Source organism: Intrasporangium sp. DVR, assembly GCF_040365325.1.
Lineage (GTDB): Bacteria > Actinomycetota > Actinomycetes > Actinomycetales > Dermatophilaceae > Intrasporangium.
On record NZ_BAABZW010000019.1, the window covers coordinates 285,648 to 342,794 of the forward strand.

The 57,147-nt window shown below is 71.0% G+C and carries 49 protein-coding genes, 1 other RNA gene, 2 pseudogenes and 1 riboswitch (2 of these 53 running past the window's edge); of the genes and pseudogenes, 19 read left to right on the forward strand and 33 right to left on the reverse strand.

Annotation, left to right across the window (positions count from 1 at the left end; genetic code table 11):
- On the forward strand, positions 1–534 hold the 3' portion of the coding sequence (locus tag ABWV20_RS15335; protein WP_353356554.1) for a hypothetical protein. Its footprint begins 96 nt before the window's first position; the window shows 534 of its 630 coding nt (coding positions 97–630); the start codon falls outside the window, past its left edge; it ends in the stop codon at positions 532–534.
- Between the two features lie 395 nt (positions 535–929).
- On the opposite strand, the gene ABWV20_RS15340 is transcribed toward ABWV20_RS15335, so the two are convergent.
- Positions 930–1,280: a VanZ family protein gene (locus ABWV20_RS15340; RefSeq protein ID WP_353356556.1), complete on the reverse strand. Its 351-nt coding sequence runs from the start codon at positions 1,278–1,280 to the stop codon at positions 930–932.
- A gap of 82 nt (positions 1,281–1,362) precedes the next feature.
- Between ABWV20_RS15340 and ABWV20_RS15345 the strand changes: the two genes are divergently transcribed.
- Entirely contained in the window at positions 1,363–2,019 is a 657-nt protein-coding gene (locus ABWV20_RS15345; RefSeq protein WP_353356558.1) for an SIMPL domain-containing protein, read from the forward strand.
- A gap of 28 nt (positions 2,020–2,047) precedes the next feature.
- Positions 2,048–2,437: a thioredoxin gene (trxA, locus tag ABWV20_RS15350; RefSeq protein WP_353356560.1), complete on the forward strand. Its 390-nt coding sequence runs from the start codon at positions 2,048–2,050 to the stop codon at positions 2,435–2,437.
- Positions 2,438–2,487: 50 nt separating this feature from the next.
- On the opposite strand, the gene ABWV20_RS15355 is transcribed toward trxA, so the two are convergent.
- Positions 2,488–3,306: a hypothetical protein gene (locus ABWV20_RS15355; RefSeq protein ID WP_353356562.1), complete on the reverse strand. Its 819-nt coding sequence runs from the start codon at positions 3,304–3,306 to the stop codon at positions 2,488–2,490.
- A gap of 131 nt (positions 3,307–3,437) precedes the next feature.
- Positions 3,438–3,804: a transfer-messenger RNA gene (gene ssrA / locus ABWV20_RS15360) on the reverse strand.
- A 272-nt stretch (positions 3,805–4,076) separates the two neighbouring features.
- Here ssrA and ABWV20_RS15365 point away from each other — a divergent pair.
- The gene (locus ABWV20_RS15365; RefSeq protein WP_353356564.1) at positions 4,077–7,451 is read left to right on the forward strand and encodes a pyruvate carboxylase; all 3,375 of its coding nucleotides are present in this window, start codon (positions 4,077–4,079) and stop codon (positions 7,449–7,451) included.
- A gap of 186 nt (positions 7,452–7,637) precedes the next feature.
- Here the strand turns inward: ABWV20_RS15365 and ligD are convergent, their stop codons facing one another.
- From ligD to prfB, 7 genes are all read right to left on the reverse strand, one after another.
- The gene (ligD, locus tag ABWV20_RS15370; RefSeq protein ID WP_353356566.1) at positions 7,638–9,278 is read right to left on the reverse strand and encodes a non-homologous end-joining DNA ligase; all 1,641 of its coding nucleotides are present in this window, start codon (positions 9,276–9,278) and stop codon (positions 7,638–7,640) included.
- A gap of 30 nt (positions 9,279–9,308) precedes the next feature.
- A complete protein-coding gene (locus tag ABWV20_RS15375) occupies positions 9,309–11,243 on the reverse strand; it encodes a DUF2207 domain-containing protein (RefSeq protein WP_353356568.1) in 1,935 nt (644 codons plus the stop codon).
- 5 nt (positions 11,244–11,248) lie between these two features.
- Positions 11,249–11,728, reverse strand: coding sequence for an SsrA-binding protein SmpB (gene smpB, locus ABWV20_RS15380; protein ID WP_353356570.1), 480 nt, complete (start codon positions 11,726–11,728; stop codon positions 11,249–11,251).
- A gap of 106 nt (positions 11,729–11,834) precedes the next feature.
- Positions 11,835–13,325 carry a peptidoglycan DD-metalloendopeptidase family protein gene (locus ABWV20_RS15385; RefSeq protein ID WP_353356572.1) on the reverse strand — a complete coding sequence of 497 codons (1,491 nt, stop codon included), beginning with the start codon at positions 13,323–13,325 and terminating at the stop codon, positions 11,835–11,837.
- A gap of 132 nt (positions 13,326–13,457) precedes the next feature.
- On the reverse strand, positions 13,458–14,363 hold the full coding sequence (gene ftsX / locus ABWV20_RS15390) for a permease-like cell division protein FtsX (protein ID WP_353356574.1): 906 nt from the start codon (positions 14,361–14,363) through the stop codon (positions 13,458–13,460).
- Between the two features lie 12 nt (positions 14,364–14,375).
- A complete protein-coding gene (gene ftsE, locus ABWV20_RS15395) occupies positions 14,376–15,278 on the reverse strand; it encodes a cell division ATP-binding protein FtsE (RefSeq protein ID WP_353356576.1) in 903 nt (300 codons plus the stop codon).
- A gap of 188 nt (positions 15,279–15,466) precedes the next feature.
- Positions 15,467–16,585 (reverse strand): peptide chain release factor 2, encoded by a 1,119-nt coding sequence (prfB, locus tag ABWV20_RS15400; protein ID WP_353356578.1) that lies wholly within the window; start codon positions 16,583–16,585, stop codon positions 15,467–15,469.
- A gap of 261 nt (positions 16,586–16,846) precedes the next feature.
- Between prfB and ABWV20_RS15405 the strand changes: the two genes are divergently transcribed.
- Complete coding sequence (locus ABWV20_RS15405) at positions 16,847–17,068, forward strand: hypothetical protein (protein ID WP_353356580.1); 222 nt, start codon at positions 16,847–16,849, stop codon at positions 17,066–17,068.
- Between the two features lie 53 nt (positions 17,069–17,121).
- On the opposite strand, the gene ABWV20_RS15410 is transcribed toward ABWV20_RS15405, so the two are convergent.
- Genes ABWV20_RS15410 through ABWV20_RS15445 form a run of 8 tightly spaced genes read right to left on the reverse strand, consistent with a single transcriptional unit; the run spans position 17,122 to position 23,231 of the window.
- Positions 17,122–18,513, reverse strand: coding sequence for an MFS transporter (locus ABWV20_RS15410; protein WP_353356582.1), 1,392 nt, complete (start codon positions 18,511–18,513; stop codon positions 17,122–17,124).
- Positions 18,514–18,550: 37 nt separating this feature from the next.
- Positions 18,551–19,012 (reverse strand): pilus assembly protein TadG-related protein, encoded by a 462-nt coding sequence (locus ABWV20_RS15415; RefSeq protein WP_353356584.1) that lies wholly within the window; start codon positions 19,010–19,012, stop codon positions 18,551–18,553.
- Positions 19,009–19,458, reverse strand: coding sequence for a pilus assembly protein (locus ABWV20_RS15420; protein WP_353356586.1), 450 nt, complete (start codon positions 19,456–19,458; stop codon positions 19,009–19,011). Before ABWV20_RS15420 ends, ABWV20_RS15415 begins: the two co-directional genes overlap by 4 nt.
- Entirely contained in the window at positions 19,455–19,898 is a 444-nt protein-coding gene (locus ABWV20_RS15425) for a TadE/TadG family type IV pilus assembly protein (protein WP_353356588.1), read from the reverse strand. Before ABWV20_RS15425 ends, ABWV20_RS15420 begins: the two co-directional genes overlap by 4 nt.
- 3 nt (positions 19,899–19,901) lie before the next feature.
- Complete coding sequence (locus tag ABWV20_RS15430) at positions 19,902–20,129, reverse strand: hypothetical protein (protein WP_353356590.1); 228 nt, start codon at positions 20,127–20,129, stop codon at positions 19,902–19,904.
- 47 nt (positions 20,130–20,176) lie between these two features.
- Complete coding sequence (locus ABWV20_RS15435; protein WP_353356592.1) at positions 20,177–21,121, reverse strand: type II secretion system F family protein; 945 nt, start codon at positions 21,119–21,121, stop codon at positions 20,177–20,179.
- The gene (locus ABWV20_RS15440) at positions 21,118–21,993 is read right to left on the reverse strand and encodes a type II secretion system F family protein (protein ID WP_353356756.1); all 876 of its coding nucleotides are present in this window, start codon (positions 21,991–21,993) and stop codon (positions 21,118–21,120) included. The genes ABWV20_RS15435 and ABWV20_RS15440 overlap by 4 nt, the downstream gene beginning before the upstream one ends.
- Positions 21,993–23,231, reverse strand: coding sequence for a TadA family conjugal transfer-associated ATPase (locus ABWV20_RS15445; protein WP_353356594.1), 1,239 nt, complete (start codon positions 23,229–23,231; stop codon positions 21,993–21,995). Before ABWV20_RS15445 ends, ABWV20_RS15440 begins: the two co-directional genes overlap by 1 nt.
- A gap of 300 nt (positions 23,232–23,531) precedes the next feature.
- Between ABWV20_RS15445 and ABWV20_RS15450 the strand changes: the two genes are divergently transcribed.
- Both ABWV20_RS15450 and ABWV20_RS15455 read left to right on the forward strand, forming a co-directional pair.
- The gene (locus ABWV20_RS15450; protein ID WP_353356596.1) at positions 23,532–28,007 is read left to right on the forward strand and encodes an FtsK/SpoIIIE domain-containing protein; all 4,476 of its coding nucleotides are present in this window, start codon (positions 23,532–23,534) and stop codon (positions 28,005–28,007) included.
- 56 nt (positions 28,008–28,063) lie between these two features.
- Entirely contained in the window at positions 28,064–30,118 is a 2,055-nt protein-coding gene (locus ABWV20_RS15455; protein ID WP_353356598.1) for a PhoX family protein, read from the forward strand.
- 139 nt (positions 30,119–30,257) lie between these two features.
- Here ABWV20_RS15455 and ABWV20_RS15460 read toward each other — a convergent pair whose 3' ends face one another.
- Positions 30,258–31,184 carry a DNA-3-methyladenine glycosylase family protein gene (locus ABWV20_RS15460; protein WP_353356600.1) on the reverse strand — a complete coding sequence of 309 codons (927 nt, stop codon included), beginning with the start codon at positions 31,182–31,184 and terminating at the stop codon, positions 30,258–30,260.
- 114 nt (positions 31,185–31,298) lie between these two features.
- Between ABWV20_RS15460 and ABWV20_RS15465 the strand changes: the two genes are divergently transcribed.
- Both ABWV20_RS15465 and ABWV20_RS15470 read left to right on the forward strand, forming a co-directional pair.
- A complete protein-coding gene (locus ABWV20_RS15465) occupies positions 31,299–32,042 on the forward strand; it encodes a DUF3105 domain-containing protein (RefSeq protein WP_353356602.1) in 744 nt (247 codons plus the stop codon).
- On the forward strand, positions 32,009–32,473 hold the full coding sequence (locus tag ABWV20_RS15470) for a nitroreductase family deazaflavin-dependent oxidoreductase (protein ID WP_502901799.1): 465 nt from the start codon (positions 32,009–32,011) through the stop codon (positions 32,471–32,473). The genes ABWV20_RS15465 and ABWV20_RS15470 overlap by 34 nt, the downstream gene beginning before the upstream one ends.
- Positions 32,474–32,519: 46 nt before the next feature.
- Here the strand turns inward: ABWV20_RS15470 and ABWV20_RS15475 are convergent, their stop codons facing one another.
- The gene (locus ABWV20_RS15475; protein WP_353356604.1) at positions 32,520–33,485 is read right to left on the reverse strand and encodes a lysylphosphatidylglycerol synthase domain-containing protein; all 966 of its coding nucleotides are present in this window, start codon (positions 33,483–33,485) and stop codon (positions 32,520–32,522) included.
- A complete protein-coding gene (locus ABWV20_RS15480; RefSeq protein WP_353356606.1) occupies positions 33,486–35,510 on the reverse strand; it encodes a glycosyltransferase in 2,025 nt (674 codons plus the stop codon).
- Between the two features lie 94 nt (positions 35,511–35,604).
- Between ABWV20_RS15480 and ABWV20_RS15485 the strand changes: the two genes are divergently transcribed.
- Genes ABWV20_RS15485 through ABWV20_RS15500 form a run of 4 tightly spaced genes read left to right on the forward strand, consistent with a single transcriptional unit; the run spans position 35,605 to position 38,608 of the window.
- Complete coding sequence (locus tag ABWV20_RS15485; protein WP_353356608.1) at positions 35,605–36,291, forward strand: glycosyltransferase family 2 protein; 687 nt, start codon at positions 35,605–35,607, stop codon at positions 36,289–36,291.
- A complete protein-coding gene (locus ABWV20_RS15490; protein WP_353356610.1) occupies positions 36,288–36,707 on the forward strand; it encodes a DUF2304 domain-containing protein in 420 nt (139 codons plus the stop codon). Before ABWV20_RS15485 ends, ABWV20_RS15490 begins: the two co-directional genes overlap by 4 nt.
- On the forward strand, positions 36,697–37,830 hold the full coding sequence (locus tag ABWV20_RS15495; RefSeq protein WP_353356612.1) for an LCP family protein: 1,134 nt from the start codon (positions 36,697–36,699) through the stop codon (positions 37,828–37,830). Before ABWV20_RS15490 ends, ABWV20_RS15495 begins: the two co-directional genes overlap by 11 nt.
- A 7-nt stretch (positions 37,831–37,837) precedes the next feature.
- Positions 37,838–38,608, forward strand: coding sequence for a TIGR03089 family protein (locus ABWV20_RS15500; RefSeq protein WP_353356614.1), 771 nt, complete (start codon positions 37,838–37,840; stop codon positions 38,606–38,608).
- A gap of 123 nt (positions 38,609–38,731) precedes the next feature.
- On the opposite strand, the gene ABWV20_RS15505 is transcribed toward ABWV20_RS15500, so the two are convergent.
- Positions 38,732–40,405 carry a peptidoglycan-binding domain-containing protein gene (locus ABWV20_RS15505; protein ID WP_353356616.1) on the reverse strand — a complete coding sequence of 558 codons (1,674 nt, stop codon included), beginning with the start codon at positions 40,403–40,405 and terminating at the stop codon, positions 38,732–38,734.
- Between the two features lie 47 nt (positions 40,406–40,452).
- Positions 40,453–40,761, reverse strand: a pseudogene (locus ABWV20_RS19370) (peptidoglycan-binding domain-containing protein); the annotation flags it as partial.
- 249 nt (positions 40,762–41,010) lie between these two features.
- Here ABWV20_RS19370 and ABWV20_RS15510 point away from each other — a divergent pair.
- Positions 41,011–41,820 (forward strand): CoA transferase subunit A, encoded by an 810-nt coding sequence (locus tag ABWV20_RS15510; RefSeq protein ID WP_353356618.1) that lies wholly within the window; start codon positions 41,011–41,013, stop codon positions 41,818–41,820.
- 1 nt (position 41,821) lies between these two features.
- The gene (locus ABWV20_RS15515) at positions 41,822–42,460 is read left to right on the forward strand and encodes a CoA transferase subunit B (protein ID WP_353356620.1); all 639 of its coding nucleotides are present in this window, start codon (positions 41,822–41,824) and stop codon (positions 42,458–42,460) included.
- A 110-nt stretch (positions 42,461–42,570) separates the two neighbouring features.
- Here ABWV20_RS15515 and ABWV20_RS15520 read toward each other — a convergent pair.
- Positions 42,571–43,560 (reverse strand): annotated as a pseudogene (locus ABWV20_RS15520) (glycosyltransferase family 2 protein); the annotation flags it as partial.
- A 49-nt stretch (positions 43,561–43,609) separates the two neighbouring features.
- Positions 43,610–44,773, reverse strand: coding sequence for an acyl-CoA dehydrogenase family protein (locus ABWV20_RS15525; protein WP_353356624.1), 1,164 nt, complete (start codon positions 44,771–44,773; stop codon positions 43,610–43,612).
- Between the two features lie 161 nt (positions 44,774–44,934).
- A riboswitch (SAM riboswitch) is annotated at positions 44,935–45,050 on the forward strand.
- A 12-nt stretch (positions 45,051–45,062) separates the two neighbouring features.
- Between ABWV20_RS15525 and ABWV20_RS15530 the strand changes: the two genes are divergently transcribed.
- The 4 genes from ABWV20_RS15530 (at position 45,063) to ABWV20_RS15545 (ending at position 49,202) form a co-directional block, all read left to right on the forward strand.
- Positions 45,063–46,382 (forward strand): bifunctional o-acetylhomoserine/o-acetylserine sulfhydrylase, encoded by a 1,320-nt coding sequence (locus ABWV20_RS15530; protein WP_353356626.1) that lies wholly within the window; start codon positions 45,063–45,065, stop codon positions 46,380–46,382.
- 78 nt (positions 46,383–46,460) lie between these two features.
- Positions 46,461–47,516 (forward strand): S66 family peptidase, encoded by a 1,056-nt coding sequence (locus ABWV20_RS15535; protein ID WP_353356628.1) that lies wholly within the window; start codon positions 46,461–46,463, stop codon positions 47,514–47,516.
- Between the two features lie 265 nt (positions 47,517–47,781).
- Positions 47,782–48,264: a DUF6318 family protein gene (locus tag ABWV20_RS15540; protein WP_353356630.1), complete on the forward strand. Its 483-nt coding sequence runs from the start codon at positions 47,782–47,784 to the stop codon at positions 48,262–48,264.
- A gap of 116 nt (positions 48,265–48,380) precedes the next feature.
- Positions 48,381–49,202: a hypothetical protein gene (locus ABWV20_RS15545; RefSeq protein WP_353356632.1), complete on the forward strand. Its 822-nt coding sequence runs from the start codon at positions 48,381–48,383 to the stop codon at positions 49,200–49,202.
- Positions 49,203–49,297: 95 nt separating this feature from the next.
- On the opposite strand, the gene ABWV20_RS15550 is transcribed toward ABWV20_RS15545, so the two are convergent.
- The 8 genes in view from ABWV20_RS15550 to ABWV20_RS15585 are tightly spaced (at most 54 nt apart) and all read right to left on the reverse strand, a layout consistent with a single transcriptional unit that may run on beyond the window.
- Positions 49,298–50,431 carry an aminotransferase class V-fold PLP-dependent enzyme gene (locus ABWV20_RS15550; RefSeq protein WP_353356634.1) on the reverse strand — a complete coding sequence of 378 codons (1,134 nt, stop codon included), beginning with the start codon at positions 50,429–50,431 and terminating at the stop codon, positions 49,298–49,300.
- Positions 50,432–50,484: 53 nt separating this feature from the next.
- Positions 50,485–51,687: an aminotransferase class I/II-fold pyridoxal phosphate-dependent enzyme gene (locus ABWV20_RS15555; RefSeq protein WP_353356636.1), complete on the reverse strand. Its 1,203-nt coding sequence runs from the start codon at positions 51,685–51,687 to the stop codon at positions 50,485–50,487.
- Positions 51,684–52,739 (reverse strand): SDR family NAD(P)-dependent oxidoreductase, encoded by a 1,056-nt coding sequence (locus ABWV20_RS15560; RefSeq protein WP_353356638.1) that lies wholly within the window; start codon positions 52,737–52,739, stop codon positions 51,684–51,686. The genes ABWV20_RS15555 and ABWV20_RS15560 overlap by 4 nt, the downstream gene beginning before the upstream one ends.
- A gap of 54 nt (positions 52,740–52,793) precedes the next feature.
- Positions 52,794–53,861 (reverse strand): sugar phosphate nucleotidyltransferase, encoded by a 1,068-nt coding sequence (locus tag ABWV20_RS15565; protein ID WP_353356640.1) that lies wholly within the window; start codon positions 53,859–53,861, stop codon positions 52,794–52,796.
- On the reverse strand, positions 53,858–55,075 hold the full coding sequence (neuC, locus tag ABWV20_RS15570) for a UDP-N-acetylglucosamine 2-epimerase (protein WP_353356642.1): 1,218 nt from the start codon (positions 55,073–55,075) through the stop codon (positions 53,858–53,860). The genes ABWV20_RS15565 and neuC overlap by 4 nt, the downstream gene beginning before the upstream one ends.
- The gene (locus ABWV20_RS15575) at positions 55,075–56,112 is read right to left on the reverse strand and encodes an N-acetylneuraminate synthase family protein (protein ID WP_353356644.1); all 1,038 of its coding nucleotides are present in this window, start codon (positions 56,110–56,112) and stop codon (positions 55,075–55,077) included. The genes neuC and ABWV20_RS15575 overlap by 1 nt, the downstream gene beginning before the upstream one ends.
- Positions 56,109–56,927: a PglD-related sugar-binding protein gene (locus ABWV20_RS15580; RefSeq protein WP_353356646.1), complete on the reverse strand. Its 819-nt coding sequence runs from the start codon at positions 56,925–56,927 to the stop codon at positions 56,109–56,111. The genes ABWV20_RS15575 and ABWV20_RS15580 overlap by 4 nt, the downstream gene beginning before the upstream one ends.
- On the reverse strand, positions 56,920–57,147 hold the end of the coding sequence (locus tag ABWV20_RS15585; protein WP_353356648.1) for a hypothetical protein. The gene runs 1,188 nt beyond the window's last position; the window shows 228 of its 1,416 coding nt (coding positions 1,189–1,416); its start codon lies off the right edge, out of view; the stop codon is at positions 56,920–56,922. Before ABWV20_RS15585 ends, ABWV20_RS15580 begins: the two co-directional genes overlap by 8 nt.

Consider the following 57,147-nt stretch of genomic DNA (forward strand, 5'->3'; position numbering starts at 1 on the left):
GTCATCACGGGCCGCGGGGCGGCGATCATCACGGGCCGCGGGGCGGCGATCATCACGGGCCGCGGGGCGCCGGTCGTCCCGACGCTCGTAGCCGCGCTCGTCGCGCCGGTCATCACGACGCTGGAAGCCGCGGTCGTCGCGACGCTCGAACGGGCGCCGGTCATCACGCGCGGCAGGGCGCCGGTCATCACGACGCTCGTAGCCCCGGTCGTCACGCCGGTCATCACGACGCTGGAAGCCGCGGTCGTCGCGACGCTCGAACGGGCGCCGGTCATCACGCGCGGCAGGGCGCCGGTCATCACGACGCTCGAAGCCGCGGTCGTCACGCCGGTCATCACGACGCTGGAAGCCGCGGTCGTCGCGACGCTCGAACGGGCGCCGGTCATCACGCGCGGCCGGGCGCCGGTCATCACGACGCTCGTACCCGCGGTCGTCTCGCCGGTCATCGCGCCGGTCATCGCGCGGAGCGCGCCAGTCGCGGCCGCCGACGTGGCTGGTCGACGTCGAGGCCGGGCGCGCGGACCTGGTGGCTGACTTCGGTCCGGGCTTCTGGCCGACATCTCGACCGCGGTGGGGCTTCTTGGTGGCCACGTTCGCGCGGGCCTTCTTCTCAGCAGGGGTCCAGCGGGCCTTCTTGGGCGCGCCGGAGGAGGGCTTCTTGGGCATTGCGTATTCAACTCTCTTGACTCGAGCAGACTTCGTCTCGAGCCGTGAGTCACAACACGACCATGCAGACGAGCCTCAGGCGCACCTGGCGCCCAGTGGACCGGGTGGCATCGGTGCCCCGGCGGGATGGTCCGCTCCGCGTCGTTCGGGTCGCACCGGTGGTGCGAGCTGCCTTGTCGTCATCCCGCCGGCCGAGCGCCTCCGCCGCAGGGCGGTCGGGCTCGTCCAAGGTTCCGGGATGCTCGGAGACGGACCGCACAAGTCTAACAGCGCCGACCGCGGCCGCCGACCACGAGCCCGGCAGCCGCCACCGCGACGCCCACGACGTCGGCGACGACGTCCCACGGATCGCCGGACCGGCCCGGCAGCAACAGGTGCTGCGACAGCTCACTGACCAGTCCGTGCAGGGCGAACGCCAGCACCACCCACCCCGGTCGTGCCACGACCGTGCCGACGACATAGGTCGGCACGGCAAAGACCACGACATGGACCGCTTTGTCGCTCCACGACACCGGCCCGACCACTGTCACGACGGGCCAGTACAGCGCCCCGAGATGGACGAGGAGCGCGAGCACGGCCAGTGCCGTCCACCATCGCCGCGCACCGCCATCCATGTCCCCCGCAGTCTAGGCACCACGCCGGAGCCGCAGCCAGCTCGCCATGCGTGCCGCTGCTCCCACGGGCTAGGTTGAGGCCATGGCGAAGCGAACGCTGACCGTGGTCGGGACCGGCACCGCGTCGGTCGCCCCCGATGTCGTCCGACTCGACCTCCGGGTCGGCCACGATGCCGGTGACGTCGCGGCGGCGCTCACCGGCGCCTCGGAGGGCATCGCCGCGGTGGGCGGAGTCGTTCGCGCCAGCGGTGTCGCCGACGCAGACATCCGGACCCTCGACGTGTCCGTCAGCCAGCGGTACGACCACACGGGGGCGCCGGTCGGGTTCACGGCACAGCAGCGGCTGCGCGTCACCGTCCGCCGGTTGGAGTCGGTCGGAGCCATCCTCGAGGCAGCCGCCGGGGCAGTGGGCAACGCGCTGCTCGTCGACCAGGTGCGCCTCGACGTCGCGGACCGGTCGCAAGGTCTGGCCACGGCACGTGATGCCGCCTTCGCGGAGGCGAGGGCCAAGGCGGAGCAGTACGCCGGGCTCTCCGCGGCCGAGCTGGGGGACGTGCTCGGCGTCGTCGAGAGCGGCGCCGTCCCCTTCCAGCCGGCCTCGAGCCTCAGCTTCGCCGCACGCGACATGGCAGCGGGAATGCCGGTGGAGGGCGGTGATCTCGAGCTGGGTGCGTCAGTCACGGTGACGTGGCAGCTGCGGCCGACCGGGCGCGGACCGGGAGCCGCACGTCCGGAATGAAGTCAGGAACCGATCCGTTGGGAGTGACATGGCTACGACAGACCTGACCGCACAGACGTTCGAGCAGACCGTGCTCGACAACGACATCGTCCTCGTGGACTTCTGGGCGGCATGGTGTGGTCCGTGCCGTCAGTTCGCGCCGGTCTATGACGCGGCGTCGGCGGAGGCCGGCAACGACGGGATCGTCTTCGGCAAGGTCGACACGGAGGCCGAGCCCGCGCTCGCGGGGGCGGCCAACATCACGTCCATCCCGACGCTGATGGCCTTCAAGGAGGGTGTCCTGGTCTTCTCCCAGCCCGGCGCCCTGCCCCAGTCGGCACTGCAGAGCGTCATCGAGCAGGTCAAGGCGCTCGACATGGCACCGATCAAGGCGGAGATCGCCAAGGAGTCGGCCGGCAAGGGCGCCTCGACCGAGTGACCGCGACGGGCAGCGACCGCCCGCGCGTGCCCTGAGCGAGCGACCGCTGTTCAGCGGCCACGCGCGATGCCGCCATCCGCGCGTGGCATGAGCCGGCGCCAGGCAGCACGCCGTCGTCGTCCCGCTGGCGTGCCCAGCTCGTCCCGACGCGACGGGTGGCGCAGGTAGTGGTCGAGGGTCAGCCACAGGCGCACCGGGTCCGAGTCGAGGACGTCTGCGTCCACCGTCGGTCGCACTCGGTGCCCGCGATGGTCGCGGGCCACCAGCCCGGGGCCGTGGACCTCGATCCGGCGGTGGACGCCGCCCACCAGGGTGGGCTCCAGCCGCAGGATCTCGTCCCACTGCGCCGAGAAGCTCTGTCGGCCGTGCCGGAAGTGCAGACCGTCGACTCCCACCAGGAGCTCGTGGCGCGCCGGAGGTCGGGCCACGTAGAGGCCCAGCGCGACCATCACGAACCCCAGCGGCAACGTCAGTCCCCACGGCAGGTCGACCTGCCAGATCCGCATCTCGCGGTCGATGGCCCCCGCCCGCATCAGCTCGAAGTGGACGAGCAGGACGACGCCCCAGACGACCAGGCCGAGCGGCATCAGACCAAGGGTTGCCCGGGCCCGGAAGGTGATGGTCCTCCCGACGGGGTCGGCCACCGGTCGCCTCGGCACGTGCCACGGCGACGCGACCGACGCCACCATCGCCAGCGCGACCAGATGGGCGACCCCGACCCACCGCTGGAGCCCGGGCTCCCGGACGGTCGTTCCCAGGAACCTGACCAGGACAGCCACCGGCGCCAGTGGCAGCAGGAGCAGCGGATGGAAGGTGAACGCCCTTCGCGCGCGCCACGGCCCGGGCGTCAGGTCCGGGTCGCGCAGCACACGGCCCAGCCTAGGCGCGAGTCGGCGGCGCGCTCGGGACCCGGCCCAGCGGCATACGACATGACGGAGGGCACCCACGTCGTGTGGGCGCCCTCGAGTGCCAGTGACAGCGTGACGTGGCCACCACGAAGTGGTGGAGGTGGCGGGAATTGAACCCGCGTCCGATGACGAGAAACCAGGGCTTCTCCGGGTGCAGTGCGCTGTGGATTTTCTCGGCCCCAGGGCTCGCGCGCACACGTTCCCTGACAGGCCCAGTTGAGTAAGAGTCCCGCGCAGCCCCCCAACATGACTGCGCAGCAAGTTTCCTAGCTGACGCCAGGCTCTGAGTCGGAAACTAGCTCAGGCTGACGGACTTCGGAGCTCGCTCAGGCGGCGAGGGCGAAGTCGGTGCGCTTGGAGTTGGCACCTATTGGTTTGCAAGGAGCGTTAACGAGATAACCCTGCATCCTCGACCCGCTTCCCCTGATGTGTCGACCACCGTCGAAACCGATCACCCCCATGAGGGGTGTCCACGTCACGCTGTGCACTTGTCAAACATCGCTACTGCGAGATCACAGTATGCCTTGGCAACGACAGAGGGGCCAACGACATTCCCGGCCGTATGCCGCTGGGCCCGGTCTGCGGCGCTGCGGGGCCCACTGCCGGGCGGGGTCCAGAGCGGCAGCGCTGGACCCGTCTCATTCACGGCGTCTCAGGATGGGATCGACGGGACCTGGCTGTGAGGTGCGCCACTAGGCTGCCAACGCCACGCCACCCACGCTGGAGGTCACATGTTCCGCAAGGTCCTCGTCGCCAACCGCGGCGAGATCGCTGTCCGCGCCTTCCGGGCCGCAACCGAGCTCGGTGCTCGCACCGTGGCCGTCTTCCCGCACGAGGACCGCAAGTCGGAGCACCGGCTCAAGGCCGACGAGGCCTACCAGATCGGTGAGGCCGGCCACCCGGTCCGCGCGTATCTCGACCACGAGGCGATCGTCCGCCAGGCAGTGGAGGCCGGCGCCGACGCGATCTACCCGGGTTACGGCTTCCTCTCGGAGAACCCCAACATCGCGGAGGCGTGCGAACGCGCTGGCATCACCTTCATCGGCCCTCCCCCTTCGGTCCTCCACCTGACCGGCAACAAGGCGCGCGCCATCGCGGCGGCGCGCGAAGCCGGGCTGCCCACGCTGCGCAGCTCGGCCGCCTCGGCCGACCTCGCGGAGCTCGAGTCCGCCGCTGCCGACATCGGCTTCCCCGTCTTCGTCAAGGCGGTGTCCGGTGGCGGCGGCCGCGGTATGCGCCGCGTCGACCGGCCCGAGCTGTTGACGGACGCGCTGGCCGCGGCCCAGCGGGAGGCGGAGTCCGCGTTCGGGGACCCGACCCTCTATCTCGAGGAGGCGGTGGTCAACCCTCGGCACATCGAGGTCCAGGTCGTCGCCGACTCCACGGGGCAGGTCCTCCACCTCTTCGAGCGCGACTGCTCGGTCCAGCGCCGGCACCAGAAGGTCGTCGAGATCGCGCCCGCGCCGGGGCTCGACCCGCAGCTGCGCGACCGGATGTGCACGGACGCCGTGACGTTCGCGCGCTCCATCGGCTACCGCAACGCCGGGACCGTCGAGTTCCTCGTCGGCGAGGACGGTCGCTACGTCTTCATCGAGATGAACCCCCGGATCCAGGTCGAGCACACGGTGACCGAGGAGGTCACCGACCTCGACCTCGTCGTCATGCAGATGCAGCTCGCCTCCGGCGAGACCCTCGAGGGCCTGGGGGTGCGACAGGAGGAGATCGTCCCGCGCGGCTTTGCGATGCAGTGCCGGATCACGACCGAGGACCCGTCCAACGGGTTCCGACCCGATGCCGGGACGATCACGACGTACCGGTCCGCAGGCGGCAGCGGCGTCCGGCTCGACGGCGGCACGATCTTCGTCGGCGCCGAGGTGAGCGCGCACTTCGACTCGATGCTGGTCAAGCTGACGTGCCGGGGTCGGAGCTTCCCGGTGGCGGTTCGCCGGGCGCAACGCGCCCTGGCGGAGTTCCGGATCAGGGGCGTGGCGACGAACATCCCCTTCCTCCAGGCGGTGCTGGCGGACCCCACCTTCCAGGACGGCCGTGCCACCACCTCCTTCATCGACGAGCGGCCCGAGCTGCTCACGGCGCGGGTCTCCGCTGACCGCGCGACGCGGCTGCTGACCTACCTGGCCGACGTCACCGTCAACCAGCCCCACGGCCCGGCGACCACCCGCGTGCGGCCGCGCGCCAAGCTGCCCGCCCTTCCCGATGCGCCGCTGCCGCGTGGCTCCCGCGACCTCCTCCTCGAGGTCGGGCCCGCGGAGTTCGCCCGCCGGCTGCGCGAACAGAGCCGGGTCGCCGTGACCGACACGACCTTCCGGGATGCACACCAGTCGCTGCTCGCGACGCGGATGCGCACGCGCGACCTGCTCCACGTCGCCGGCCACGTGGCCCACCTGACCCCGGAGCTCCTCTCGGTCGAGGCCTGGGGCGGAGCGACCTACGACGTGGCCTTGCGGTTCCTTGCCGAGGATCCCTGGGAGCGCCTGGCCGCCCTTCGAGGGGCCATGCCCAACGTTCCCCTGCAGATGCTCCTTCGCGGTCGCAACACGGTGGGCTACACGCCCTACCCCACCGCCGTGACGGATGCCTTCGTCCACGAGGCGGCGCGGACCGGCCTCGACATCTTCCGGATCTTCGACTCGCTCAACGACGTCTCACAGATGCGCCCCGCCGTCGAGGCGGTGCTCGAGACCGGCACTGCGGTGGCCGAGGTCGCCCTCTGCTACACCGGGGACCTGCTCTCCCCCGACGAGACGCTCTACACGCTCGACTACTACCTGCGGCTCGCCGAGCAGATCGTCGACACCGGGGCCCACGTCCTCGCGATCAAGGACATGGCCGGGCTGCTGCGGGCGCCCGCGGCAGCCCGCCTTGTCACCGCGCTGCGCGAGCGCTTCGACCTCCCGGTCCACCTGCACACCCACGACACGGCCGGAGGCCAGATCGGCACCCTCCTGGCCGCGATCGGCGCGGGGGTGGACGCCGTCGATGCCGCCACCGCGACGATGGCCGGCACGACCTCCCAACCGTCCCTGTCGGCGCTCGTCGCCGCGACCGACCACACCGACCGGCCCACCGGTCTGGACATCGACCACGTCTTCTCCCTCGAGCCCTACTGGGAGGCGGTCCGGCACCTCTACCGGCCGTTCGAGTCGGGCCTGGAGTCCCCGACCGGACGCGTGTACTTCCACGAGATCCCCGGCGGGCAGCTCTCCAACCTCCGGCAGCAGGCCATCGCGCTCGGGCTCGGCGACCGGTTCGAGGCCATCGAGGACACCTATGCCGCCGCCAACCGGATCCTCGGGAACATCGTCAAGGTGACGCCGAGCTCCAAGGTCGTCGGCGACCTCGCGCTCGCGCTCGTCGGCGCCGGAGCGGACCCAGCAGCCTTCGAGGCCGACCCGCAGAGGTACGACATCCCCGACTCCGTCATCGGCTTCCTCAACGGCGAGCTCGGCGACCCACCCGGTGGCTGGCCCGAGCCGTTCCGCACGAAGGCCCTGGCTGGACGCCAGGCCCGCCCCCGACTGACCGAGCTGACACCGGAGCAGGAGCAGGCCCTGAGGGAGGAGCCGCGCCGCACCTTGAACCAGCTGCTCTTCCCGGGCCCGACCAAGGAGTTCGAGTCCTCCCGAGAGGCGTATGGCGACCTCTCCGTCCTCGGCACGGTGGAGTTCCTCCACGGGCTCGTCCAGGGCGAGGAGTACGAGGTCGACATCGAGCAGGGCAAGCGGCTCATCATCGGCGTCCAGTCCGTCGGCGAGGCGGACTCCAAGGGCATGCGCACCGTCATGTGCACCCTCGGAGGGCAGTTCCGGCCGATCCAGGTCCGCGACCGCTCGGTCGAGGCCGACGTGAAGTCGGCCGAGAAGGCCGACCCCACGGTGCCGGGGCAGGTCGCCGCACCGTTCGCCGGTGTCGTGACGCTGGCCGTCGGCGAAGGGGACTGGGTCGAGGCAGGTGGTGTGGTCGCAACGATCGAGGCGATGAAGATGGAGGCGAACATCACCGCCCCGTCGGCGGGGACCGTGACGCGACTCGCGATCGGCCCGCAGCAGCAGGTCGAGGGCGGCGACCTGCTCGTCGTCATCGGCTGACCGCCGCCCCCAGCCCATCGAAAGAGCAGTTCGCGACACCGCCTCCCAGCGCATCCCATCGAAAGAGCAGTTCGCGACACCGCCTCCCTGAACCCAGCCTGTCGCGAACTGCTCCTTCGATCGGGAGCGAGCCCAGCGGCATACGGACTCTGTCGCCAACTGCTCTCTCGATCGGGTCCTGGGAGGTCAGCGCAGGATGGGGAGCGGCTGGTCCTGCGCGAGCGCGCCCCGGAACAGGTCGCCGCGCGCCTCGAGTCGGTCGAGGATCGTGCGGATCGTGAAGCGGTCGGGTCGCAGCTCCGGGTCGTCGAGCTCGTCCCAGGTGATCGGTGCCGACACCGGCGCCCCGGCCGCAGCTCTCGGACTGTAGGGCGCGACGAGCGTCTTGTTCACGGCGTTCTGGGTGTAGTCGAGGCGGGCGAGCCCCTTGCGCCCGCTCTTCTGCCACGTCCAGCTGACCAGCTCGGGCTGAACCGCCCCGATCGTCTTCGACACCCGCTCCGCCCACTCACGCGTCTCGTCGAAGCGCGGACCCTTGGCGATCGGCACCCACACCTGGATGCCGCGCTTGCCGGTCAGCTTCGGATAGGCGCGCAGCCCCAGGTGCTCGAACGCGGTCCGGTGGAGGCGGGCCAGCTCGACCACCTCGTCCCAGCTCGTGCGCTCACCCGGATCGAGGTCGAACAGCACGTAGGACGGCCGCTCCGGGGCCTCCGTCGGCGACGTCCACGGGTGCCACTCGAGCGCGCCGAACCCGGCGACCCACACGAGCGTCGCGGGCTCGTCGACCACGACATAGAACTGCGTCTCGTCGGGGTCGGCGTCGGCGTTGTGCCAGCGGGTGATCCACTCCGGGGCGTGGTCCGGCACCTCCTTGTGCCAGAAACCCTGCTTCGCCGCCCCGTCGGGATAACGGTGCATGTTGAGGGCGCGGCCGCGCAGGTAGGGCACCAGCACCGGAGCGATGCGGGCGGCATAGGCGAGCAGCTCCCGCTTGGTGACCGGCTCCTCACCGTCGCGCGCCGGGAAGAGGACCTTGTCGAGGTTGGTGACCTTGAGGCGGCGGCCGTGCACGTCCCAGGTGCCCTGGCGGCCGAGGTCGGCGAGCGCCGCGAGCTCGTCCTCGGACGGACCCTCGATCTGCGTCCCCCCGACCGGCACCGACGCCTCCGCGGTGGGCAGGTCCGAGCGCCACAGCCGGTCCGGCGCAGCCTTCACCTCGTCGTTGGTGCGGCCCGTGAGCACGGACGTGGGGTGGTCCTCGGCGTCCCAACCGCTCACGGCGTGACTGTCGCGCTTGTGGAGGAGAAGCCACTGCTCCTTGCCCGACGAGCCGCCCGAGGAGCCACTCGACGACCCGTCGCTCCCGGTGCGCACGAGCACGAAGCGTCCGCGGAGCCGCTCGCCGACGAGGTCGACGTGCAGCTCACCCGCGCGGACCGCCTCGGCGGGGTCCTCACCGTCGGACGGCCGCCACGTGCCGCGGTCCCACACGATGACGTCACCACCGCCGTACTCACCCGCGGGGATGACGCCCTCGAACAGCTCGTACTCCATCGGGTGGTCCTCGACGTGCACCGCGAGACGACGTACATCGGGATCCAGGGTCGGCCCCCTCGGCACGGCCCAGCTGGCCAGCACCCCGTCCATCTCGAGACGGAAGTCGTAGTGCAGCCTGCGGGCGCGATGTCGCTGCACGACGAAGCGCCGGTCACCCTCCGCGGTTGGCGCGGCCGGGTCGGCGGCGTCGCCCGAGGGCTCCGGCGTCCGGCCGAAGTCACGCTTGCGGCGGTACGGCTCGAGAAGCTCGTGGGGATCCCTCGGCATACCGGTGCCCTACCCTGCCCGCGGGCTGCCTCACCAGGAGCCGGACGAGGAGCCGCCGCCACCCGACCCGCTGAACCCGCCGCCTCCGGAGAAGCCCGAGCTCCCCGACGAGCCCGGCGTCGAGGTGAACGTGCCCGTGGAGGTCGTGGAGAAGCTCTCCACCCCGCTCGCGATGCTCGTGAAGTCGGGGAAGGCCGCCCCGCTCCAGATGTACCAGGTCGGCATCATGATGGGGCGACCCACCGCCTCGGCGGCCTGCGCGACCTCGGCGAATGTCCGGGCCCAGCGGTCGGCCACGCCGAACACGACGGCATACGGCAGGTAGCGGCTGAAGATGTTGCTCGCCTCCTCGAAGGCGATCTGCCCCGCCTCGGCGGTCGTGAGGTACTCCTTGAAGCCGAGTGACTGGGCCAGGACCGCGGACCCCTCGGCGGTCTTCGCCGCCATCCGGCCGCCGAGGAGCCAGACGATCGCCCCCGAGAGGAGCAGACCTGCGCCCAGGACGGTGCCGCCGGTGAACCCCGCTCCCAAGAGGGCCGACATGACGCCCTGGCCGTAGAAGAGGATCATGCCCCCGACGACGGCGAGGACGACCCCGAGACCTTGCCACATGCCCCGCTGCAGCTGCGGTGAGGAGCGGAACCAGTGCCGCGTGACGACTTCGTCGTACATGTCCGACTGGATCTTCTTCAGGGTGCTCGCAAAGGTGTTCTTCAGATCGGAGAGGGCGACGACGTCTCCGCGCGAGCTGAAGACGCCGTCGAGGAGGCGGCGCTCGTAGGGCAGCAGCGCGTCGCCGGGCGGGGGCGTCATGCGGACGAGGTTCCAGTCGGTTCGCCGGAACGCTCCGCCGCCCTCGATCTCCTCGATGCGCAGGTGATCGCGGACCGCGAGGTCGATCAGGGTCGCCGAGACGTCGATGGGGTTCGCCTTCTCGTCCAGGACCGTGCCCACGAGCCCCGGCGGCACCCCGGCCGGTGGGTGGAACTGGACCGCAATGGTGCCCGGGCCCCCGCGCGTCGTGGCCTGCGACTCTCGGTCGGCCACCGACGGGGTGAGACCCGGTGTGAGGTCGGCGTAGCGCTCGTCGCGGCCACGCGTCCACACGAGGGCCCCCATCAGGGCGAGCGCAAGGACGGGCGCCCCCACCCCGGCAGCCACCGCGGCGGCATTGGCGGCCGTCGCGGCGCTCCCGCCGTAGCTCGAGCCCGCGTCACCGTCGCGCACGTCGGGCCGCGGGTTGTCGAACGCCGTGGCGGGAAAGCCGGCGATCACGGTCATCGCCTCCCCCGGGGCGAGCCCCATCGCGGCGAAGGTCGTCGGGTCCCCGGCGGCCGACTGGCACGTCGTGTCAGCCCCCGCCTCACCCTCGTAGCAGGCGACCTGGGTCGAGGCCGCCGGGGCGTTGACGACGACGTTGACGCGATCGCGCTCGGTGAACTCGTTGCTGCCGAAGACGTTGTAGTGGAACTCGACGGTGTCCGCCGCCCCGCCGGCCCCCGCAATCGGGTTGAGCACGTCGTGCAGGGTGTAGCGCAGCTCGTAGACCTGCGTGCCGCTGGTCCACTCGTCAGCGGAACCGATCCGGATCTCCTTGGCTGCACCGTTGTCGCTGACCCGGAACTCGTCGGGGGCGCCGGACGGGCTCGAGACCTCGACATCGGTGAGGTCGTAGTAGCGGTACTTCCCCTCCTCGTCGTTGAAGCCCATCCGCACGACGATGTTGCGGAAGATGCCGTGGCGCTGCTCGCCCGGCGGGAAGCGCCACGTGATCGTCTCGGTGACGGCCACGTTTCCGTCGGGCTGAAGGTCGTAGACGACGGCGAATCGCTCCATCGCCTCGTCGCCGACCGCATGAGCGGCGCCTGCTGGGCCCGCGGCGACCCACCAGGCGGCGACGAGCGCGGCGACCGCGAGGAGCACCCAGCGGTGCCGTGCCGGGCGCAGGACCTCCCCCTGGCGCATCGGCGTCAGGCCCGTCGCCCGCGGTGGGCCACGCTCATGGCGCGGTCGGCCTCACGCCGGTCCTGCCGCTCCCGGAGGGCGTGCCGCTTGTCGTACTGCTTCTTGCCGGTCGCGATCGCGATCTCGACCTTGGCGCGGCCATCCTTGAAGTAGAGGGCCAGCGGAACGATGGTTCGCCCGCTCTCACGCGTCTTGCCAGCGATCTTCTCGAGCTCGGAGCGGTGCAGCAGCAGCTTGCGCTTGCGTCGTGGTGCGTGGTTGTTCCACGTGCCGTTGAGGTACTCAGGGATGTGGACGTTCTCGAGGTAGAGCTCGTCGCCCGTGAACATGGCGAAGCCGTCGACGAGCGAGGCGCGCCCCATCCGCAAGGCCTTGACCTCGGTCCCGGACAGCACGATGCCGGCCTCGAAGGTGTCCTCGATGTGGTAGTCGTGGCGCGCCTTGCGGTTGCTCGCGACGAGCGACCGCCCCTTCTCCTTCGGCACCGGACCGTCCCTTCCCCTCGCACAGCACATCAACACGTCGTATGCCGCTGGGCTGGGTCCCGTGGGCGGCGTCCCAACGCTACCCCGAGAACTGTCGACGCCGCCGTCAGAGCCAGTTGCGCGGGTTGACCGGGGTACCGTCCTCGTAGACGCCGAAGTGCAGGTGGCACCCGGTCGAGTAGCCGGTCGTGCCGCTGTAGCCGATCAGCTGTCCGCGCTGCACGCTGCCACCCCACTTGACGATGCTCGACAGGTGGTTGTAGCTCGTCACCAGGTCGACACCACGGTGGATGCCGTGGTCGATGAGGACCTGGTTGCCCCAGCCACTCTGGCGCCAGCCGGCGCTGATCACGGTGCCCGGTGCGGATGCGTAGACAGGGGTCCCGCAGCCGATGCCCCAGTCGAGCCCGTCATGGAGCATCCACTTCTGCAGGACCGGGTGCCAGCGCATCCCGAAGCCTGACGTGGTCGGGCCGTAGGCGGGGTAGGACAGGTAGTTCCGCGGGGTGGTCGTGCCCTGCACGGGCGCCGGGATGCGCGGTGTGTACGACGACCCCCGGCGTGCGGCAGCCGCGGCCTTCGCTCGCTCGGCGCGGATCTTCGCGTCCCGCTCCGCCTTCAGCTTGGCCAGACGCTTCTGCTCGGCGATCTTGGCCAGCCGGGCCCGCTCGACGAGGACGGCCTTGAGGCGGGCAGCCTCGCGCTCCGCAGCCGCGAGCTGAGCCTTCTCGTCGGTGCGCTGCTTGCGCAGGTCAGAGGCGTAGGCGGTCTGCTTCGTGTTGAGCGACTCGAGCTCTGCCTGGGCGGCCGCCGCATTGCTCGTGGCGGTGACGGCGTTGTTCTTCGCGACCACGGCCTCCTCGCGCGCACGGGTCGCCGCGGCGCTGGCGGCCTCGGCGGCGCGCAGGGCCTGCTCGGCCTGCTTCTTCAGCTCTGCGACCTCGCCCCGGACCGACGTGAGATACGACTTGGTGGCGGTGTTGTCGGCCGTCATCGCAGCGAGCTTGTCGATCGTGTCACTGGCCACGGCGCTCGCGGTGTCGGCCATGACCAGCCGGTCCGCGAAGTCCTGGGGTGAGGTGGACCCGAACACCATGCCCAGCTGGGACTCGGTCACGGCGCCACCCTGGAAGACCTCCGCTGCGTACGCGTCGAGGGCATCCTGGGACGAGGCGAGCTCACGGCCGCTCTTCTTGAGCTTGTCGGCGGCGCGGGCCTCGTTCGCCTGGGCGACGGCGAGCTTCTGGGCGACCTCCTCGTTGTGCGCGCGGGCCTTGTCCTCAGCCGTGATCGCGCGTGCCTCGGTGGCCTCGGCCTGGGCCTGGGCCTGCTGCGCCCGGGCGAGGGCCGCCTGGGCCTGCGCGACCCTCTGCTGGGCGCCGGGAATGGCCGCGCGGGTCCGCTCCAGGTTGACGTAGGCCTTGGCCAGCGCCGCGTTGGTGCCCTCGAGCTGCTGGCCGAGCGCTGCGATGCGGCGGTCTGCCCGGCGCTTCTGGTCCTGGACGTCGTCGGCCCGGGCCGCGAGCCCGCCGAGCAGCGAGAGGGTGCACACGAGAACCGCTGCGATGGCCGTCCAACCAGTCCTCGCAGTGGACACGCTCGACTGTCTCACTCGCCACATATGAATCATTGGTACCACAGGCACCACCTCTCCGGGGAGACCCATGCGAGCAAATTGTGTCGAATGCGGCGTGTCGGTGCGTGACAAATCGCAAATGTTGGCGGTAGGTCACACCCTGAGATATCGGCGGAGCGTCACCCAAGACGTCACCGAGGCGAGCCCCACGACGCCGAGGACGACGATGGGTGCGACGGACAGCACGTCGACCTCGCCGATGAACGCCGTGTCGGTCAGGGTCGTGCTGAGGAAGCCCACCACTCCGTACTTCACGGTCCCCCAGAGCATGAGCATGGCCAAGCCGGCCCCGACGACACTGGCGAGCACGGTCTCCATGACGAACGGGAACCGGATCGTGAAGTTGGAGGCACCGACGAGACGCATGATCCCCGTCTCGCGCCGCCTGCTGAAGGCGGCCTGACGGATGGTCGTCGAGATGAGCATCACCGCCGCGAGCACCATGAGGGACGACAAGGCGATCGCCGCCCACGAGACGGTGTTCATGAAGGTGAAGAACTTCTCGAGCAGCTTCTTCTGGTCCTGAACGTCCGCCACTCCCGGCATGCCCTTGATCGAGCTGGCGACGACGTCGAACTTGCCGGGGTCGGACAGGTTGACCCGGTAGGAGTCCGCGAAGTACGACTCCCCTGCCCGCGCCAGTGGCGAGTTCTTGTACGTCTGCTTGAACCGGCCGAACGCGTCTGCCCGAGACTCGTAGTAGATCTCGCTCACCGTGGGTCGGAGCGCCTCGAGCTCCTGCTTGATCGTCTCCCGCTGCTCCTCGGAGGTCGGCTGTCCGGCGCAGTTGGCATAGCGGGTCTTCTCCGCACAGAGCAGCACGGTGACCTGGACGCGGTCGTACCAGTAGTCCTTCATGGTGTCGACCTGCCGCTGACCCATGAGGCCGAGCCCGAGCAGGTACATCGAGATCATCGTGACGATGACGACGGAGACCGCCATCGAGAGGTTGCGGCGAAGACCGTTGCCGATCTCCCCGAGGAGGAACTGGAGTCGCATGGCTCGTCTCGATCAGTGGGTGCTGGAACTGGAACGCTCGGGCTGGCGGCGGCGGAAGAGGGAGAACCGCTCCTGCCGGCCGGTGTCGACCGGCTCGTCCGCGTCGCGACCGATCGGCGGCAGCTCGCCCTCCTCCTCCTCATAGGCCTCGATGGCGTCGATGGCCTCGACCTGGAGCGGGTCGGGCAGGTCGTCCGGATGCGCCGGCTCGAGCACGACACGCGGGATGGAACCGGTCGTGTAGTCCCCGCTCTCGACGTCAGCGACGAGCAGGCCCTGGTCGAGACGGATGACGCGCTTGTGCATGGCGTTGACCGTCGCCGTGTCGTGCGTGGCCATCACGACGGTCGTGCCGGTGTGGTTGATCCGCTCGAGGAGCTTGACGATCTCGAGGCTCGTGTCCGGGTCGAGGTTGCCGGTCGGCTCGTCCGCGAGGAGGACGGGCGGCCGGTTGACGAAGGCGCGGGCGATCGCGACGCGCTGCTGCTCGCCGCCAGAAAGCTGGTGCGGCAGCCGCTTGCCCATCCCCGCGAGCCCGACCAGCTCGAGCGTCTCGGGCACCGTCTGGCGGATCCGCGCCCGTGAGGCGCCGAGCACCTGCAGTGCGTAGGCGACGTTCTGGTGGACCGTCTTGTTGGGCAGGAGGCGGAAGTCCTGGAAGACGAAGCCGATCTCCCGCCGGAGCGCCGGGACCTTCCGGTCCGGCAGCCGGCCCAGGTCGCGACCCGCGACGAGGATGCGCCCGGACGTGGCGTCCTGCTCCTTCATGACCAGCTGGAGCAGGGTGGACTTGCCCGAGCCGGACGTGCCCACGACGAAGACGAACTCGCCGCGAGTGATCTCGAGCGACACGTCGTCGAGCGCTGGACGCTGTGTCCGTGGATACGTCTTGGTGACGTTCTCGAAGAGGATCATCGCCGGTTTCCCTGGACCTCGTTCATCGGGGGCAGAGGTGCTGGGCGCGGAGCCAGCGGCGGGCTGGGACCGAGCTCAGCGGCATACGGCATGCTCCGTAGCCGTCTACGAGGCTACGGGCCGGACCCGGGGAAACCGGTGCAACCGGGCAACCGGGCGTGGCGAGCCGCGGCCGGAGCCTCCGGACCTCAGACGGCCGCGGCGGACTTGCGCTGGCCGATCTGCCAACGGATGCCGGCCTCGATGAAGCCGTCGATGTCCCCGTCGAAGACGGCGCTCGGGTTGCCGGTCTCGTAGTCCGTCCGGAGGTCCTTGACCATCTGGTACGGGTTGAGGACGTAGGAACGCATCTGGTCGCCCCAGCTGGCCTTGACGTCGCCGGCCATCTCCTTCTTGGTCGCCGCCTCCTCCGCCTTGCGGAGCAGTAGGAGCCGGGACTGGAGGACACGCAGGGCGGCGGCGCGGTTCTGGATCTGGGACTTCTCGTTCTGCATCGACACGACGATGCCGGTCGGGATGTGGGTCATCCGCACGGCGGAGTCGGTCGTGTTGACGCTCTGGCCGCCGGGACCCGACGAGCGGAACACGTCGACCTTGATCTCGTTCTCGGGGATCTCGATCGAGTCGTCGGACTCGATGAGCGGGATGACCTCGACGGCGGCGAAGCTCGTCTGCCGGCGGCCCTGGTTGTCGAACGGGCTGATCCGCACGAGGCGGTGTGTGCCGCCCTCGACCGACAGGTGCCCGAAGGCATAGGGGACGTTGACCTCGAAGGTCGCGGACTTCAGGCCCGCCTCCTCGGCGTAGGAGGTGTCCATGACCTTGGTCGGGTAGCCGTGTCGCTCGGCCCAGCGGAGGTACATCCGCATGAGCATCTCTGCGAAGTCGGCGGCGTCGACCCCGCCGGCGCCGGCCCGGATCGTGACGACGGCCTCACGCTCGTCGTACTCGCCGGAGAGGAGGGTCCGGACCTCGAGCTCACCGACGTCCTTCTTCAGCTTGGCGAGATCACGCTCGGCCTCGTCCATCGTGTCCTGGTCGGACTCCTCGGTGGCCATCTCGACGAGGGTCTCGAGGTCATCGATGCGACTGTCCATGCTGAGCACGCGGTCGCGCTCGGAGTTGGCGCGGGACAGGGCCGAGGTGACCTGCTGGGCCTTGTCGGGGTCGTCCCACAGGTTGGGCACGGAGGCCTGCTGCTCGAGCTCGGCAATCTGCCTCGCGAGCGCGTCGAGGTCGGTGACCCCGCGCACGGAGTCCATCGTCGCGCGCAGGTCCTTGATCTCTTGCGTGAAGTCAACAGCCACGATGGGACAGCCTACGTCAGTTCACCGACCTGGCCGTATGCCGCTGGGCTCGCGCACCGGGTCGCAGACCGTTGGGCTGTGGCTCGGTGCGGCGGGCGGGCCGGAAGGGCCCTCGCGGATCCGCCCGACTTGTCCGATCTCGGCGTGGGTACGGGATGGATGGGCTTGGGCAACAAGGGCCTCGGATGACCTCCACCAGTCCGGTTGCCCGCCCACGCAGGTGTCGCCACCCGGGTGACACCACGTCCACGAAAGGTGACCATGGCCGTCCGTCGCAGGTCTCGCACCAGCATCAGCACCGTCGTGCTCGTCATCTGGCTCCTCATCGGCGCCTTCGCCGCGTTCCAGCGGGGGTACTTCGGCTCCGCCGAGCCGAGTTGCAGCCGGATCGGCAGCGCCGCCCTGACGATCATCGCCGGGCCGCTCAACTACCTCGGGCTCGACCCCGAGATCGGCTGCTCGGTGCCGCAGCCGTCGGAGTGACCACCGCCGGATGAACCGACTGACGTCGGGCCCCTCCTCGTGGGGGCCCGACGTCAGCTGTGTCGGCGTCCGAGCACCTCGCGGATCTCCGCGAGCACCGTCAGGCCGGGCCGATCGTTCATGCTCCGCCACGCCCAGATCCCGGAGCCGATCATGGCCACGCCCGCCACCAGGTACGTCACCATGGCGCCGGTGTAGGTCAGCACCAGCGGCCCGAGGTCGACCGACACGGGAAGCCCCAGGACGGCGTCGAACGGGGCGGCGGCGAGCGGCGCGAGGGCGAGCACGATGACGAGCACCACTCCGTCGAGGGACTGGACGAGCGCGAACGTGCGGCCGCGGATCTCATCCTCCACGGTGAGCCCGATGAGGGTGTAGCCGACGACCCAACCGACCCCGACGAAGGCTCCGAGCAGGAGCGCCAGGGGAAGCACGAGCAGCAGTGTCGGGACGAGGGCCAGGGCCAGCAGGACGGTGCCCGCCCCGGTCAGCGCGGCTCCGAACAACCTGGCTCGGGAGAAGCCGCGCAGCACCCGGGGGCCGAGGACGAGGCCGAGCGCCATTCCCGTGAAGACGCTGACGAAGAGCATGCCATACCCCGGCGCACCGGCCCCCATGTCGTCGACGAACCGGGTGGCCAGGCCGATCACGAGGCCGCCCCCGGCGAAGGCTCCCAGCATGCCGGCGATGAGTCCTCGGACGAACGGCCGTTCCTTCAGGATGAGCAAGCCGTCCGCGATGCTGCGAAAGACGGGCTCGCCGGACAGCTGCTGCGGCGCGGTGCGAGGAGGGAAGTCGAGCCGCCAGACGATGCACGCGCTGATGAGGAAGGTGGCGGCATTGGCATAGATGGCCAGGAAGATCCCGTCCTCGTCCAGCCCCGGAAGGAGGCTGCTCAGCGGCTGGCCGACGAGGGACAGTCCGGAGAAGGCCAGGGCCGCGACGGGCGCCGTGCCGTAGCTGCCGATGAGATTGAGCTGGTTGGCGAGCTCCAGGCGCTGCGGGGGCACGAGGTTGGGCACCGTGGCGTCCTTGGCGGGATTCCAGAAGAGGGACACGCACTCGATGAGGACGATGGCGACGTACATCCACCACAGCTGGCCCACGAGGGGGATGGACAGGAAGAGGACGAAGCGCGACACGTCCCCGACGACCATGGTCCGGCGCCGGTCCCACCGGTCAGCGACGACGCCGGCGAAGGGACCGAGGACGACTGCGGGGGCGATCCGCAGGATGAAGACGCCGGAGACGGCGAGATACTGTCCCACCCCGTCCCCGGCCAGGGCCGCGGCGAGCGACGTCGTGGCGAGAAGGGCGAGCCAGTCACCGAAGCTCGAGAGCGACCCCGCCAGGAAGAGCCTGCGGAACGGCCGGAGCGACAGGAGCCCGCGCAGCTCCGGGAAGGACGTCGAGAACTCTGGGTGCGGGGCCGCCCCTGAGGTCATGGCGCCAGCGTAGGTGGCGCCCGGCCCCGACCCGGTGTCAACCCAGGGGTGCGCGAGCCCGCGACGACACGGTGATCGTCACGCCGCCCCCCAGGGACTCGAGGACCCAGCCCGTCATCGGCAGCCTCGCCCGGCCGCGCACGGTCACTTCGGCGGTGACGCCGTCGGGGGTCCCGGTCGGTGACACCAGCGACCAGGAACTGACGCCCGTCGGCCTCGGGGTGCGCGAGAGGTGAGCCTGCGCCGCCTCGCGCACCGACGCGTCGGTCAGGACGAGAGGTCCGTCGACCCCGCGCTGGTAGACGGACCCGGCGTCAAGCGCGTCGGCGGCGTCGAGCGCGAGAGCGTCGGCTGTGTCCAGCAGTCGCATGCGGGCCAGCTGGGCGGCCGTCACGTCGATGGCTCCGAGGATGAACACGAGGACGACGACGAACAACCCGAGGACGAGGACGGCCAGCTGGCCTTCCTCCCTCGACGCCCGGTCGAACGGCGACCTCATCGCGCCACGTATGTGTCGACCGCGGCAACGTGGGTCGACGAGATCGAGACCGAGGCGGGAAGGTTGCCGGCGACGAAGTCCGGGACGAGTGGCAAGGGCATCTCGATCGTCACGGTCACCGTCACGAATCCGCCCGGTCGCAAGCAGGGCGTTCCGTCACAACGCACGGCCAGGAGAGCTCCACGGTCGAAACCGAAGTCGTCGAAGGCGATTCCCGCCGCCGCCTGGGCCCGGGCGTGCGCCGCTGCGTCTTCCGTCGCGGTGACGAAGGCCCGCCCCGCCTCCCTCCCCGCCAGCGAAGCAGAGAAGGTCGCCGCCTGGAGCCGCCCCAGGGTGAGAACGAGGTAGGTCAGTGGAAGGAGGAGCAGGATGCCGAGGAAGATGAACTCGACGATGGCACGGCCCGCATCCCCTCCGCCGCCCGGAGGTCGACGAAGCGGTCTCACGGCGCGGCCGAGCTGGCGGTCGCCGACACCTGGTCCTCGCTGAACGCGCGGCCGGTCACCGTGAAGCCTTCGGCGGGACCGATGGGGCCGATGAGCGGAAGAGGGGCAGCCACGGTGACCACGACGACACGAACGCCCTCCGCTGTCGTGGTGGTCTGAGCCGAGACGTCCTGGGCGAAGGAGGAGTTCAAGGCAGCGGTGATCAGGCTCGCTGCCCGGGCCGCCCCGTCACTCGGCGCTGCGTCCGCGCGCGCACCGAACCGGGCCCCCTCCGACGCTGAGGAGATCAGGGTGTTGCGCACGTAGAGCGCGACCGCGAGCTGCAGGACCGCGAGCACCACGAAGAGAAGCAGCGCAGAGACCATGACGAACTCCGCGATCGCTGACCCGTCATCCGCGCGGGGACCGAAGCGCCTCGACCGTCGATCTTCCGCGCTCACAGGTCAGCGGCCGCTCGGGCCGCTGACGCTCCCGATCGCCTCGGTGAACAGCGCCTCCAGCTGGTCTCCAGCCACCCCCCACAGGAGGGTCACCAGGCCAGCGGTCATCAGCGTGATCAGGACCCAGCCAGGGACGTCGCCACGGTCAGACCGCCCACCCAGTGCTGCTGATGCTCTGCTGGCTGCCCTCGGGGCGAGCCGGGTCAACGTCGTCGTCAGACGTGCGGTCATCGTGAGATCTCCTGTTTCCCTGTTGTGTGAGGTGTTCCGGGCGGAGGTCACAGCTCGAACCGGAGGAAGCTGAGACCGGGATAGATGGCGAAGAGCACCGTGACCGGCAGGATGAGGAAGACGACGGGAACCATCATCACGATCTCCCGTTTGCCACCCTGTTCCATGAGGGCGCGTCGTCCGTCCTCACGGACGTCCTGCGCCTGCGCGCGCAGCACCTCCGCCAGAGGTGTGCCCCGTTGGACCGCGACGACGATGCCGTCGACGAAGCGGCTCAAGCTCGGCAGACCGGTGCGATCCGCCAGGCCCTGGAGCGCAGTGGGAAGGTTTGCACCCGCCCGAGCGTCTGCCAGGCAGCGGCGCAGCTCGTCGGCGAGCTGCCCGTGGGAGAGCCTGCAGACTCGTTCGAGCGCGCCCGTGGCCCCCTCTCCAGCGCTCACCGCGAGAGCGAGGAGCTCTGCGACGGTTGGAAACTCAGCGAGCATTCGTTGCTCGCGCCGCCGAGCCGCGTGGCTCAGGGCGTAGTCGCGCGCCACCGCTCCGAGCCCGGCGCCGATGACCGTGAGAGCAACGAGCAGCGGCACCGAGAACCCCCGCTTGGACAGCGTGGTCAGACCCGTGCCGACGAGTCCGGCGACTGCGCCGACCGCCGCCCACACGACCTGCTCCGCCCGAAACCGCTCGACGTCGGCAGCCCGGCCGGCCCGAAGCTGGCGACGCGCCACCGAAGGGCCGCCGCCGAGCATGCGCTCGAGCCCGTCGCCCAGACGCCGCAGGTAGGGAGCGAGCAGCTCCCCCAACCCGAGGACCGTCGGGTTCGCCGGTGCGGTGTTGAGCAGACGGGACGGCAGGGGCGCGTCCCGAAGGTAGGGCGCCAGTCGCTCGTGGAGCGTCGCCCGCCGGCGAATGGGCAGCCCAGCCACGATCAATGCCATGCCGGCCAGGAAGGCGACCCCGACGGCCGCGCCTGCCCACGACCACGCCTCGATCATCGGAGCACCCGCTCCTCCTCCGGGAGCCGGCCGATCCAGACCATGAGCCGGTAGGCGACGACGCACAGGCCAGCGCCCAGAGCGAGGACGAACCAGCCGGCCGGCGAGGCGTAGGCCTGGAGCGACCCACCGCGCAGGGCAAGCATGGCCAGCACGATCCACGGCGCGGCCACCGCGAGGCGGGCAGCGTTGACGGTCCAGCTCTGTCTGGTCTCGAGCTCTGCTCGGGTGCGGGCATCCTCGCGCAGGAAGGCCGAAAGGGTCCGCAGCAACCTACCGAGGTCACTACCACCGACCTCGCGTGCGATCCGGAGGGACTCGATCAGCCGGTCAGCGACCGGGTCGCTCATGGAGTCCTTCAGCCGATCGAGGCAGTCGTGGAAGCGGCCGGTGGCCCGATAGTCCTCCGCGAAACCGGCGAAGGCCGGACGCAGCTCCTCGGGCCCGCGCACCGCCAGCTGGGCGAGCGCCTCCGGCAGGGCCAGACCGGCCCGCACCCCCGAGGTGATGTTGTCGACGGCATCGGGCCAGAGGTCACGCAGCCTCGCTCGCCGCTTGCGGGCTCGCATGCGCACGAGTGAGATCGGCGCCGCGCCACCGATTGCGCCGAAGCACAGCGCTATGGGCAGCACGCGGGTGATGAGCATGAACGTGAGGAATGCACCGACGAAGAGGGCCATCGAGCCCATGAGGACGTTCATCGGCGTGACGGTGGCATAGCCGGCTTGGTGCAGGTGGTCGCGCACCTCCTCGACGAAGCCCGACCGTCGCCGGTCCTGTCGCCCGAGGGCCCGGGCGTCCCGTGGCCAGAACGACCAGTAGATGCAGAACACCCCGATCCCGAAGACCAGGCCCACGGTCATCGGGGACATCATGAGCCTCGCTGTGCCAGCATGGCGGTGACGTCATAGCCGGCCCGCTCGAAGGCTTCGCGGTGCGGCGGGAACCCGTCCGCGCGCTGCAGGACCCCCGCGCGGCTCACGAACAGGTCAGCGATCTCGATGACGTCTGCTTCAGCCCGGCCGGGGACCGCCACGATCTCCCGGACTCGTCGCCGGCCATCACGTTCGAGCGCGACATGAACGACGAGGTCGATCGACGCTGCGACGGTCGGGACCACGAAGCGGCTCGAGACGTTGTCCCCCGCGAGCAGGGGAAGCGTGCACATCTTGGTGACCGCCTCGCGGGCACTGTTGGCGTGAATGGTGCACATGCCCGGCACGCCGCTGTTGAGCGCAATGAGCAGGTCAAGGCTCTCCGCCTGGCGGACCTCACCGACGATGATGCGCGAAGGGCGCATGCGGAGGGCCTCTTTGACGAGTCGTCGCAGCGGCACCTCCCCGGTGCCCTCGAGGCTCGGCTGACGGCACTGCATCGAGGCGACGTCGCGCAGCGGGATCTTCAGCTCGAAGACCTCCTCGCAGGTGATGACCCGCTCGCGCGGAGGGATCGCAGCGGCAAGGCAGTTGAGCAATGTCGTCTTGCCGGCCTGGGTGCCGCCGGCCACGAGGATGTTGAGTCCGCTCGCGACCGCCGCAGCCAGGAAGTCAGCCGCCTGCTTGGTGACGGATCCAAGCCGGACGAGGTCGTCGAGGTGGTCCGCCTTGACGACGAACTTGCGGACGTTGACCTGCCAGTGCGTGCGGCTGATGTCAGGGATCACCACGTGGAGGCGGGACCCGTCCGGAAGGGTGGCGTCGACGAAGGGCGAGCTGAGGTCGACCCGCCGACCGCTCGTCTTGAGCATCCGCTCCACGAGGTCGCGGACCTCGTCGGCGGTGAGGATGGTGGGGGTCAGCTCGGCGACGCCACCCCGGGCGACGAAGACCTTGCTCGGCTCGTTGATCCAGATCTCCTCGACCGAAGCGTCGTCGAAGTACTGCTGGAGCGGGCCGTAGCCGGCCACGACAGCGATGATCGAGTGGACTGCAGCCCGAGTGTCTCCGAGCTGGGGCAGGCCTCCGTGCAAGGCTCGCTCGTCGTAGTCCTGCACCGCATCCTGGATGAGTCGCCGAACCTCACGAGTATCGCGGGCGGGGTCCAGCCCGGAGCGTCGGATGAGCTCACGCACCTCGCCCTCGACATGGCGAACCGCCTGCTGCGTCGACAACGTTCTCCCCCTGACTCGCTGGCCGCGACCATCCTGCCCGCAAATGTCCGATTCGTCGCGTCGAAAGCGTAGCCAGACCGAAAGCGGGGTGCAGGCGGCGGACGGTGAGCTGTGGAAAACCGTCCGGAGAGGACGCGCGCGCAGCCCATCGGGTCAGGTTCGTCGACCGCCCCGCCTCGGGCAGTGCCGTGGCGAGGGAGAGGACGCCGCCCTCTGCCGGCGCAGGACCCTGTGGACAACGCGCCGAGCCGAGCCCGGCCGTCCGCGAGGGTGTCATTGCCACTGCACGGAGGGAGCGCAATGCGAATTCGGATGGGTCTCGTCGAAGAGGGCACCCCTGGGGTGCGAGACATCGTCATCGAGGTAGACGACCGCGCGACAGCCGGCGACGTCGAGGACCGGGTGACGTTCGGGCAGGTGCGGTCGCGGCTCACCGCCCTGCTGGATGTGCCCTCCGAGGCGTTCAGCATCGACGGGCACGAGGTCCGCGACGAGGACATCCTCGGTGAGCGCCGGCTGGTTCGCGGCGCGCTGCTGCGCGCTGAGTGTGACCCCCAGCAAGGACACCGGCCAGGGCGTCTGCCGCTGGGCGCGGCCGGGCTCGTCGAGCTGCACGTCGTGGGCGGTCCGGGAGCGGGGCGGGTCATCACGCTGCGGCGCGGGCACCACGTCCTCGGTCGTGCCACGTCGTGCGGAGTGCGTCTGGACGACCTGGGGGTCTCCCGCGCCCACGCCTCGATCACCTTGGACGACAAGGGCATCCGCTTGTACGACGTCGACTCGACCAATCCCACGGCTGTTGATGGGCAGCGCGTCCCTCCCGAAGGTGCCGAGCTGACCCCCGGCAGTCGGATCCGCCTCGCGTCGACGACTCTCGTGCTCCGACGGCCGGAGACCACGCCCGCCGCGACCGAGTGCTCGCGGGGCGTCATCCGGGTCAACCGGCGACCGCGTCTGACGCCGACCGCCGATCCCGTCACGATCCGGTTCCCCGCCGCTCCCACGAGACCCCAGCCGGCTCGCGCCCCGGTCCTCGCGGCGGTGGCGCCACTCGTGATCTCGATGGCCCTCGCCGTTGCCCTGCGCTCGCCGGTGATGCTCCTCTTCGCCCTCATGTCGCCCCTCATGCTCCTCGCACAGTGGTGGGGTGACCGCCGGCAGGGACGCGTCTCCCACCGCGCGCAGCTGGCTGAGCACGCGCGGGCAACGGCTGAGGCCGAGGCCCGACTGGCCGAGGCTCTCGACGCCGAGAGCAGGACGCGGCACACAGAGCAGCCGGACCTCGCCCTCGTGGCATCGGTTGCCACGCACCGCGATGCCTGCCTCTGGCAACGCCGTCCGAGCGACCCGGACCATCTCGTCCTTCGGCTCGGGACCGCACGTCAGCCGGCGAGGACGAGGGTCGAGCGGCCAGAGGGCGACGGACCTGACCCATGGGTGGACGACGTGCCCGTCCTCGTCGACCTGCGGGCGGGCGTGGTCGGGGTGGCCGGGCCGCGGGCTCGCGCTCGCGCGGTCGTCAGCAGCCTCATCGCCCAGACGGCGGTCTGGCACTCGCCGCGCACAGCTCGGGTGGTGGTCCTCTCGGCGGCTGCGGACGCGGAGGCGGACTGGGCCTGGGCGAGCTGGCTCCCTCATGCGGACGGGTCGGCGAGCGGACCTGTGGCCACTGTGGCGTCGATTCACGACGATGCCGCGATGGCTGCCCGGATCGCCGAGCTCCACGGGGTGATTGCCGAGCGCCGTGAGCACTCCACAGCGGCCGGACTCGACGGGACGCAGCCGGTCCCCGCCTTCGTCGTCGTGCTCGACGGCGCAGCCGACCTTCGCGGCCGCCCTGGACTGGCGGCGATCCTCGAGGTGGCCGGGGCCGCAGGAGTGCACGTCCTGGCGCTCGACGCGACGCTCCAGCGGCTGCCCGCCGAGTGCCGCACCCAGCTCCTCCTCGATGGGGGCAGGGCGCCCCGCGCCGAGCTGCGCACGTCCGGCACGACCATCTCGGCCCTCATCCCGGACCTGCCGCATCCCGGCTGGTTCACCGCGCTGGCCCGCTCACTCGCGCCGCTCGAGGATGCCACCCCCCGCGCGGGGTCCACCCCGCTCCCGGACGCCCTCAGCCTCCGTGACGCCCACCTGCTCCACGGCCACGACCCCGGCACGGGACCTGGTCTCGTCGAGCTCTGGTCGAGGTCCGACGGTCGGCCGCGGGCCGTGCTGGGGGCAACCCAGAACGGCGCTTGTGTCGTCGATCTCGCCCAGGACGGACCACACTGCCTCGTCGGTGGGACGACCGGATCCGGCAAGTCCGAGCTGCTCCAGACGCTCGTCGCCGGGCTGGCCTGCAGCGCCCCTCCGGACGAGCTCGCCTTCGTGCTGGTCGACTACAAGGGCGGGTCTGCGTTCAACGAGTGCTCGCGACTCCCCCACTGCATCGGAGTCGTGACGGATCTCGACGAGCACCTCACCCGCCGAGCGCTCGACTCACTGGGCGCCGAGGTCAAACGACGGGAAGCCCTCCTCGGGGCCGCGGGCGCGAAGGACCTCGACGACTATCGCCGCATCCGCAGCGCCCGACCGGGCCTGCCTCAGGTCGCCCGCCTCGTCATCGTCGTCGACGAGTTCAAGGTGCTCGCGGACGAGCTGCCGAACTTCGTCGACGGCCTGGTGCGCCTCGCCGCGGTGGGTCGCTCCCTGGGAGTGCATCTCGTCCTCGCCACCCAACGACCCGCAGGCATCATCACGGGCGACATGCGGGCCAACATCTCCCTGCGGATCGCCTTGAGAGTTCGCGACCGGTCCGACAGCGAGGACGTCATCGAGAGCCCGGTCGCTGCAACCATCAGCGACCGCACGCCCGGACGGGCCTGGGTCCGCACCGCGAGCGGTCGACTCACCCAGGTGCAGACGGCATTCGCCGGAGCGCCCGCCCGGCCCGAGCGGTCCGCGGCCGAGCGCCCGGTGACGGTCCGCTCGCTGACGTGGGCGGACCTGGGGCACCCCTGGGCCACCTCCGCGCCCGCCGATGCATCTTCCGGGTCTTCCGGGTCTTCCGGGTCAACCGAGCTGGAGGCCGTCGTCGCCGCGGCCGTTGACGCCTCCGCGACACGCGGGGCGGTGGCGCCGCCGCCCCCCTGGCTCCCACCGCTGCCCACCTCCCTGCCCCGCTCGGCACTACCCGCGGCGAGCGGCGCCGGCGCGGTGGCACTGGGACTCGAGGACGCGCCGACGTCACAGTCGCAGCCACCCTTCACCTGGCACGCCGTTCGAGACGGGCACCTCGCCATCGCCGGCGGAGCCCGGACCGGCCGGACCACCGCAGCACGCTCGCTCGCCGTCGGACTCGCTGAGGTATGGCCGGCCACGCGGCTCCACCTGCACCTCATCGAGGGAGCACCCGGCTCCCTGCAGGACCTCGCCGCCCTCCCCCACGTCGGCTCCATCACGAGCACAGCGGACCCGGGAGTGGCGGCACGACTCGTCGCACGCCTCACCGAGAGCCTCATCCGCCCGGTGGCTCCCGGTCGCCGTCCCGTGGCCAGCGAGTCCGCTCCACGTCCCACGCCCGACCATCCAGACCGAGTCACGGTAGTCGTCGTCGACGGCTGGGAGGCAGTCGCCGACGCCTTCGACTCGGTCGACCATGGCGCTCCGGTGGAAGCACTCCTCCGGCTGGCGCGCGATGGCAGCGCTGCCGGCCTGCGTCTCGTCCTCACGGGCGGGCGTGGCCTTCTCTCCGGTCGCATCTCCAGCCTGATGCAGCACCGCCTCGTGCTCCCGATGCCCGATCCGCTGGACCTCACACTGGCCGGGCTGTCCCCGGAGGCCATGCAGGGCCATCGAGTCGTCGGCCGCGCCGTCGACGTCGCGACCGGACACGAGGTGCAGATCGCCCACGCCGGTGCGGACCCGTCAGCCGAGGCTCAGGCGCGAGCAGCTGCCGACCTCGCCGCTCGGCTGGAGCCGGGCCCGCCGCGCGACGGAGCCTCACCCGATCTGGCTCGACTTCCTTGGCGGGTGGCGCCGCTGCCCCACGCCGTTGCCTGGAGCGAGCTGCCCGAGCCCGTTCCCGGGCGCATCCCCCTTGGCCGGGGTGGCGACGACGCAGCACCGATCGGGTTCGAGGCAGAGCGGGACGGGCGCCGGGTCCTGGTGGTCGGGGGCCCGCGCAGTGGCCGAACGACCGCACTCGCGGTGATGGCCCGCCAGCTGACCGCTGCAGGGCACCCGACTGCCGTCATCGCGACCCGGCCCACCCCGCTGAGCTGGCTGAGCGGCATACGGCACCTTCACCTCGTGTCCGCCGAGGACGGTGAACATCTCCGCGAGCTGTACCAGCTCCACCCCGAGCTGTCCCTCCTCATCGACGACGCCGAGGGACTCGACGGCAGTCCGGTCGAGCCTCTGGCCCTGGCCGTCGCGCAGGACGTGACCCACTCCGAAGCGTGGTGCGTCGCCGCGGTCGACTCCCGCCGCGCGGCGAGCCTGTACCGCGGCGTCGTTCCGGAGCTCGCGCGCCACGGCACGGGAATGGTCCTGTCACCCTCGTCACCGGCGGACGGCGACGTCCTCGGTGTCCGGTTGGACGCCGCCAGGCACCGCATGCCGGGCCGCGGTGCCCTCGTCCTCGACGGAGTCGCCGTCCCCATCCAGGTCGCCGACCCCACACCACCACCGCGGACCGCCGCGTGCGCCGAGGAGACCACCGACCAAGTGGACACAGGCTGTTCACCGGCCCGCCACCCGGGGCACACCCGCAGCCCCCGCCTCGATCCCTAGCGTCGCCAGCGGCTCGCCCGACTGACGGGCGTGCGCAGACCAATGAGGAGCATGGCGTGTCCCCCAATCTTCTTCCGCTCATCACCGGCGTGCGGCACGGCTCGCGCAGCCACCTGACCTGCCAGCTCAAGTGCGGCAACGCCTGTGACCAACCAGTGCCGAACCAGAGCGGCAACGACGCGATGGCGGACGTCGTCTCGCGCGCGATCGCGCGTCGTTCGGTCCTCAAGGGCTCGGCCGTCGGCGCCGGGGCACTTGTCATCGGCGGGCTGGCCACATCGGCAGCAGCCGCGTCCGAGGGCACCGGCGCCGCCGCGGGCGGTCGCGGAGGGGCTGACGTCGGAACTGCGCCGTTCACCCCGGTGCCCCCCAACATCGAGGACGACGTCGTCACCGCGCCCGAGTTCCAGCACGCCGTCGTCATCCGTTGGGGTGATCCGGTCGAGGCCGACGCCCCCGCGTTCGACGTCACCCGGCAGACCCCCGAGGCACAGGCCACCCAGTTCGGCTACAACAACGACTACGTCGGGATCCTGCCCCTCGATGGCCGCCGCGCGCTGCTGGTCACCAACCACGAGTACACGGACGAGTACCTCATGTTCCCGACCGGCTCCTACGACGACGCGACGATCAAGCGGATCGCGCTCGCCGCCCACGGCATGTCCGTCGTCGCCATCGAGCGCGGCGCCAAGCCCGGGTCCTGGGTCCGCTCCGACCACCGCAAGAGCCGACACAACCGACGCATCACGGCCCACACCGAGTTCACTGTCAGCGGCCCGGCTGCCGGGCACGACCTGCTGAAGACCGACCTCGACCCGACCGGCACGGTGGTGCTCGGCACCCTCAACAACTGCGCTGGAGGGACGACCCCGTGGGGCACGGTGCTGTCCGGCGAGGAGAACTTCAACCAGTACTTCGACGCCTCCGGCCCGGTCGACCCCGCACTCGTCCCCGCCCTGGCCCGCTACGGCCTGCGGACCACCGAGGGCCTGAGCGACCGGGCCTGGTCGCAGGTGGACGAGCGTTTCGACCTCGCCAAGCACCCGCACGAGCCGCACCGCTTCGGCTGGGTCGTCGAGATCGACCCGATGGACCCGACGTCGACACCGGTCAAGCACACGATGCTCGGCCGCTTCAAGCACGAAGGCGCCAACGTCACCGTCGCCAAGAGTGGTCACGTCGTGGCCTACATGGGCGACGACGAGCGCGGCGACTACATCTACAAGTTCGTCTCCCGGGACACCTACCGCGCCGACAGCTCACCCGTCTCCCGCCGCCACAACATGGGGCTGCTCTCGGCGGGGACCCTCTACGTCGCCCGCTACGAGGGCGACGGCTCCGCCGACGGCGTCTACGACGGCACCGGCCAGTGGATCGCGCTCACGAGCGACACCGAGTCGTTCGTCCCGGGCATGTCGGTTGCGGAGGTCCTCGTCTTCACCCGGCTCGCCGCGGACAAGGTCGGGCCCACGAAGATGGACCGGCCGGAGGACGTCGAGCCGAACCCCGTCAACGGCCGCATCTACGCCGCCCTGACGAACAACAGCAACCGTGGCACGAGGTTCGCGGCGGACGAGGCCAACCCGGTGACCGAGAGCTACGTCCGGACCGAGCTCGGTGGCCCGCTCGTCAAGAAGGCGGGCAACCGCAACGGCTACGTCCTCGAGATGACCGAGGACGGCGGCGACCACACGGCAACCACTTTCACGTGGGACTTGTTCCTCGTCTGCGGTGACCCCGAGGCCCCCGAGACGTACTTCGGCGGCTACGACACGTCGAAGGTCAGCATGATCTCCTGCCCTGACAACGTCGCCTTCGACGGGGCGGGCAACCTGTGGATCGCCACCGACGGTGCCCAGCTCGGCTCGCACGACGGTCTGTTCCGCGTCCCCGTGGACGGACCGGAACGCGGCAACGTCCAGCAGCTCCTCACCGTGCCCGTGGGCGCGGAGACCTGTGGACCGCTCATCACGGAGGACCAGCGGTCCGTGTTCATCGCGGTCCAGCACCCCGGCGAGACGGACGGCGCCAGCTTCGAGAACCCGTCGAGCACGTGGCCGCACACCGACGGCTTCCCGCGGCCGAGCATCGCCGTGGCCTACCGGAAGTGAGGGCCGGACCGCTGCCCTGAAGCCGCGTGGGCCCGGTGCCGCAGGGGGCGCCGGGCCCACGCGTCAGTGACGCCGCGACCCCGCCGGGGCGCCGTCCCTCGCCACTCCGCCTCCGGCCGGGCGTCGTATGCCGCTGGGCTCAGCGGGTGCGGACGGGCAGATGGGTGCGTGGCGCCATTCGCGGCCCGCGGCGCGGCCTGCGGTGCCCGGCGAGGGCGAGCAGCTGCTGGACCCGGTAGCGGTGCCCGGAGTACGGCTCGAGCAGCTCGGCCAGGCCGCCATCATCGACCGGCCGGCCGAGGAGCGCCCAGCCGATGTCCTTGGCGACGTGGTAGTCGCCGAAGCTCACGGCATCGGGGTCCCCGAGGGCACGCTGGGCCACCTCGGCTGCAGTCCACACTCCGATGCCGGGCAGGGCGAGCAGACGCGAGCGCGCTTGGGCCACGGGGAGGTCGGCGCACTGCTCGACGCGCCCCGCCCGGGTGGCCGCAGTGACGAGGGCGCGTGACCGGGCGCCGTCCACGGAGGCCTGGAGCCAGGCCCACGACGGGATCATCGCCCAGACCTTGGCTGTCGGTGGCGCCCACAGCGTCCCGGAGAGTGGACCAGGCGCCGGCTCACCGAAGCGGCGCACGAGCCGCCGGTACCCCGAGAAGGCCTCCTGCCCGGTCACCTTCTGCTCGATGACGGCCGGAGCGAGGGCATCCAGGACGAGGCCGGAGCGGGGGACGCGCCAGTGCGCGAAGCGTCGCCACGCGGCGGCGACGGCGGGGTGGCGGGGCTGGAACCCGGACGGGTCGTCCCCGGCCCCGAGAAGGCCCGGGACCGACTCGAGAAGCCACTCGGCCCCGGGCCCCCACGCGGCGCACCTGATCGCGGACCGACCCGGGTCGCCCACGAGCCGGAGGGTTCCCGGGCCGTCCGGGGTCTGCGCGGCGCGAGTGAAGGACCCGTCGGCCCCCCAACGACTGGTCGGGTCCCCCGCGCCGCGCTGGAAGGCGGACAGCTGGGCAGCGAGGCTGACAGCCCGATCCACCTGCCACACCCGTACCTTCGCTTCGGCCACGAGGACAGTCTCGCCTACACTCGACCCCGTTCGTTGAATGCGACCCGACCCAGCAGCCGACCCAGCAGCCGACACCGCCGCCGACAGAGCACCCCACCAGTGGAACGAGGAACGATGGCCCGCGAGACGAGCCGAGACCGACGCGAGCGCGTCGCCGCCATGCAAGCCCAGGCGAAGAAGGCCGAGCGTCGTCGGTTCCTGCTCGTCATCGGTGCCGTGGTCCTGGTCATCGCCCTGGTCGGCGGGGCCGTGGCCTGGGCGATCATCGGCGAGCAGAACAAGAAGGACGCGGCGCTCGAGGGGATGACGGGGGACGTCGCTGCCGCAGCCTGCGACTCCATCATCGACGACCCGGCCACCGGCTCGGCCGACCACGTCGGCCCCGGCACGGCGGCCACCGACACGCAGCGGATCGAGTACAAGACCGCCCCGCCGTCGAGTGGACAGCACTTCGCGCAGCCCGCCCTGTCGGAGCGGCGCGTCTACACCGTCGCCGATGCCCCGCAGGTCGAGGCCCTCGTCCACAACCTGGAGCACGGCTACACGATCCTCTGGTACGACCCTTCCGTGGAGCAGACCCAGGCAGCTCAGTTCGCGGCGCTCGCCGAGCGGGTCAACGCGATGCCGGAGGCCCAGAACAAGTTCATCATCACCCCGTGGGACACCTCCCGCGGCGCGTTCCCGGAGGGAAAGAAGTACGCCCTGACCCACTGGGCCGCCGAGGTCAACCTCCAGACCGGCGAGGTCGGTGAGCAGAGCGGCAAGCGCCAGTACTGCGGCGGTCTCAACGTCAGCGTCGTCGAGGACTTCGTCAAGAAGTTCCCGTGGTCGTCGGCTCCCGAGCCCGGCGCGGCCTGACCGTGGCCGGCGAATACGTGCCGAGCCCCACCAGCTGGGTGCGGCGCCAGGTGGACCGGATCGAGGCGACCGGGACGACTGCCTCGGTGGACATCATGGGGCTGCCGGTCGTCCTGCTGACGATGCGAGGGGCGAGGAGCGGAGCGGTGCGCAAGGTCCCGCTGATGCGGGTCGAGCGGGACGGGGTCTACGCCGCGGTGGCGAGCAAGGGTGGGCAGCCGGACCACCCGCAGTGGTACCACAACCTGCGCGCCCACCCGGAGGTCAACCTCCAGGACGGCACCGAGACGTTCCGGGTCCGGGCTCGCGAGCTCGGCCCGGAGGAACGAGCCGAGTGGTGGCCGGTCTGCGTGGCCGCGTTCCCGCCCTATGCGGAGTACCAGGAGAAGACCGATCGGGTCATCCCGGTGTTCGTCCTCGAGCGGCTGTAGCCAGTCGGCCCCTGGTTCGCGGTGACCGACTGCCGGTGGTCGGAGATCACCTCGAACCGAGCTCCGAGCCGACGGCCCGTTCGCGTCGCTCGCTGACCAGGTCGTGCGACCGCGCGTACACCCACCCCACGAGTGCGGCGACGACGTCGAGCAGGGTGACGATGAAGCGGGACATGATCGCGACCGCCGCGGCTGCCGGGGTGGGGATGGCCGTGGACAGGATGAGCGTGAGCAGGCCCTCGCGGGCACCGAGTCCCGCCGGCAGGATGATGAGCAGCATGCCGAGCGAGACCGACAGGGCATAGCCGGTGAGTGCGGCCGTAGCCAGGTCGGGATGGGGGGCGTCGCCGGCGACCGCGGTCGCGAGCAGCCACGTGTGCACGCCGAAGCAGAGCCACACGAGCACGAACGTCGCCACGGCGGTGAGGACCGCCCGCGCGGAGAGCTCGTGCTCCAGAGGTGGGCGGCGGATGAGTCTGAGCAGCGTGGAGATGCACCAGTTCAACAGCCGGGGCACGAGCAGGACGACGCCGATCGGGACGGCGAGCAGGAGCCACCACGGAAAGCCCGCAGAGGACTGGCGGAGCAGGAACGCGACGGACGGCAGCCCGACGAGCAGCCCGGTGAGCAGGGCGAAGCCGAGCGCGAGCAGGCCGGTGACGGCGGTCCGCCGCCGCGGCACGCGCAGGTGTGCGGCGATGTCGGCCTGGACGATCACCGACCAGAGCGACCCGGGAAGGTACTTGCCCAGCTGTCCCACGAAGTAGACGCCCGTCGCGGGCGCGAGGTGCAGGTCGGAGCCCAGGTCACGCAGGATGGTGCGCCACCCGAGCATGGTCAGCCACGTCCCGACGGCGGCGGCAAGGGTCGACCACGCGAAGGTCCCGAAGGACACCTTGCCCAGATGCACGGACACGTCGGCCCAGTTCCGGGCCACCGCGTAGACCACGGCGGCCAGCGTCACGGCCGCCACGACGACGCGAACCACGGTGAGGACTCGGGCGCGGTCCACTCAACGCCTCCTCAGGGTCAGCCGGACGAGGCCGTATGCCGCTGAGTCCGCTCTCGCGCGCGCGCCGGCTTCGCGCATCCTGGCGTTCACGTCGCCGTCGAGGTCGCCGACGAGGACGAAGCCGAGATCGTGGGCGCGGGCCAGGATGCCACGCACGTCTGCCGGGCCGACCGCTCCCGGGGCGGAGGGTGGACCGATCGGGATGGTGACGATGAGCAGCCCGCCTGAGCGCAACGCCCATGAGGCCTGTTCGAGGACGTGGTCCACGTCTTCCGCGTCGCAGCCGCGCGGGTGGATCCGGACGATGACGTCCAGGGACCCGGTGTCGACGTCGAGTGCGGCCACGCTCGGCTGCGCGCCGGTGAAGTCGATCTCGACGGGGGCGAAGCCGACGGCCCTGGCCAAGCGGGACAGCACGGACCCCGTGCCGGTCTCGTCGACGATGATGGCGCTGCGCCGTCCGTCGTCCCGCACCCGCAGGATGGCGGCCAGCGCGCCGAGGGCGGCCCAGGTGGAGACCTTGTCGAGCGAGAGGGGCAGTCCGAGCCGGCGAGCCAGGCGGCGTGCCTCCTCTGCCTCCCCCGGGTCGCTGAGGACGTCGGTCGGCAGGACCCACTCCGGCAGGTCGGACAGGTGCAGCTCGACCAGCGGTCGGCGCGAGCGGGTGCGGCGCCTCACCTCGGAGGCGAGCCGGGCGCCGGCCGCCGTGATGGCGTCCACCACGGCGTGGGCGGTGGTGCCGGCCGCGGATGGGTCGCTCGGAGACGCGTCCCCGTCGGGAAGGTCGACGGGGTCGACGGGGTCCACGGAGTCGACGGTGTCGACCCGGTCCACGGGCTCCACGGGGTCCACGGGGTCGTCGTCCGCGGCCAGCGCCTCGATCGTGCCGAGGTAGTGCGCCCACGGCCCGGAGAGGTCAGGGGTCTGCACTCCCTCGGCCAGGCGCGCTCGCAGCTGCGGGTCGCCGAGCCGGCGCAGCGCCCCGGCGAGCGCCCGGTCGTCCTCCGGTGGCACGAGCAGGCCGTTGACGCCGTCCTCGATCTGGGCGGAGAAGGGTGCGATGTCGGAGGCCAGCACGGGCAGGCCGTGGGCGTGCCCGAGGATGACGTTCTGCGAGGCGGTGGCCGACCGGTACGGCAGGGCGAGGACGTCGTGGTCGGCCAGGAGCGCAGCGAGCTCATCGGCCGGCACGTAGCCGTCTCGGATCTCGACGCGTCCGGCCAGTCGCGGGTCGGTGACGAGCCGGTTGATCACCTCTCGCTGCGACGGCCAGACCTCGCCGGCGATCGTCAGGCTCACGTCGGGGACGTCGCGCATGGCCCGCAGGAGGACGTCGATGCCCTTGTACTCGCGGATCAGCCCCAGGGCGAGCAGGCGAGTCGATCCGGTCCGTGGTCCCCGTGAGACCGGGTCGCCGCCGGGGAGGTGGGGGGGCAGGTCGGCGACCGACACCCGTCTGGCCCCCAGCTCGTGGGCGAGAGTGGCCTGCTCGGCGCTGTGGACAAGGGTGGCGTCGACCTTGGCGAAGAGCATTCGCATGAGCGCGGTGTCGCCGGCACGCGACTCGTGCGGCAGGACGTTGTGGCACACGACGATGGACCGGGGCCGGGGCCGCGGCAGGCCGGGGAGCGCTCCGGCGGCACGGAGCAGGGCCAGGTGGGCCGGCACCACGGGAGGCATGACGTGGACGACGATCACCGCGTCGACGTCGCGGAGGCGTCGCCCGGCGCGCACCCACGTGTCCGGCCGGGCCCAGCTCAGGGCCCGGACGGTGCGCGGGTAGGGCGGCACCTCCGGCGCTCCCTGCGGCACGGTGGCGTCGGCGTGGTGGAGCCTGGACGGGTAGAGGTGGGCCCAGGACACCAGGGTCACGTCGTGACCCGCCTCGGTCAGGTGGTGGGCCAGCATCGTCGTGTGAGCGGCGACGCCGCCCTTGTGCGGGTGGGTCGGGCCCACCACGGCGATCCGCAGGGCCGCGGAGCCGGCGGCGGCGGGCGCCACGTCATCGAGCCTCAGGTCCGTCATCGGGACCGACTCTAGCCCCGAGGAGGCGGCCCAGCCGATGCGCCTGCGTGGCGCCGGGACAGGGCACAGGCGGCTCCGCTTTACTCTGGTGGTGATGCAAGCGAACGACGTGTGGCTCGTGGTGCCGCTCTACAACGAGGCGCGGGTCATCGGCGACGTCGTCCGCGCGGCGCGCAGCCACTTCCCCAAGGTGGTCTGTGTGGACGACGGTTCCACCGACGACTCGGCGGCCCGCGCGGAGGAGGCCGGGGCCATTGTCGTGCGGCACCCCGTCAACCTCGGCCAGGGGGCGGCCCTGCAGACTGGTTTCGACTATGCCCTGACCGATCCGGCGATGCAGTTCTGCGTCACCTTCGACGCGGACGGACAACATCAGATCTCCGACGTGCAGGCCATGCTCGACCTCATTCGGGCAGGCGACGTGCGCGTCGTCTTCGGGTCCCGCTTCCTCGACGACCGGACCGAGGCCTCGGGGCTCAAGAAGCTCGTGCTGCGGATGGCGGTCGCCTACACGAACCTGACGACGGGCACCCGGCTCACCGACGCCCACAACGGCCTGCGCGTCCTGCACCGCGACGTCGTCGAGCGCCTGGACATCACGCAGAACCGGATGGCGCACGCGTCCGAGATCGTCGCCCAGATCGGGGCCATGCGCTTCGACGGCCGGCAGGTCACCTATGCCGAGGCGCCCGTCCACATCCTCTACACGGACTACAGCAAGGCCAAGGGCCAGTCGCTGTGGAATGCCGTCAACATCCTCGCGGAGCTGATCTGGCGATGAGCCGACAGAGTGTCATCCAGATCCTGCTCATCGCGGCGACCCTGGCCCTGGCCTGGCGGCTGCTCGCCGGGACGGGTCAGCGCACGCAGGCGGTGCGGCGGCTCGGTCTCCTGGTGCTCGCCGGCCTGGCCATCTACTCGATCATCGACCCGAGCAAGACGTGGACGGGTCTGGCGAAGTTCCTGGGCGTCGGCCGAGGCGCCGACCTCATCCTCTACGGCCTCGTCGTCGCCTTCCTCGGCTTTGTCGTGACGACGTTCAAGCGGTTCCGCGACATGGAGATCCGGTACACCAGGCTTGCCCGGCGCATCGCCCTCGACGAGGCGGTCGCAGTGCATGAGGCGTTCCCATCCGACCCGCTCGGCACGTCCGGGCCGTCGTCCGCTCCGACCCCGAAGGGCACCGATGCCGACTGACTCTCGCCGCCCACCCCGAGGAAGCACTCCCGACGACGACGTCTACGTCGTCGACACCCGCAAGCGGCCCCAGTCCCCCGGCGCTGCCCGGCCGGCCGGCCGCCCCGCTGCGCCCGTGGCCGCGCCGCCGCGGACCCGGCTGCGCAAGGGTCGGGTGGCCCTGCTGCTCGTCGGCCTGCTCGTCGTGAGCTGGCTGGCCTTCATGGTGTGGGTGCCGGTCGCGGCGTGGAACGGCATCGACCGGGTCGACAACGTCCCGTCCGGCGACCGCCCCGCGGACACTGCGGGGCACACCTACCTGCTGGTCGGGTCGGACAGTCGGGAGGGCCTCACGGCCAAGCAGCGGCGGCAGCTCAAGACCGGCTCGGCCGAGGGCAACCGGACGGACACGATCATGCTCGTCCACGTGTCGGAGAGCGGCGGCAAGCCCGTCCTCATCTCGATCCCGCGCGACTCCTACGTCCCCATACCGGACCACGGCAGCAACAAGATCAACGCGGCCTTCACCTTCGGCGGCCCGAAGCTGCTCACCCAGACCGTCGAGCAGGTGACCGGGCTGCACATCAACGGCTACCTCGAGATCGGCCTCGGCGGCTTCGCCGGGATGGTCGACGCGCTCGGGGGCGTCGAGATCTGCGTGCCGCGCGACATGAAGGACGACAAGGCCGGCATCGACCTCGCGAAGGGGTGCCAGGTGCTCGACGGCCGGAATGCGCTCGGTTACGTCCGGTCCCGTTACGAGGACCCGCTCGGCGACATCGGACGTGCGGCGCGGCAACGCCAGTTCCTCGGCGCCCTGATGAAGCAGTCAGCCACCCCGTCCACGGTGCTCATCCCGTGGCGCTACAAGACCTTCGTCGACGCGGCTGCCGGCGGGGTCTCCGTCGGGGAGGAGACCTCGCTGCTCGACGCCTACCGGGTCCTCCAGGCGATGCGTGCGGTGAGCGGCGACGAGGGGCTCTCCCTGACGGTTCCCGTCGCTGACCTGGCCTATCCGACGGACAACGCCGGTGTGGCCGTCAAGTGGGACACCGAGCGGGCCCTCGACCTGTTCCACGCCCTCAGGGACGACGAGCCGCTGACCGAGCCTCCGCCCGGCACGACCCCGGGGGACGAGAGATGAGGCACCCGTGACCAGCCCCGTGTTTCCCGCCGATGTGCTCGCTCGCCTCCTGTCGAGCGACTCCGGCCGGCCCCGGCTGACGTGGTACGACGACGAGCCCGGGCCGACGGCCGGCGAGCGCATCGAGCTGAGCGCCAAGGTGCTCGTCAACTGGGTGTCGAAGGCCGCGAACCTGCTGCAGGACGACTGCGCCGCCGGGCCGGGCACGACGGTCGGCCTCGACCTGCCGCCGCACTGGCGCGGGGTGTACTGGGCCTTCGCGACCTGGTCGGTGGGCGCCACCGTCGTGCTCGGGGAGGCGGTGGCCGACGCCGACGTCCTCGTGACGACGGACCCTGCTGCTGCAGCAGCCCACGGGGGTGACTCCGTGCTCGTCTCGCTGCCTGCCCTGGCGCGCTCGCACCCGGCGGCGGCTGATGCCGGTGGCGCCGTCGACGAGGCGAAGGAGCTGTCGACGCACGGGGACCAGTTCTCGCCGATGTCCGACCCTGAGGCAGGTGACCTCGCGCTCAGCGTCGACGGGGTCGACACACGCTACGCCGAGCTCATCGGGACCCGTCCCGGCTCGGCACCAGCGCCGCGCGTGGCCGTCGACGCCGGTCTCGCTGGGCTGCTCGAGGTTGCGCTCAGCGCGTGGTCGGCGGACGGCTCGGTCGTCGCGATGCGTGGCTCTGCCGACCTGGCCCCCTCCACGCTGGCTCGGCGGCTGGCGACGGAGGGGGTCACCGTCTCCCTCCTGCCAGCACCGCGGGGAGAGGGGGGCCCGCCTTCGCCCTGATCCCCCGTATGCCGCTGGGCTCGCTCTGTGGGGAAACTCTCCACGCGCTCACGTCGGTCGAGAGCGGAAGCGAGCTGAGCGGCATACGGCCGGCGCGACGCCCTGCCGACGCGTCCGGTGAGGCTAGGCCGACAACCGGTCGAAGAGCGACCAGGTGCGCGAGGCCACCACGCCCGTGCTCGCCAGCCCCGCACGGGACTGGGCGTCCTTGACCGCGACGCGGGTCGGCTCGTCGAAGACACCGGTGACCCGCACGCCGAGCACGCGCTGCACGGCCGACACCTGCGGCCCGGCATCCCCGAGGCGCAGGACGGTCGTGCGATGCGCGGCGAAGGGGAACTCCTTGGCCTCGAGCACCTCCCAGAGGTCCGGCGTGACGACGCCGGTCTGCGGCAGGGCGAACGAACGCTGGAGCGCGGCGACCCTGTCCCGGGTGGCCGAGCCGAAGACTCCGTCGACGACGAGTCCCCCGAGGGCGCGTTGCAGGGTCCGCACCGCGGGGCCGCGCGCGCCCATCGCCAGGACGAGGTCCTTGTACGGCGTCAGGCTCGTCGCCGTCGAGACCGTCGAGACAGCCGGGCTGGTGGTCGGGCTCTGCTGCGGCGCTGTGGCGAAGGTGGTCATGGCCTCTCCTTCCTGGTGGTCCGTGGTGCTGACGGGGACAGCGGTCGCCCAGCCGCGCGTGTAGAGCAGCTGCTGGGTGCGGTTGTCCGCGACGCCCGTCGCCGAGAGGCCGACGAAGCGCTGGTACTCGATGACGCGCGCCTTGGTCATCGGCCCGAAGTACCCCGTCGTCGGGAGGGACCCGAGCCTGGCCTGGAGGTTCTTCACCGCGGTCGAGGTCATCCCGATGGACAGGGTGGGGTAGGTCTGCGGCCAGCCCTTGGTGTAGAGCAGCGCCTGGGTCTGGTGGTCCGCGATTCCTGTCGCCGGTAGGCCCACGGCCCGCTGGTACTCGATGACGCGCGCCTTCGTCATCGGGCCGAAGTACCCGGTGGTGGGGAGGGAGCCGAGCTCGGCCTGGAGGTTCGTCACCGCGGTCGAGGTCATGCCGTAGGAGAGCGTGGGGTACGTCGTCGTTGCCGAGCCCGTGGACGTGCTGGGCGCGGTCCAGCCGCGCACCCAGAGCCGGTACTGGGTGACCGGGTCGGCGGTCCCCGTCTGGGGCAGCCCCGCGAACGTCTGGTAGGCGAGCACGCGCGCCTTGGTCATGGAGCCGTAGTAGCCGGTGGTCGGCAGCGACCCGAGCTTGGTCTGGAGGGTGCGCACGGCGCTCGACGTCATGCCGTAGGACAGGGTCGGGAAGGCCGCCGTGATGGTGCGCCAGCCACGTCTGGCGAGGATCTCCTGGGTCCTGAGGTCCGCGACGCCGGTCTGCGGAAGTGCGGCGAAGCGCTGGTACTCGGTGACGCGGTCGCGGGTCAGGGCGCCGTAGTACCCCGTCGTCGGGAGGTTGCCGAGACGCACCTGGAGCTGGCGCACCGCCTCCGACTGCATGCCGAAGGAGAGCACCGTCGGGGTCGCGGGGATCGTCACCGTCGTCGTGTCCGAGGTCGTCAGCGAGGTGAGGACGGTCGTCGCGGCGACACCGGTCCACCAGGACGTCCGCGCCGCGGCGCCGTTGAAGTTGAAGCTGAAGTGGATGTGGTCCGTGTGCGGGTTGCTGCCGTAGTAGGGCGCCCACCCGCGCTCGGGGGCATACGACCTCCACATCGTTCGGTCGTAGATGATGTACATGATCCCGAAGCGGCGGGCCATCGCTCCGGGGACGCCGTTGGCATCGGCTTGGTCAGCCACGCGAGGACGCTCCGGGCGACCGCCGACTCCTCGGGGTCGTCGACGTCGAGCATCCAGTCCCAGGCGCGACCGTCGTAGTGCTCAGACGTGTCGCTCGAGCAGCTGCGTCCGATGAGGCTCGTGGACCCCATCTGGTAGTGGCTCGTCATGAGCTTGGCGAAGGCGAGAACCCCCGGACGCGCCACCGGGTCACACACCGTCTGCCCCTGGTAGGGCACGTACACGTCGAGAGCCTTGGGCAGGGTCTTCGTCGGAGGCGCGGGCGGCGTGTAGGCGTGGGCCGCGGTGGCCAGGCTGGGCACGATGAGCACGGGCCCGGCAAGGACGAGCGCGAGAGGACGACGGCGTGAAGCCATGGCGGACTCGATTCATGAGCGCTGGAACACAGGTCTCCCACTTCCCCCAAGTGTTCAACTGCACCATTTATGCACTCCAGTCACACCGTTAACAAGTTCGTCGGACGAACTACAAACCTGTAATTCGGTTCGCGGGAAGTCGGCCGCTCCGGTGTCGGGTGCGTCACGTGCTGCGCCACCACGTGGCCTGCGCCGAAGTGGTGGCACCCCACGCCCGGCGCGTTCCGGGCGGCCTATAGAGTCCGCAGCATGGACAAAGTCGTCTCCACTCCCCAGGAGGCCATCGCCGGGATCAGTGACGGGATGTCGCTGGCGGTCGGCGGTTTCGGTCTCTGTGGCATCCCCAGCGTGCTCATCGCGGCCATCCACGATGCCGGCATCACCGACCTCGAGGCCGTCTCCAACAACTGCGGCGTCGACGACTGGGGCCTCGGAATCCTTCTGAAGGACAAGCGGATCCGCCGGATGGTCGCCTCGTACGTCGGGGAGAACAAGGAGTTCGAGCGGCAGTACCTGCACGGCGAGCTCGAGGTCGAGCTGACGCCGCAGGGCACCCTCGCCGAGCGGCTGCGCGCCGGCGGCGTCGGGATCCCGGCGTTCTTCACGATCACCGGCGCCGGCACCCAGGTCGCCGAGGGTGGCCTGCCGTGGCGTTACGACAGCGACGGCAACGTCGCGCTCGCCTCCCCGCCCAAGCAGACGCAGGACTTCGACGTCGACGGTGAGAGCCGGACCTTCGTCCTCGAGCAGGCGATCCGGGCCGACTTCGGCCTGGTCCGCGCGGCCAAGGGCGACCGGCACGGCAACCTCGTGTTCAACCAGTCGGCGCGCAACTTCAACCCGCTGTGCGCGATGGCCGGCCGGGTCACGATCGCCGAGGTCGAGCAGCTCGTCGAGCCGGGCGAGCTCGACCCGGACCAGGTCCACCTGCCCGGCATCTTCGTGCACCGCGTGCTGCCGCTGAGCGCGGAGCAGGCCGCCGAGAAGCGGATCGAGCGACGCACCGTCCGCCCCCGTCCGGGCGCGGCCACCGAGACCTCGACCGAGCAGGAGGCCTGAGATGGCGCTGACCCGTGAGGAGATGGCCGCCCGCGCGGCCGCCGAGCTGTCCGACGGTGCCTACGTCAACCTCGGCATCGGCCTGCCGACGCTGGTGCCCAACTACGTGCCCGACGACGTGGAGATCGTGCTGCAGTCCGAGAACGGCATCCTCGGCGTCGGCGCCTACCCCTACGAGGGCGAGGAGGACCCCGACCTGATCAACGCCGGCAAGGAGACCGTGACGCTGCGCAAGGGCGCGTCGTTCTTCGACTCGGCCACGAGCTTCGGGATGATCCGCGGCGGCAAGGTCGACGCCGCCATCCTCGGGGCGATGCAGGTCTCCGAGAAGGGTGACATCGCCAACTGGATGATCCCCGGCAAGATGGTCAAGGGCATGGGCGGGGCGATGGACCTGGTCCACGGCGCGAAGAAGGTCATCGTGCTGATGGAGCACAACGCCCGCGACGGCTCCTACAAGATCGTCAAGGACTGCTCCCTGCCCTACACCGGCAAGGGCGTCGTCCAGCGGATCATCACCGACCTGGCCGTCTTCGACGTCACCGACGACGGGCTCGTGCTGCGCGAGCTCGCCCCCGGTGTCACCGAGGACGAGGTCCGCGACAAGACCGAGCCCGACTTCACCGTCGACCTCGGCTGAGCCGCAGCCGAGCAGTCGCGACATTGCCCCGGACGCACCGCGTCCGGGGCCTTCGCGTTTCGGGGTCGCTGGGCGCGCTCGGGGTCAGCGCCTCGGGCGGAGGCGCGAGCTCACGGCTCGTCGGTGTCGGGCAGCAGCTGGCCCGGGCGACTGGTCAGGAACCCCCAGCCCCAGCTGCCGTGCATGGTCGCGAGGACAGCAGGCAGGCGCACCGCGACGGGGAGACCGTCCCGCCACCCGATGGCCAGCCCTCCGACCGTGATCGCCGTCGCATAGGTGCCAGGAACGATCCACAGCGGCGCCCAGACGAAGCCTCCGACCAGACCGACGACGTTGGCCACCAGTGCGGTGGGCGCCGCGAGGTAGCGGGCGTTGATCGAGCCCTTGTGCTCCCGAGCCACGACCCGGCGCCACCGGCCGTAGTCACGGTACTGCCGGGCGAGGCGGCGAAACGTGGGCCGGGGACGGTAGCGGACCCGCAGCTCGGGGTCGAACCAGACCGTGCCGCCCGCCTGACGGATCCGGTAGTTGAGCTCCCAGTCCTGCGCCCTCGAGAACCGCGCGTCGTAGCCACCGACGGAGGTGAGCCACCTGCGCCGGAAGACGCCGAGGTAGACGGTGTCCGCCGGCCCGGCCTCCCCACCGGTGTGGAACCGGGCGCCGCCGACGCCCAGCGGCGACCGCATCGCGATGGCGACCGCCTTCTCGAAGTTCGTCACGCCCTCGGCGTACATGACGCCGCCCACGTTGGCGGCGCCGGTCTCCTCGAGCACCGTCACGGCGCGCTCGACGTAGCCGGGGCTGAGGAAGCCGTGCCCGTCGACCCGGACGATGATGTCGTGCGCGGCCGCCTCGACGGCGAGGTTCAACGCGTCGGGCGTGCGTCCTGAGGGGTTCTCGACGACCGTGATCCGGGGATCCCGCTGCGCCAGCTCACGCGCGACCCCGAGGGTGTCGTCGTGTCCCGGACCGATCGCCAGCACGAGCTCCAGCTCACCCGGGTAGCCCTGCTCGAGGATCGCCTGGACGGCCTCACCCAGATGCTTCTCCTCGTTGAGCAGGGGCATGATGACGCTGATGGGAGGTGGGTGATGCACGGGGTGCGTCCGCTCCGGGGCTCGGGAACTGAGGTCGGGAGGAGACTACCTCTCAACCCTTGAGGAGCTGGCGCGCCATGACGATGCGCTGGATCTGGTTGGTCCCTTCGTAGATCTGGGTGATCTTCGCGTCGCGCATCATCCTCTCGAGCGGGAAGTCCTTCGTGTAGCCGGCTCCGCCCAGCAGCTGCACCGCGTCCGTCGTTACCTTCATCGCAACGTCGGACGCGTAGCACTTGGCCGCCGCGCCGAAGAAGGAGAGGTCCTTGTCGCCCCGCTCGGACTTCGCTGCGGCCACGTAGACCATCTGCCGGGCCGCCTCGACCTCCATCGCCATGTCGGCGAGCATGAACTGGATGCCCTGGAAGTCGGCGATCCGCTTGCCGAACTGCTTGCGCTCCTTGACGTAGGCGACCGCGTGGTCGAGCGCCCCCTGGGCGATGCCGATGGCCTGGGCCCCGATGGTCACCCGGGTGTGGTCGAGGGTGCGCAGTGCGATCTTCAGGCCGTCACCGACCTCGCCGACCAGGCGGTCGCCCGGGATGCGGACGTTGTCGAAGTGCAGCTCGCGAGTCGGGCTGCCCTTGATGCCGAGCTTGCGCTCCTTCTCACCGAAGGTGAAGCCCGCATCCGACTTCTCGACGACGAAGGCGGACACGTTGTTGCCTCGCGGCCCGTCGGGGTCGGTCACAGCGAGGACGGTGTAGTACTCGGACACGCCGGCGTTGGTGATCCACGACTTCTGTCCGTTGAGGACCCAGTCGTCCCCGTCCCGCCGGGCCCGGCACTTCATCGACGCGGTGTCGGAGCCGGCCTCGCGCTCGGACAGGCCGTAGGAGAAGGTCGTCTCGCCGTGCGCCAGCGGCGGCAGGTACTTGCGCTTGACGTCGTCGTTCGCGGCGAGGATCAGCGGCAGCGAGCCGAGCTTGTTGACCGCCGGGATGAGCGCCGACGAGGCGCAGACGCGCGAGACCTCCTCGATCACGATGCAGGTCGCCAGCGCGTCGGCTCCGACGCCGTCGTACTCCTCGGGGACGTGGGGGGCGAAGAAGTCGGACGCCACCAGCGCGTCATGCGCCTCCTGGGGGTAGCGGGCCTCCTCGTCGACCGCCGCGGCGAAGGGAGCGATCTTGTCCTCGGCCACTGCGCGCACCGCCTCACGGAGCGCCTCGTGGTCCTCGCTGGTCCGGAACAGGTCGAAATCAGTGCTCGTCACGAGGAGCAATGCTACTCGCGAGACACAATTAGTAGGACGTCCAAGTGATCCAGGCCACCGCAGCCCGGGCGGCATCGGCCCCGGTGTCCAGCATGCGAACTCAGCGTCCACGATGAGGACGCCTGGGCGCGGACGAGCCCAGCGGCATACCATCCACGGAAGGTCATGAGTGTCAGCGTCACGGCCCCGGCTCGCTGACCGGCAACCCTCGCTACGCGGCGGGGTGCCCCGGGTGAAGACCTGGCCACCGGCGACCGCCGGTGCGCAAGCGCGAGTGTGAGGAACACCGATGAGCGACACCCCCGACTGGTCCTTCGAGACGAAGCAGATCCACGCCGGCCAGAGCGCCGACAGCGCCACCGGCGCGCGGGCCCTGCCGATCTACCAGACGACCAGCTACGTCTTCAACGACACCGACCATGCAGCGAACCTGTTCGGGCTCAAAGAGTTCGGCAACATCTACACCCGGATCATGAACCCGACCACCGACGTCGTCGAGCAGCGCATCGCCGCCCTCGAGGGCGGGGTCGGGGCGCTGCTCGTCGCGTCCGGCCAGTCGGCGACGACGCTCGCCATTCTCAACATCGCCGAGGCGGGCGACCACATCGTCGCCTCGCCGAGCCTCTACGGCGGCACAGTGAATCTGCTCAAGTTCACCCTGCCCAAGCTGGGCCTCGAGGTGACCTTCGTCGACGACCCGGCGTCGATCGACTCCTGGCGCGCTGCGATCCGGCCCAACACCAAGCTGCTCTTCGGGGAGACGATCGCCAACCCCAAGGCCGAGGTGCTCGACATCGAGGCCGTCGCGGCGCTGGCCCACGAGCACGGGGTCCCCCTCGTGGTGGACAACACCATCGCGACGCCCTACGTGATCCGCCCGATCGAGTGGGGCGCGGACGTCGTGGTCCACTCGGCGACGAAGTACCTCGGCGGCCACGGCACGTCCATCGCCGGGGTCATCGTCGACGCGGGCCGCTTCGACTACGGCCAGGACCCGGAGAAGTTCCCCAACTACAACACGCCCGAGGAGAGCTACCACGGGCTCGTGTTCGCCCGGGACCTCGGTGTCGGCAGCCCGCTCGGCGCCAACCTGGCCTACATCCTCAAGGCTCGCGTCCAGCTGCTCCGCGACCTCGGCCCCGCCGCCGCCCCGTTCAACGCGTTCCTCATCGCGCAGGGCCTCGAGACCCTGTCACTGCGGATCGAGCGCCACCTCGACAACGCGGCCAAGGTCGCGGCGTTCCTCCAGTCGCACGACCAGGTCGAGAGCGTCGTCTGGGCCTCGCTGCCGGACAGCCCGTCCTACGAGACCGCCCGGAAGTACGCGCCGCGCGGCGCTGGGGCCGTCCTGTCCTTCGAGATCCGTGGGGGCCTTGAGGCCGGGAAGAAGTTCGTCGAGGGCCTGACGCTGCACAGCCACGTGGCCAACATCGGCGACGTCCGCTCCCTCGTCATCCACCCCGCCTCGACGACGCACTCGCAGGGCCCTGAGGAGGACCGTCTCGCTGCCGGGGTGACCCCCGGGCTGGTCCGTCTCGCCGTGGGCATCGAGCACATCGACGACATCGTCGCCGACCTCGAGCAGGGTTTCGCCGCGGCCAAGGGCTGACCGGCCGGACGAGGTGGGCGGCGCGGCCAAGACCATGCCGTATGCCGCTCACCTCCGCCTGCTCGTACGCTGGCTCGCATGTCCGCCGAGCCTGCGACCGCCGTCCGCTATCCCGCTCCCCTGCGCCCGGGTGACCGGATCGGCGTCACCGCACCGAGCGCCGGTGTCCCCGACCGGCTGTGGGCACGGGTCGAGCTGACTCGAGAGTTCCTGGAGGCCAAGGGCTTCCGAGTCGAGATCGGTGAGTGCATGCACACGCCGTCGCACGTCAGCGCGCCGCGCGAGAAGCGTGCAGCCGAGCTGATGCGGATGCTCACGGACCCTGCGATCCGAGCCGTCGTCCCGCCGTGGGGTGGGGAGACCGGCATCGACCTGCTGGACCTGCTCGACTTCGCCGCGATCGCCGCCGCCGACCCGACCTGGTGCGTGGGCTACTCCGACACCACGACGTGGCTCACCCCCCTCACGCTCCGGACGGGGATCGCGACCATCCACGGCCAGAACTTCATGGACACCCTCTACCGGACACCGGACGGTGTCGCCCACTGGACCGACGTGGCTGCGTCCTCGCCGGGTTCGGAGATCACGCAGCGCTCACCGGGGAGCTGGCGCGGCGCCGGGTTCGACGACTGGGTCGCCGATCCCGGTGCGTCCGAGTACGACCTCGACCAGCCGGGGACCTGGCGGCGGATCGACTCCGAGGACGCCGACGAGCCGGTGACCCTGCACGGGCGCCTCGTTGCGGGCTGCGTCGAGACCGTCGGCTTCCTCGCCGGCGGCGAGTACGGGAACGTCACCGGCTTCGCCGAGGACTTCGCTCCAGAGGGCGTCATCCACGTGCTCGACGTGGCGGAGTGGCCGGCCTACGACATCTGCCGGGCGCTGCACGCCATGCGTCTGCACGGTTGGTTCGACCGCAGCACCGGGATCCTCGTCTCCCGGACGAAGGCTCTGTCGTCCCCTGACCTTTCCCAGGACGAGGCCGTCCTCGACGCCCTCGCCATGCTGGGCGTGCCCATCATCTCCGACGTCGAGTGCGGCCACGTTCCCCCGTACCTCGCCCTCGTCAACGGCGCCACCACGACCGTGCGGTTCGGAGCCGGCGAGAACTCCATCACCCAGACGCTCACCTGAGGCGTGACTCGGCGCCCTCCTGTGGATGGGCGCTGCGGTTCAGGGTGCGGTTCGGGCAGGATCATGGGAGCGTTCTGTGGCGTTTCCACCCGTTTGGTGGTGGTTGTCGGTCCGTTCGAGGGTCAGGGGAACCGTGTCGAGACGAAACTTCATGCCGTATGCCGCTGGGCTCGCCCTCGCGGTCACGCTCACCGGGTGCGCGGAGGGATCCGCGGCCCCGCAGGGCAGCACAGCGCCCACCACCGGGGGTTCACCGGGAGCGCCGGTGACCTCGTCGGTCGCGCCTTCCTCTGCGGCTGCCACGAAGCGGACGGCCGCGGCTCCGGACTTCCCGGCGGGGTTGCCGGCCGCGGCCAAGAAGCGCACCAAGGACGGCGCCAAGGCCTTCGTCGAGCACTTCATCGACCAGTTGAACCGGGCGTGGCGCTCCCCAGATCCCCGACGGATCAAACAACTCTGCGCCGAGGCGTCGGAGTCTTGTCAGTCCTTCATTCAGACTGCGCAGGATTTGGAACGCCACGGCCACCACTACGACTCCGACCCAGTCCGCGTCGATAAGGCCACCGCGTTCGGGGAAGCAGGCGGACTCATGCGGGTTGAGTTCCTCGGCGGACAGACTGGCGCGCGTGTCGTCGACGTGGCCGGCCGCACCGTGGAAGATGAGGCAACCTCCACCACGCACAACATGTTCTACCTCGACTGGAACTTGTCTGGGTGGAGGGTCACTGCGATCAAGGACGTGAAGTGAGGGCGCTCAGATGTGCGGTCGCGGCCCTAGGGATCCTTCTAGCCACCACGTCCACCACCTTCACTGCGCGGGCCTCAGAGCATGGATCGTGGAACAGCGGCGCGGGTTCAGACGGTGTGACGATCGACCTGTACTCAAGTGATCTGAGGCGTCTCAACTCCGAGTATGTGCGGTTGTTGGCCGAGCCGCAGGCGCACTGGAAGTACCGGCTCTCGATCTCCGGGTGCGACATCGATGGCGGTCCGGCCTTGAGCGGGCACTGCCTGGCCGCGGCGACGGCGGCGTGCGCGGACAACAGCCCGGAGCAGGGCCGGGGCCCACTCTCGGATGTGTACCGGTGGTGGGTCGATGAGGACGGCGACCCGCTGCCCGCCGTCGACTGGCCGGCCGGCAGCGCGCCGTCCGGCGCGGCGGGCCAACAGCTCGTCGGCACGACCTGTCTGCCCAACCAGGTGCCGGGGGTCAGCCCGGTGCCGACGATCGAGATGATCGTGCAGGCGTTCCACGAGACGCGGTGGGCCACCGCCCGGGTGGCCACCCAGCCGGAAGGGGACACCACGCTCGTGAACCTGGCGACCTACTTCCGGGTCGAGTGGGTGGAGGCCGGGTTCGAGCCGGGAGAGATCGACTCGGTGGACCCGGCCAGGATGTACGGCTACCGGGTGCAGATCCGCCCGCGACTGCTCGGCTACCGGTACGCGTTCGGCGACGGGGACACGTTCGGGCCGACCGACTCGCCCGGTGGCGTCTACCCACACGGGGACGTCCGGCACACCTACACCCGTCCCGGCCGGTACACCGCGTCGGTGGCGGTGACCCTCGGTGCGCAGTTCCGGATCAACGGCGGCCCGTGGATCGAGATCCCCGACCGGGTCACCATCCGCCAGCCCGGCACCACCATCATCGTCAAGGAAGCCAAAGCCGTCCTCGTCCGCTGACGCGCGCAGGAAGGTTGCCGCTGGGGCCTGCCGCACTGATTCGTCTGACGGGTCAGTGCGTCAGGGCGCCCGAGGTCATCGGTCCCGGCTGGGGATCAGCTGATTCCCAGCCGATCGAGCCCGTCGGCCAGACGGGCGACCGTGCCGTCGACGTCGGCGAGCTTGTCGAGGCCGAAGAGACCGAGGCGGAAGGTCGAGTAGTCGGCGGGCTCGTCGCACTTGAGCGGGACTCCTGCAGCGGCCTGAATGCCGACCTCGCGGAACCGCGCGCCCGACTGCAGAGCCGGATCGTCGGTGTGCACGACCACGACCCCCGGCGCCTCGAAGCCCGCAGCCGCGACGGAGGGAAAGCCGCGCTCGGCCAGCAGCCGGCGAACCCGCGTACCGAGGTCGACCTGGGCCGACTTCAGGGCGTCGAGCCCGCGGTCGAGGGTCTCGCGCATGATGGCCGCGTTGTGCGCCAGGGCATCGGTCGGCATGGTCGCGTGGTAGCTGGCCCGCCCCTCGACGTACGCGTCGGTCACGGTCAACCAGGTGCGCAGGTCCGCGGCGAAGCTGGTCGACGTCGAGCTCTCGACCGCCGCCCGGCCGCGCTCGCCCAGCATGACGAACCCCGCGCAGGGGAAACCGCTCCAGCCCTTCTGGGGTGCGCTGAGCACGACGTCGACGCCGGAGGCCTCCATGTCGACCCACATCGCGCCCGACGCGATGCAGTCGAGGACGAAGAGCCCACCCACCTCGTGCGCAGCGTCGGCGAGGGCCCCGACATAGGAGTCGGGCAGGAGGATCCCCGAGGCCGTCTCCACGTGGGCGGCGAGGACGACCTCCGGACGCTCCCGGCGAATCGTCTCGACCACCTCGTCGACGGGTGCGGGTGACCAGGCGGCGTCACGAGCCGCACTGTCGGGTCGCGCCGTGCACACCGTGACCGCGCTGGGGATGGAGCCGGCCTCGAAGATCTGCGACCACCGGTACGAGAAGAACCCGTTTCGCACCACGAGCGCGCGACGGCCGGTGACGAGCTGGCGAGCCACCGCCTCCATGGCATAGCTGCCGCCCCCCGGGACGACCGCGACCCCGTCTGCGTGGTAGGTCGTCCGCAGCACGTCGACGATCTGCTGCATGACGCCGATGAACCGTTGCGACATGTGGTTGAGCGAGCGGTCGCTGAAGACCACCGAGTACTCGAGGAGGCCGTCCGGGTCAACGTCTGCGCGAGGGAGTTCCATGGACCAAACCTACGGTGACGGGGCCCCGAGCGATGCGGGCGTCCGGGCTCCGATCAGCTGAAGAAGGCGCGCACCGCGTCGATGACCCGCTGCTGGTCTCGTTCGGCCAGGTCCGTGGAGCAGGGCAGCGACAGGCCACGCGCGAAGAAGCCCTCCCCGACCGCGCCGCCGAGGACGGGGGCGTCGGCGAACGGCGGCTGGGCGTGCAGGGGCCGCCACAGGGCGCGCGCTCCGACGCCGCGGCGCTCGAGGTGGGCGAGCAGCTCGTCCCGTCCCCGACCGTCGCGCTCGGACACCATGACGGAGTAGAGCCAGTAGGTCGCGTCGAAACCGGGCACGCGTGGCGGCAGGTCCAGGGGCAGGTCCGACAGCGCCTCGTCATAGCGGTGCGCGATCCGCTGCTTCGCCGAGATGAACTCGTCCAGCCGCTCCAGCTGCGCGAGACCGAGTCCCGCAGCGATGTTGGTCAGCCGGTAGTTGTAGCCGACCTCGTCGTGGAGGTACCCCACGTCGGGCACCTTGGCCTGGGTCGTCAGGTGGCGGGCGCGCTCGGCCAACGCATCGTCGTCGGTGACGATCATGCCGCCACCGCCGGTGGTCGCGATCTTGTTGCCGTTGAACGAGAAGCAGCCCAGACGACCGACCGTGCCGGTGTGCCTCCCTCCGTAGCGGCCGGCCGACCAGCCGGCGCCCAGTGACTCTGCGGCGTCCTCGAGGACCGCGACCCCGTGACGGTCGCAGGCGTCGACGATGGGCTCCATGTCGGCCGGCTGGCCGAGGACGTGGACGACCTCGACGGCCTTGGGCAGCGCCTCGCCGGCCGCGGCCCGACGGTCCAGCTCGGCCGCGACGAGCTGTGGGTCGAGGTTCCACGTGCGGGTTTCCGAGTCGACGAAGACCGGGCGGGCGCCCAGGTAGGCGATGGGGTTGACCGAGCCGACGAAGGTGAAGTCGGAGCAGAGCACCTCGTCGCCCTGCTCGACGCCAAGGAGGATCAGACCGATGTGGATGGCGGCGGTGCCGCTGGAGCAGGCGATGGCGTGCTTCGCCCCGACGCGGTGGGCGAAGCGGTCCTCGAACTCCGCCACGAAGGGACCGACGGACGACACGTAGCCCGACTCGACGGCCTCGACGACGTAGTGGCGCTCCAGTGCCCCGATGTTGGGCACGGCGAGTGGGATCGTCCCGGCGGCCCCTCGGGCTCCGGGGGCGTGCGTCTCCGGGTGCGCTCCCCCGTCCGCCAGTCGCTCGCTCATCGGTGGTACCGCGCAGCCTTCTCCGGGTCGACGCGAGGTCGCAACCACTCAGCCGTCCGGGCCAGCCCCTCCTCGAGCGACACCGTCGGTGCCCAGCCGAGGACCTCGTTGGCCCGGGTGGGGTCCGACAGCAGGACCTGGACCTCGGACGCCTCCGGTCGGATCCGGGCCTGGTCGGTGACGATCTCTGCGGTGCTGCCGGTGACGGTGCGGCAGATCTCGACGATCTCGCCGATCGACACCGTCCGTCCGGTCCCCAGCTGGATCGTGGTCCCCGGGGCCACGTCGGACAGGGCCGCTCGGACGAAGCCGTCGGCCGTGTCGGTGACGAAGGTGAAGTCCCGCTTGGGGGTGGTGTCTCCCAGGCGCACCTGCTCGGCGCCGGCGAGCAGCTGGGACAGGACGGTCGGGATGACCGCCCGGGCCGACTGCCGCGGGCCGAACGTGTTGAACGGCCGCAGCGTCATGACCGGCGTCTCGAAGGACAGCGCGTAGGACTCGCACATCTTGTCGGCGGAGATCTTCGTCGCGGAGTAGGGAGACTGACCCCGCAGGGGGTGGTTCTCGGTGATCGGCACCTCCTCCGGTGTGCCGTACACCTCGGACGTCGAGGTGTTGACGAGGCGCGGGGTGCCGTGGCGCCGCACCGCCTCGAGGACGTTGAGCGTGCCGATGACGTTGGTCTCGACGTAGGACCGGGGCGCGACGTACGAGAACGGGATCGCGATGAGCGCCGCGAGGTGGAGCACGACGTCGACGCCCTCGACGGAGGCCGCGACGTGCTCGGGGTCGCGGATGTCACCGAGGACGACCTCCGCCTGTCCGTCCCGAAGGCCCTGCGCGAACGCCTCACTCTCGTCGAGCCAGCCGAGCGAGCCGTTGGAGTTGTAGAGGCAGAACGCCCGGACCCTCGCCCCGTCGGCGAGCAGCCGCTCGACGGTGTGGCTGCCGATGAAGCCGTCGGAGCCGGTCACGAGGACGGTCCTGCCGGCGACCGACCCGTCGATGGGTCGCGGGTGCAGGGCGGGGCCGATGTCGGGAGTGCTGGTCACAGTTGCCTTTTCGTTGGGTTCATCCATGTCGTATGCCGCTGGGCCGGGTGCCCTTCAGGCGTGCCCCTTGGCTCGGGCGAGGTCGGTCGGGGTGCCCACGTCGATCCAGTCGCTCCCGATCGGCCAGGCCGTGACGACCTCGCCGTTGGACAGGCAGGTCTCGACGAGGTCCGGCATCCCGCTGGGCCGTCCCTCCGGAAGCCAGGCGAGGGCATGCGGTTCGACGGCGTAGACGGCGGCGTTGATGTCGAGCGAGATGGTCGGCTTCTCCGAGATCCGGACGACGCGTCCGGCCTCGCTCTCGACGACGCCGAACGGGACCTCGTGCTGGTAGGTGCGGGTGGCCATCGTCACGGTGGCCCCGGTCCGGCGATGGGTCCGCAGCAGGTCGCCGGCGTCGAACTGGACCATGAGGTCGCCGTTCATGACGAGCACGGGGTTGCCCAGGTCCGGCCGCTGCGCGCGCAGCAGGGTGAGGGAACCGGCCGTGCCGAGCGGCCGCTCGGGCTCCTCGCGGAGGTAGCGCACCGAGCAGCCGAGCCGCGACCCGTCCCCGAGGTGGTCCTCGATCTGGTCGGCCAGGTAGTTGACGCTGACGTGGATGTCGCGGATCCCGTCGCCGACGAGGCCGAGGATGAGCCACTCGATGATCGACCTGCCGGCGACCGTCATGAGCGGCTTGGGGGTGTCCTTCGTGAGGTCGCCGAGCCTCGAGCCGCGACCTCCGGCCATGATGACGGCGACGTTGGGCAATGGACGGGCGCCCACGACGTCGGACAGCGTGTGCAGGCCAATGAGGGTGCCGTCCTCGGAGACCTCGGGGACCACGGACACGTGCAGCGCCGTGAGGAGGTCGACGACGAGCGCCCGCGGCGAGCCGGCGGCGACGGTGTGCGGCGAGGTGGTTGCGTGGTCGATCGCGCGGTCCTCGAGGCTGCGGCCGCGCAGGATCGCGCGGCGCAGGTCGCCATCGGTCAGCAGTCCCGCGAGCCGACCGGCCGCGTCGACGAGGAGGCAGACGCGAGTGCCGCTGCGGTCGATGACGAGCAGGGCGTCTCGCAGGGTCGCGGACGTGGGCGCGATGGACCTCAGCAGCTCAGCGGACAGCTCTGGCGCGGTCACGGTGCCACCTCCTCACCCTGTGCCCGGTCCCCGGGGTTGTCGTCGGTCCTCCCACTGGCCGCTGTGTCGACGAACGGCTTGACCCGTCCGGCGCCACCGGCCCTCCGCACGATAGCGAGGATGCGGTGACTCGCGTCACCACTCCCGTAGGGGTTGACGACGGCCCGGGCCCGGGTGCGGGACTCCGGCGAGAGGGCCAGCCGGACGGCCCGTTCGACGGCCTCGCGTCCCTCGGTCGCATGGGTGACGTTGTCGCCGCGGAGCCGGCCACGCTGGCGCTCGCCCACGTCGACGGCGGGCAGGTGGAGCGTGGCGGCCTCGATGACGCCGGAGGAGGAGTTGCCGACGACGACATCCACTGCGGCGAGCACCCGCGGGTACCGCACCCCGATGGCATCGAGGAACCGGAACCGGGGCTCGCGCGCTGCCAGCGCCGTGAGGGCGGTGATGATCTCGTCCCGCCCCTCGTCCATCCCGGGGTGGGTCCCGATGACCGTGCCGCAGACGGCAAGGGTCGCCTCCGCCGCGGCCAGAGCCCACTGCCCCACCGGAGCCCCGGCCTGCGCCGTCGGTGGATGGTAGGTGAACAGGGCCACGGGTCGCTCGACCCGGTCGACGCCGAGGAGCCCGGCGAGGGCCGCGTCGTCGAGCGGCGCGGCCTCGGCCAGCCGGTCGAGGCCGGGGGCGCCGGTCACGTGGATCCGGGCCTCGGGCTCGCCCATCTGCGCGAGGCGCTGGGCGGCGTCGGGAGAGGCGACGCAGTGCTCGTCGCCCAGCTTGGTGACGGCGTGCCGGATCCGCTCGTCCACGGCTCCCTCGGTGACCTCGCCGCCGTGGAGGTGGACGATCGGCACGCCGAGGAGGAAGGCGGGGGGCACGACGTAGAGCAGCTCCCACCGGTCGCCGAGGACGACGAGCGAGTCCGCCCGGATCTGCGCGAGCACCTCACCGGCTGCGGCGGAGAGTCGGGCACCCTGCTCGAGCTGGGCCTCGACCGTCATCTCCCCCATCGGCTCGGCGAGCGCGTGGACGACGGCGGCTGACCTCGCGGCCCGGGGCAGGGCACGCACCAGCTCGTCGGCTGCGTACATGACTCCGGTGAGCAGGTGCAGGTCGATGTCGGTCGCCTCGGCCAGGACGCTGATGACCGGGGTGAGCGGCCCGAGGTCGGCCCGCGTCCCGACGAAGACGGCCACGGTGCGCGCGTCGCCCATCAGTCGCCCAGGTCCGCGTCGGTGATCGGCGCCCCGCCGGCGACGGCTCGCGCGATGACGCGGCCGCGGAGGTCGAGCGCCGGGCTGAGGCCGTCCTCGGGTCGCAGCAGCGACAGGTGGTGTCCTTCGAGCACGGTCCCTGCGGGCAGGTCGACGGCGGCGTGCCACGAGCGGCGCACCAGGACGGCGTTCTCCTGCTCCGAGGGCATCCGCCGCTTGACACCGTCGCCGAGGGCGCGGGCGAGCTGCTTGGTCGCCGCGACGTAGTCGGTCAGCTCCTGCGGCTCCAGACTGGCGAGGTGGTCGGGGCCGGGCAGGGTGCGATCGGCCGTGAAGTGCTTCTCGAGGATGGGGGCGCCGAGGGCCACCGCCCCGAGGGCGGTCGTCAGCCCGGGGGTGTGGTCCGACCAGCCGACGGGGACGCCGTGGGCGGAGGCCAGCACCGGGATGGCGCGCAGGTTGCACTCCTCGATCGGCGCAGGATAGGCCGACACGCAGTGGAAGAGGATGAGGCCGGGCGCCGCCCGGCAGGCGTCCACCGCGAGGGCGACCTCGTCGGCCGAGCCCATCCCGGTCGAGACGAGGAGGGTCACACCGAGGCCGGAGAGGGCTCGGAGGTAGGGCAGGTTGGTCAGCTCTCCGGAGCTCACCTTGAGCGCAGGCAGACCGAGCGCGACGAGCAACTCCGCGCTGTCGAGGTCGAAGGGCGTCGAGAGGAAGGTGATCCCGGCGTCGGTCGCGTGAGCGCGCAGCTCGGCCCAGGCCGTCTCGGGCAGGGTCAGCGCCTCGAGGAGCGACCGCTGGTCCGCGCTCCCGCCCCGGTCGCGCTGGTAGGGCGTCGTCGCGGCCGTCGACGAGACGAGCTTGTCCGGGGAGAACGTCTGGAACTTGACCGCGTCGGCGCCGGAGGCGGCTGCGATGTCGACGAGGCGGTGGGCGAGCTCGACGTCCCCGTTGTGGTTGACGCCCGCCTCGGCGATGACATAGACGTCGCCCTCGCTCGGGATGGCGGTTCCTGCGATGGTCACGGTGCTCATGGGTGCGTGCCCTCCACCGGGAGTCGGTGAGCCGGTCTGGCGGGGACGCCCAGGACGGTGCCTCCCGCAGGGACCACGCGGGTCACGACGGCCCCGGCTCCGACGGTCACGTCGGCCCCGACCTCGACCCCGGGGAGGACCCGTGCGCCGGACCCGACGAAGCTGCGGTCCCCGACCCGCGCCGCGCCGAGGAGCACTGCTCCCGGCGCCACGTGGCAGCCGTCACCGACGACGCAGTCGTGCTCGACGATCGCGCCGGTGTTGACGATGACCCCGGCCCCCAGCCGGGAGCCGGGACCCACGTGGGCGTGCTCGAGGACCACAGCGCCCGGTCCGAGCTCGACGTCGCGGGCCACGGTCGCGCTCGCCGCGACGACAGCCGGTGCCACCACCTCAGTCGAAAGAGCACTTCGCGACACTGCCCGCTCCTCAGTCGGAAGAGCGCTCTGCGGCACCGGGGTCCCTGTCGCGAACTGCTCTCTCGATCGGAGGGGGGTGGTGCGGGCGAACTCTGCTGCCGTGCGCAGCCGCCCCAGCACCGCCATCCGCGGGTCAGGTGCACCGATCGCGACGACCGCCCGCAGCCGTTCGGCGACGACGCGCTCGATGGCCTCGGCCTCGTCGCCGAGCACGTCCACGTGCCAGTGCCGGACACCGGCGTCACCCACGACGGCCACCACCGACTCGCCGAGCCGCTCCAGCACGTCGACGACCGAGGCGGCGTGCCCGCCGGCGCCGAAGACGACCCAGCCCGCCCCGCGCGGGGGCGAGGGTGGGCGGGAGGCGAGCCCAGCGGCATACGGCATCTCAGTCATGGTGACCACCCAGCGTGCCGGCGGCCTCGGCGAAGGCTTCCCCGATGCGGCGGATGTTGGCCGGCTCGAGGACGGCGGGGACGCGCGGCGGGTCGAGGACGAGCCCCTCCCAGGAGTTGCGCACGTAGGAGTGGACGAACCACTCGTCGATCTCGGCCTCCGTGGCGCGCAGCGACTCCCAACCCCGTGACGCGACGAAGTCGGGGAGGTCGTCCGGGGT

Excerpts from the sequence above, each read along its gene's own strand:
- ABWV20_RS15340 (WP_353356556.1), bottom strand. The coding sequence starts at position 1,280 with ATGGATGGCGGTGCGCGGCGATGGTGGACGGCACTGGCCGTGCTCGCG.
- ABWV20_RS15345 (WP_353356558.1), top strand. The coding sequence starts at position 1,363 with ATGGCGAAGCGAACGCTGACCGTGGTCGGGACCGGCACCGCGTCGGTC.
- trxA (WP_353356560.1), top strand. The coding sequence starts at position 2,048 with ATGGCTACGACAGACCTGACCGCACAGACGTTCGAGCAGACCGTGCTC.
- ABWV20_RS15365 (WP_353356564.1), top strand. The coding sequence starts at position 4,077 with ATGTTCCGCAAGGTCCTCGTCGCCAACCGCGGCGAGATCGCTGTCCGC.
- ligD (WP_353356566.1), bottom strand. The coding sequence starts at position 9,278 with ATGCCGAGGGATCCCCACGAGCTTCTCGAGCCGTACCGCCGCAAGCGT.
- ABWV20_RS15375 (WP_353356568.1), bottom strand. The coding sequence starts at position 11,243 with ATGCGCCAGGGGGAGGTCCTGCGCCCGGCACGGCACCGCTGGGTGCTC.
- ftsX (WP_353356574.1), bottom strand. The coding sequence starts at position 14,363 with ATGCGACTCCAGTTCCTCCTCGGGGAGATCGGCAACGGTCTTCGCCGC.
- ftsE (WP_353356576.1), bottom strand. The coding sequence starts at position 15,278 with ATGATCCTCTTCGAGAACGTCACCAAGACGTATCCACGGACACAGCGT.
- ABWV20_RS15405 (WP_353356580.1), top strand. The coding sequence starts at position 16,847 with ATGGCCGTCCGTCGCAGGTCTCGCACCAGCATCAGCACCGTCGTGCTC.
- ABWV20_RS15410 (WP_353356582.1), bottom strand. The coding sequence starts at position 18,513 with ATGACCTCAGGGGCGGCCCCGCACCCAGAGTTCTCGACGTCCTTCCCG.
- ABWV20_RS15415 (WP_353356584.1), bottom strand. The coding sequence starts at position 19,012 with ATGAGGTCGCCGTTCGACCGGGCGTCGAGGGAGGAAGGCCAGCTGGCC.
- ABWV20_RS15430 (WP_353356590.1), bottom strand. The coding sequence starts at position 20,129 with ATGACCGCACGTCTGACGACGACGTTGACCCGGCTCGCCCCGAGGGCA.
- ABWV20_RS15435 (WP_353356592.1), bottom strand. The coding sequence starts at position 21,121 with ATGATCGAGGCGTGGTCGTGGGCAGGCGCGGCCGTCGGGGTCGCCTTC.
- ABWV20_RS15440 (WP_353356756.1), bottom strand. The coding sequence starts at position 21,993 with ATGTCCCCGATGACCGTGGGCCTGGTCTTCGGGATCGGGGTGTTCTGC.
- ABWV20_RS15450 (WP_353356596.1), top strand. The coding sequence starts at position 23,532 with ATGCGAATTCGGATGGGTCTCGTCGAAGAGGGCACCCCTGGGGTGCGA.
- ABWV20_RS15465 (WP_353356602.1), top strand. The coding sequence starts at position 31,299 with ATGGCCCGCGAGACGAGCCGAGACCGACGCGAGCGCGTCGCCGCCATG.
- ABWV20_RS15480 (WP_353356606.1), bottom strand. The coding sequence starts at position 35,510 with ATGACGGACCTGAGGCTCGATGACGTGGCGCCCGCCGCCGCCGGCTCC.
- ABWV20_RS15485 (WP_353356608.1), top strand. The coding sequence starts at position 35,605 with ATGCAAGCGAACGACGTGTGGCTCGTGGTGCCGCTCTACAACGAGGCG.
- ABWV20_RS15490 (WP_353356610.1), top strand. The coding sequence starts at position 36,288 with ATGAGCCGACAGAGTGTCATCCAGATCCTGCTCATCGCGGCGACCCTG.
- ABWV20_RS15495 (WP_353356612.1), top strand. The coding sequence starts at position 36,697 with ATGCCGACTGACTCTCGCCGCCCACCCCGAGGAAGCACTCCCGACGAC.
- ABWV20_RS15510 (WP_353356618.1), top strand. The coding sequence starts at position 41,011 with ATGGACAAAGTCGTCTCCACTCCCCAGGAGGCCATCGCCGGGATCAGT.
- ABWV20_RS15515 (WP_353356620.1), top strand. The coding sequence starts at position 41,822 with ATGGCGCTGACCCGTGAGGAGATGGCCGCCCGCGCGGCCGCCGAGCTG.
- ABWV20_RS15530 (WP_353356626.1), top strand. The coding sequence starts at position 45,063 with ATGAGCGACACCCCCGACTGGTCCTTCGAGACGAAGCAGATCCACGCC.
- ABWV20_RS15535 (WP_353356628.1), top strand. The coding sequence starts at position 46,461 with ATGTCCGCCGAGCCTGCGACCGCCGTCCGCTATCCCGCTCCCCTGCGC.
- ABWV20_RS15550 (WP_353356634.1), bottom strand. The coding sequence starts at position 50,431 with ATGGAACTCCCTCGCGCAGACGTTGACCCGGACGGCCTCCTCGAGTAC.
- ABWV20_RS15555 (WP_353356636.1), bottom strand. The coding sequence starts at position 51,687 with ATGAGCGAGCGACTGGCGGACGGGGGAGCGCACCCGGAGACGCACGCC.
- neuC (WP_353356642.1), bottom strand. The coding sequence starts at position 55,075 with ATGGGCGACGCGCGCACCGTGGCCGTCTTCGTCGGGACGCGGGCCGAC.
- ABWV20_RS15575 (WP_353356644.1), bottom strand. The coding sequence starts at position 56,112 with ATGAGCACCGTGACCATCGCAGGAACCGCCATCCCGAGCGAGGGCGAC.
- ABWV20_RS15580 (WP_353356646.1), bottom strand. The coding sequence starts at position 56,927 with ATGACTGAGATGCCGTATGCCGCTGGGCTCGCCTCCCGCCCACCCTCG.